This is a genomic window from Paraburkholderia sp. GAS348 (assembly GCF_050434205.1).
In the GTDB taxonomy this organism is placed as follows: domain Bacteria; phylum Pseudomonadota; class Gammaproteobacteria; order Burkholderiales; family Burkholderiaceae; genus Paraburkholderia.
The window spans coordinates 1-57,671 of sequence record NZ_JBNPVT010000016.1; the positions used below are offsets into that span (position 1 = coordinate 1).

General features: G+C 61.7%; 45 protein-coding genes and 3 riboswitches. Of the genes, 19 read left to right on the forward strand and 26 right to left on the reverse strand.

The genetic code is table 11. The features are described 5' to 3' along the window. Positions 1 to 266: 266 nt before the first annotated feature. Positions 267 to 968, forward strand: coding sequence for a hypothetical protein (locus P3T22_RS23270; protein WP_429326251.1), 702 nt, complete (start codon positions 267 to 269; stop codon positions 966 to 968). A 65-nt stretch (positions 969 to 1,033) separates the two neighbouring features. Further along, positions 1,034 to 1,369, forward strand: a complete 336-nt coding sequence (locus tag P3T22_RS23275) for a hypothetical protein (RefSeq protein ID WP_429326252.1) — start codon at positions 1,034 to 1,036, stop codon at positions 1,367 to 1,369. A 24-nt stretch (positions 1,370 to 1,393) separates the two neighbouring features. Here the strand turns inward: P3T22_RS23275 and P3T22_RS23280 are convergent, their stop codons facing one another. After that, entirely contained in the window at positions 1,394 to 1,741 is a 348-nt protein-coding gene (locus tag P3T22_RS23280) for a DUF2958 domain-containing protein (protein ID WP_429326253.1), read from the reverse strand. 446 nt (positions 1,742 to 2,187) lie between these two features. Here P3T22_RS23280 and P3T22_RS23285 point away from each other — a divergent pair, with 446 nt between their 5' ends. Together P3T22_RS23285 and P3T22_RS23290 are read left to right on the forward strand one after the other, a co-directional pair. Then, a complete protein-coding gene (locus P3T22_RS23285) occupies positions 2,188 to 4,329 on the forward strand; it encodes an ATP-dependent nuclease (RefSeq protein WP_429326254.1) in 2,142 nt (713 codons plus the stop codon). 2 nt (positions 4,330 to 4,331) lie between these two features. Then, positions 4,332 to 6,128, forward strand: a complete 1,797-nt coding sequence (locus tag P3T22_RS23290; RefSeq protein WP_429326255.1) for a UvrD-helicase domain-containing protein — start codon at positions 4,332 to 4,334, stop codon at positions 6,126 to 6,128. A gap of 401 nt (positions 6,129 to 6,529) precedes the next feature. On the opposite strand, the gene P3T22_RS23295 is transcribed toward P3T22_RS23290, so the two are convergent. Together P3T22_RS23295 and P3T22_RS23300 are read right to left on the reverse strand one after the other, a co-directional pair. After that, complete coding sequence (locus P3T22_RS23295) at positions 6,530 to 9,529, reverse strand: DEAD/DEAH box helicase (RefSeq protein ID WP_429326256.1); 3,000 nt, start codon at positions 9,527 to 9,529, stop codon at positions 6,530 to 6,532. A gap of 218 nt (positions 9,530 to 9,747) precedes the next feature. Continuing rightward, the gene (locus P3T22_RS23300; protein ID WP_429326257.1) at positions 9,748 to 10,770 is read right to left on the reverse strand and encodes a DNA-binding protein; all 1,023 of its coding nucleotides are present in this window, start codon (positions 10,768 to 10,770) and stop codon (positions 9,748 to 9,750) included. A 161-nt stretch (positions 10,771 to 10,931) separates the two neighbouring features. Here P3T22_RS23300 and P3T22_RS23305 point away from each other — a divergent pair, with 161 nt between their 5' ends. The 3 genes from P3T22_RS23305 to P3T22_RS23315 all read left to right on the forward strand — a co-directional run bounded on the left by P3T22_RS23305 (position 10,932) and on the right by P3T22_RS23315 (position 16,278). Next, on the forward strand, positions 10,932 to 12,110 hold the full coding sequence (locus P3T22_RS23305; RefSeq protein ID WP_429326258.1) for a tyrosine-type recombinase/integrase: 1,179 nt from the start codon (positions 10,932 to 10,934) through the stop codon (positions 12,108 to 12,110). A gap of 447 nt (positions 12,111 to 12,557) precedes the next feature. After that, positions 12,558 to 14,750 carry a penicillin-binding protein 1A gene (locus tag P3T22_RS23310; RefSeq protein WP_429326259.1) on the forward strand — a complete coding sequence of 731 codons (2,193 nt, stop codon included), beginning with the start codon at positions 12,558 to 12,560 and terminating at the stop codon, positions 14,748 to 14,750. A 604-nt stretch (positions 14,751 to 15,354) separates the two neighbouring features. Further along, positions 15,355 to 16,278, forward strand: coding sequence for a LysR family transcriptional regulator (locus tag P3T22_RS23315; protein WP_063500724.1), 924 nt, complete (start codon positions 15,355 to 15,357; stop codon positions 16,276 to 16,278). 42 nt (positions 16,279 to 16,320) lie between these two features. Here the strand turns inward: P3T22_RS23315 and P3T22_RS23320 are convergent, their stop codons facing one another. Together P3T22_RS23320 and P3T22_RS23325 are read right to left on the reverse strand one after the other, a co-directional pair. Continuing rightward, the gene (locus P3T22_RS23320) at positions 16,321 to 16,629 is read right to left on the reverse strand and encodes a DUF4148 domain-containing protein (RefSeq protein WP_429326260.1); all 309 of its coding nucleotides are present in this window, start codon (positions 16,627 to 16,629) and stop codon (positions 16,321 to 16,323) included. A 245-nt stretch (positions 16,630 to 16,874) separates the two neighbouring features. Next, positions 16,875 to 18,050: a porin gene (locus P3T22_RS23325; RefSeq protein ID WP_429326261.1), complete on the reverse strand. Its 1,176-nt coding sequence runs from the start codon at positions 18,048 to 18,050 to the stop codon at positions 16,875 to 16,877. A gap of 585 nt (positions 18,051 to 18,635) precedes the next feature. Here P3T22_RS23325 and P3T22_RS23330 point away from each other — a divergent pair. After that, entirely contained in the window at positions 18,636 to 19,784 is a 1,149-nt protein-coding gene (locus P3T22_RS23330; protein ID WP_429326262.1) for an alkene reductase, read from the forward strand. A 92-nt stretch (positions 19,785 to 19,876) separates the two neighbouring features. On the opposite strand, the gene P3T22_RS23335 is transcribed toward P3T22_RS23330, so the two are convergent. Both P3T22_RS23335 and P3T22_RS23340 read right to left on the reverse strand, forming a co-directional pair. Beyond that, on the reverse strand, positions 19,877 to 20,998 hold the full coding sequence (locus P3T22_RS23335) for a porin (RefSeq protein ID WP_429326263.1): 1,122 nt from the start codon (positions 20,996 to 20,998) through the stop codon (positions 19,877 to 19,879). 398 nt (positions 20,999 to 21,396) lie between these two features. Next, positions 21,397 to 21,684 (reverse strand): DUF4148 domain-containing protein, encoded by a 288-nt coding sequence (locus P3T22_RS23340; RefSeq protein WP_429326264.1) that lies wholly within the window; start codon positions 21,682 to 21,684, stop codon positions 21,397 to 21,399. 304 nt (positions 21,685 to 21,988) lie between these two features. Here P3T22_RS23340 and P3T22_RS23345 point away from each other — a divergent pair, with 304 nt between their 5' ends. From P3T22_RS23345 to P3T22_RS23355, 3 genes are read left to right on the forward strand one after another with little or no spacing between them, the layout of a single operon-like run. Then, complete coding sequence (locus tag P3T22_RS23345; protein ID WP_429326265.1) at positions 21,989 to 25,234, forward strand: efflux RND transporter permease subunit; 3,246 nt, start codon at positions 21,989 to 21,991, stop codon at positions 25,232 to 25,234. Between the two features lie 19 nt (positions 25,235 to 25,253). Beyond that, entirely contained in the window at positions 25,254 to 26,609 is a 1,356-nt protein-coding gene (locus P3T22_RS23350; RefSeq protein WP_429326266.1) for an efflux RND transporter periplasmic adaptor subunit, read from the forward strand. 18 nt (positions 26,610 to 26,627) lie between these two features. Then, positions 26,628 to 28,094 (forward strand): efflux transporter outer membrane subunit, encoded by a 1,467-nt coding sequence (locus tag P3T22_RS23355; RefSeq protein WP_429326267.1) that lies wholly within the window; start codon positions 26,628 to 26,630, stop codon positions 28,092 to 28,094. Here the strand turns inward: P3T22_RS23355 and P3T22_RS23360 are convergent. From P3T22_RS23360 to P3T22_RS23400, 9 genes are all read right to left on the reverse strand, one after another. Next, the gene (locus tag P3T22_RS23360) at positions 28,075 to 29,646 is read right to left on the reverse strand and encodes a heavy metal sensor histidine kinase (RefSeq protein ID WP_429326268.1); all 1,572 of its coding nucleotides are present in this window, start codon (positions 29,644 to 29,646) and stop codon (positions 28,075 to 28,077) included. The genes P3T22_RS23355 and P3T22_RS23360 overlap by 20 nt on opposite strands. Beyond that, a complete protein-coding gene (locus P3T22_RS23365; RefSeq protein WP_063499182.1) occupies positions 29,646 to 30,323 on the reverse strand; it encodes a heavy metal response regulator transcription factor in 678 nt (225 codons plus the stop codon). Before P3T22_RS23365 ends, P3T22_RS23360 begins: the two co-directional genes overlap by 1 nt. A gap of 149 nt (positions 30,324 to 30,472) precedes the next feature. Next, positions 30,473 to 31,387 carry an ABC transporter ATP-binding protein gene (locus tag P3T22_RS23370; RefSeq protein ID WP_429326269.1) on the reverse strand — a complete coding sequence of 305 codons (915 nt, stop codon included), beginning with the start codon at positions 31,385 to 31,387 and terminating at the stop codon, positions 30,473 to 30,475. Between the two features lie 81 nt (positions 31,388 to 31,468). After that, positions 31,469 to 32,440, reverse strand: coding sequence for an ABC transporter permease (locus tag P3T22_RS23375; RefSeq protein ID WP_063499184.1), 972 nt, complete (start codon positions 32,438 to 32,440; stop codon positions 31,469 to 31,471). 105 nt (positions 32,441 to 32,545) lie between these two features. Then, positions 32,546 to 36,223, reverse strand: coding sequence for an urea carboxylase (gene uca, locus P3T22_RS23380; RefSeq protein WP_429326270.1), 3,678 nt, complete (start codon positions 36,221 to 36,223; stop codon positions 32,546 to 32,548). Further along, positions 36,220 to 36,876: an urea amidolyase associated protein UAAP2 gene (locus P3T22_RS23385; RefSeq protein ID WP_429326271.1), complete on the reverse strand. Its 657-nt coding sequence runs from the start codon at positions 36,874 to 36,876 to the stop codon at positions 36,220 to 36,222. Before P3T22_RS23385 ends, uca begins: the two co-directional genes overlap by 4 nt. A gap of 11 nt (positions 36,877 to 36,887) precedes the next feature. Further along, positions 36,888 to 37,643, reverse strand: a complete 756-nt coding sequence (locus P3T22_RS23390; protein WP_063499187.1) for an urea amidolyase associated protein UAAP1 — start codon at positions 37,641 to 37,643, stop codon at positions 36,888 to 36,890. A 57-nt stretch (positions 37,644 to 37,700) separates the two neighbouring features. After that, positions 37,701 to 37,858, reverse strand: a riboswitch (guanidine-I (ykkC/yxkD leader). Between the two features lie 362 nt (positions 37,859 to 38,220). Then, a complete protein-coding gene (locus tag P3T22_RS23395) occupies positions 38,221 to 39,321 on the reverse strand; it encodes an isopenicillin N synthase family dioxygenase (RefSeq protein ID WP_082855337.1) in 1,101 nt (366 codons plus the stop codon). 66 nt (positions 39,322 to 39,387) lie between these two features. Then, positions 39,388 to 40,251 carry a sugar phosphate isomerase/epimerase family protein gene (locus P3T22_RS23400; protein ID WP_063499188.1) on the reverse strand — a complete coding sequence of 288 codons (864 nt, stop codon included), beginning with the start codon at positions 40,249 to 40,251 and terminating at the stop codon, positions 39,388 to 39,390. A gap of 156 nt (positions 40,252 to 40,407) precedes the next feature. Between P3T22_RS23400 and P3T22_RS23405 the strand changes: the two genes are divergently transcribed. From P3T22_RS23405 to P3T22_RS23415, 3 genes are all read left to right on the forward strand, one after another. Then, positions 40,408 to 40,776 (forward strand): hypothetical protein, encoded by a 369-nt coding sequence (locus tag P3T22_RS23405; RefSeq protein WP_063499189.1) that lies wholly within the window; start codon positions 40,408 to 40,410, stop codon positions 40,774 to 40,776. 116 nt (positions 40,777 to 40,892) lie between these two features. After that, positions 40,893 to 41,028: riboswitch (guanidine-I (ykkC/yxkD leader) on the forward strand. A 173-nt stretch (positions 41,029 to 41,201) separates the two neighbouring features. After that, positions 41,202 to 42,254: an ABC transporter substrate-binding protein gene (locus P3T22_RS23410; RefSeq protein WP_063499190.1), complete on the forward strand. Its 1,053-nt coding sequence runs from the start codon at positions 41,202 to 41,204 to the stop codon at positions 42,252 to 42,254. Between the two features lie 247 nt (positions 42,255 to 42,501). Then, positions 42,502 to 43,545: a rod shape-determining protein gene (locus P3T22_RS23415; RefSeq protein ID WP_063499191.1), complete on the forward strand. Its 1,044-nt coding sequence runs from the start codon at positions 42,502 to 42,504 to the stop codon at positions 43,543 to 43,545. A 10-nt stretch (positions 43,546 to 43,555) separates the two neighbouring features. Here the strand turns inward: P3T22_RS23415 and P3T22_RS23420 are convergent, their stop codons facing one another. Together P3T22_RS23420 and atzF are read right to left on the reverse strand one after the other, a co-directional pair. After that, positions 43,556 to 44,269 carry a GntR family transcriptional regulator gene (locus tag P3T22_RS23420; RefSeq protein WP_082855338.1) on the reverse strand — a complete coding sequence of 238 codons (714 nt, stop codon included), beginning with the start codon at positions 44,267 to 44,269 and terminating at the stop codon, positions 43,556 to 43,558. 62 nt (positions 44,270 to 44,331) lie between these two features. Further along, positions 44,332 to 46,215, reverse strand: coding sequence for an allophanate hydrolase (gene atzF / locus P3T22_RS23425; protein ID WP_429326272.1), 1,884 nt, complete (start codon positions 46,213 to 46,215; stop codon positions 44,332 to 44,334). Positions 46,216 to 46,778: 563 nt separating this feature from the next. On the opposite strand from atzF, the gene P3T22_RS23430 reads away from it, so the two are divergent. The 3 genes from P3T22_RS23430 to P3T22_RS23440 all read left to right on the forward strand — a co-directional run bounded on the left by P3T22_RS23430 (position 46,779) and on the right by P3T22_RS23440 (position 49,336). Beyond that, a complete protein-coding gene (locus P3T22_RS23430; protein ID WP_063499192.1) occupies positions 46,779 to 47,549 on the forward strand; it encodes a DUF4118 domain-containing protein in 771 nt (256 codons plus the stop codon). Between the two features lie 3 nt (positions 47,550 to 47,552). Beyond that, entirely contained in the window at positions 47,553 to 48,440 is an 888-nt protein-coding gene (locus P3T22_RS23435) for an alpha/beta hydrolase (protein ID WP_063499193.1), read from the forward strand. 98 nt (positions 48,441 to 48,538) lie between these two features. After that, on the forward strand, positions 48,539 to 49,336 hold the full coding sequence (locus P3T22_RS23440; RefSeq protein ID WP_429326308.1) for a MipA/OmpV family protein: 798 nt from the start codon (positions 48,539 to 48,541) through the stop codon (positions 49,334 to 49,336). 47 nt (positions 49,337 to 49,383) lie between these two features. Here the strand turns inward: P3T22_RS23440 and P3T22_RS23445 are convergent, their stop codons facing one another. After that, positions 49,384 to 50,088, reverse strand: coding sequence for a YceH family protein (locus P3T22_RS23445; RefSeq protein WP_063499194.1), 705 nt, complete (start codon positions 50,086 to 50,088; stop codon positions 49,384 to 49,386). A gap of 281 nt (positions 50,089 to 50,369) precedes the next feature. Next, the gene (locus P3T22_RS23450) at positions 50,370 to 51,002 is read right to left on the reverse strand and encodes a LysE family translocator (protein ID WP_429326273.1); all 633 of its coding nucleotides are present in this window, start codon (positions 51,000 to 51,002) and stop codon (positions 50,370 to 50,372) included. Between the two features lie 231 nt (positions 51,003 to 51,233). After that, a riboswitch (glycine riboswitch) is annotated at positions 51,234 to 51,327 on the forward strand. 174 nt (positions 51,328 to 51,501) lie between these two features. On the opposite strand from P3T22_RS23450, the gene P3T22_RS23455 reads away from it, so the two are divergent. Continuing rightward, positions 51,502 to 52,713, forward strand: coding sequence for a D-amino acid dehydrogenase (locus tag P3T22_RS23455; RefSeq protein ID WP_063499196.1), 1,212 nt, complete (start codon positions 51,502 to 51,504; stop codon positions 52,711 to 52,713). A gap of 105 nt (positions 52,714 to 52,818) precedes the next feature. Then, entirely contained in the window at positions 52,819 to 53,088 is a 270-nt protein-coding gene (locus P3T22_RS23460; protein WP_063499197.1) for a BON domain-containing protein, read from the forward strand. A 147-nt stretch (positions 53,089 to 53,235) separates the two neighbouring features. On the opposite strand, the gene P3T22_RS23465 is transcribed toward P3T22_RS23460, so the two are convergent. The 6 genes from P3T22_RS23465 to P3T22_RS23490 form a co-directional block, all read right to left on the reverse strand. Then, positions 53,236 to 53,472 (reverse strand): hypothetical protein, encoded by a 237-nt coding sequence (locus P3T22_RS23465; protein ID WP_429326274.1) that lies wholly within the window; start codon positions 53,470 to 53,472, stop codon positions 53,236 to 53,238. A 1-nt stretch (position 53,473) separates the two neighbouring features. Next, positions 53,474 to 53,596: a hypothetical protein gene (locus P3T22_RS23470; RefSeq protein WP_256390498.1), complete on the reverse strand. Its 123-nt coding sequence runs from the start codon at positions 53,594 to 53,596 to the stop codon at positions 53,474 to 53,476. A 299-nt stretch (positions 53,597 to 53,895) separates the two neighbouring features. Next, entirely contained in the window at positions 53,896 to 54,600 is a 705-nt protein-coding gene (locus tag P3T22_RS23475) for an HAD family hydrolase (protein ID WP_063500729.1), read from the reverse strand. Positions 54,601 to 54,615: 15 nt separating this feature from the next. Further along, the gene (gnd, locus tag P3T22_RS23480; protein ID WP_063499198.1) at positions 54,616 to 55,653 is read right to left on the reverse strand and encodes a phosphogluconate dehydrogenase (NAD(+)-dependent, decarboxylating); all 1,038 of its coding nucleotides are present in this window, start codon (positions 55,651 to 55,653) and stop codon (positions 54,616 to 54,618) included. A gap of 280 nt (positions 55,654 to 55,933) precedes the next feature. Further along, positions 55,934 to 57,289, reverse strand: a complete 1,356-nt coding sequence (locus tag P3T22_RS23485) for a sugar efflux transporter (protein ID WP_429326275.1) — start codon at positions 57,287 to 57,289, stop codon at positions 55,934 to 55,936. Then, on the reverse strand, positions 57,255 to 57,572 hold the full coding sequence (locus tag P3T22_RS23490) for a DUF2628 domain-containing protein (RefSeq protein WP_063499200.1): 318 nt from the start codon (positions 57,570 to 57,572) through the stop codon (positions 57,255 to 57,257). The genes P3T22_RS23485 and P3T22_RS23490 overlap by 35 nt, the downstream gene beginning before the upstream one ends. Positions 57,573 to 57,671 lie beyond the last annotated feature (99 nt).

Genomic DNA, 57,671 nt, shown 5'->3' on the forward strand with positions numbered 1-57,671 from the left:
GGGCGCTTCGGGGCTGCTCTCACGCCATCGTGGGCACCCGAGCAACTACCAGCTTGCAGACGGCGTGGCCGAGCGCGCGTTGAACCTGATCCGGGCGATGTGTAAGGCTGGCGAACGCCAGTCCCCGCAGGGATGAGCGAATAGCGAACCTGGAGTGGCGCGATCCGCGAAGCGAGACGCACGGGTTTTCCGAATTTATTATTCTCGTTTACTGTGCCAAGTGGAAAATCACCTTCTCCAACAAGCTGGGACTAAATCGAACATCCATGTCACCATCCCTCGAATCAGCCATCCGAGCATCAGCCACTCGGTTGAGTCATTACATTGAGCTGCATGGGGGGCACCCCGAAGTCAGCTTCCATGACCACGTTAGGCAGCGACGCCGAGATAACGCCGTCCGTGCGAGTTCGTTCAAGCTGATTTATCTCGACACGCTCGCGTGGAAATGCGTAGCAGACTACCGGCAGAACAAGGCCACCCTGACGGCGGCGATGAAGGCATTTGGCGTGAGTATCGAACGAGCCGTGCAAACGGAACACTTCGCGTTTCCCATCGGTGTCCCCACGTACTTGGAATTGGACTCGATGGTCGATCCGGCCACCCGAGAAGCGCTTAAAAAACTGGTTGACGAGCTTTCCCAAGGGCTCTGCATCACGTCTTTCCATGATCGTGTCGGCTCCGAGCTGCAGATGCTGCGGACGAACAGGCTGGGTGAAGCAGAGGGGCTGGAAGATTTCTTGTGCAGCCCTATCGAAATGATGGGAATACCGACTATCTCGCTGCCTGGCTTCGTCAAATCACAGGTGGACGAAGCCACGTTCAACAAGGCATTTTTTGATGCCCTGTACGAGCTTCCGTTTTCCATCCAGTTGGACGTTGCCGGCAGCGCACCGGGGAGAAATGGGACAACTCGCGCGGTATTGCAGATCTTAATGATGGAAAGACCCAGCATCAGTCCGAGATTGTAAATCTCAACACGGGTATCTTCTTTGAACTAAAAGGTGGCATCGAGGCATAGTTCATCAATGAAGGCATGGTGCTCAATCCTCAGGAAATCACCCTGGATGCCTTGAACGCGATGAACCACTGGAATCAGGTACCCTCCTCGCGCGCGTTACCGACAATGCGCATCCTCAGCTCGCTGTATGGCTTGATGCGGTTTGACCCGAACCGCCGATATAAGAATGGAGATATCAACGACTTCTTGGTAGCGGCATCCGCCCTCCCCGTTGCCCATGCGCTTTTCACGGACAGAAAATTTGCGAACCTCCTATCCGACAAGAGAATCGGGCTGGACAAGTTTTTGGACTGCACCGTGGTGAGCGGCTTCGAGGAAATGGCCCAATACCTCGAAGAACAGGTGCAATGAAAGAAGGGGCCGAAACCCCTTCACTCACGCGACAATCTGCCCAGCCAGCTGCGCGTCGCGCGCGTAGGCACACAAGCGTTTCTCCGCGCGGAAGTGCAAGTCCCGCTCTATCGGCAGGCCGAACCGTCCGCGGACGGTTGCCAGCTCCCGCAAGCTGACCCAGTCGAGTTCCGGAATCCCCAGTCCCAAGTCGCACAAACCGAAAGCGTGGTCGTGATTGTCCGGGTCGATCTCGGTCAGCAGCCAGGTCGCGCCGGCGCCCGGTCTGAACAGCTTGACCACGGGCGCCGGATCGAAGTCCGGGTTCTGGAGTGATTCGCGGCCATTGGCCAGCAGCAGGAAGTGTTGTTCGTGGGTGATGAGTGCGCTCATGGCGATCTCCGGTTGCACGGGCGGAATTGCCCGAAACCGTCGCCAGCACGGCGCAGCGCAAGCCGTCAGTGCTTGCAGACGGCCGCGGCCGCAAACGCCATCGGGCCGCCGCCCTTGACGGTGAGAACGCCGTGATACGGTGAAGGGAACAGCAAGACTGCCCTCCCCTTTGCAGCCTTCCACTGGCAAGCGGAGCGCGCAGGCCTGCAGGGGCCGGAGGCGTCAGGGATCAAAGCCGAATGGCCGCGGCTCACCAGGAGGCGCGGGGGGGGGGGCGCCCGCGAGCCCGACGCCGGAACGCCGAGACGCGCAAAGCGACACAACAGCGCGCTCCTCTCTCACGCCTGACAGTTCCTGCACCAAGAGCGAGCGACACCTTGTAACATGATCGGAATTTAAGGAGGCAATCCAGCATTGCACTTGCCTCGTCCAAACCGGGGCCCTACATGCACATTTCCAAGCTCAGCCTGATCAATTACAGAAATTTCGCGAACACCAAGCTCCTATTCAACAAGGGCGTCAACACCATCATTGGCGAGAATGGGTCAGGGAAAACCAACCTATTCCGCGCGATCAGGCTACTGCTCGATGACAACATGATGCGGTCTGCCTACCGTTTGGATTCGACTGACTTCCATCGTGGCCTAGAGAAATGGCAAGGACATTGGGTCATCATCAGCCTGGAATTTGAGGAAATCTCGGCCGACGAAGCTGTTCAAGCACTGTTCCGTCATGGGGCCGGAATCGTCGATGACGAGGCTGTCGGACGAGCAACTTACAACCTGATTTTCCGCCCCAAGAAAGAAATTCGCCTCAGTCTGTCCCAACTGGATGATGGCGATCATGCCGGTCTTGCTGCAATTCAAAGCTCAATATCCATCGAAGACTACGAGACGATATTTACAGGTCGGAGTGAGGCGGACTTCAATGACGACAAATTTTATAAGGAAGTCGTTGGCGATTTCGAAAACGCCAGATTCAGTAAGGAGATTGAGTTCCCTGTCATCGGCGCTAAAATCCCGAGCGTGCTGTCCGTTTCCAAGGAAATATCCTTCACGTTTGTTCAAGCACTGCGAGACGTAGTATCTGAATTCCACAACAACCGGACAAACCCTCTTCTATCGCTTCTGAAGGCTAAGAGCGGTGACATCGATCCCGTGGCCTTTCAAGCCATCACCGATGGGGTGAAAGCTCTGAATGACTCGATAGAGTCCTTACAGGATGTCCAGGTTGTTCGCACCGACATACGAGACACCATTAAGGACGCCGCCGGCGAGGCGTACTCGCCCGCCTCTCTATCGATCAAATCCGATCTTCCCGATGAAGCCGACAGACTATTCCAGTCGCTCAAGCTGTTTGTTGGGGAGTCAACAGAGGGCTATGAAGGGCCAATCCACGAGCTGAGCCTGGGTGGGGCCAATCTGATATTTCTTACCTTGAAGCTACTGGAATTCAAGTACCAGAAGGCCAAACAGTCGATAGCAAACTTTCTGTTGATTGAGGAACCGGAAGCCCACATTCACACACACATTCAAAAGACGCTATTTGATCGCATCCAGTACGACGAAACGCAGATCATCTATTCGACCCACTCGTCGCATATCTCAGAGGTCAGCAATGTTCAGAATATGAACATCCTTGGCAGAGAGCCTGATCGATGCGAAGCCTATCAGCCGACAGCAGGCCTTACGAATGAAGAGATCGGTAACGTCCAACGCTACTTGGATGCGGTGCGCAGCAACCTGCTATTCGCGAAAAGCGTAGTCTTGGTCGAAGGCGACGCCGAAGAGATTTTGATCCCGATACTCATCAAAAAGGTACTTGGAGTAAGCCTGGATGAACTTGGCATCAGCCTCATTAATATACGAAGCACCGGCTTCCGGAACGTCGCTGCCCTTTTCCATAGCGATCGAATTCGGAAGCGGTGCAGCATCGTTACCGACCTCGACAAGGCCATCATCGACACGACCCTCGTAGCCGGCGAGTCCGAAGCGGCGCAGCAGCGCAAGAAGAAGTACCAAGCATCTCAGGAGAAGGGAATTGCGAGGAAAGCTGCATTGGAAGCGGCATTCAATGGAAATCCGTGGATTTCATCGTTCTTCGCTTCACATACATTTGAGGTCGATTTCGTTTCCGCGGGCAACGCCAGAAAGGTAGTCGGCATTCTTCCCGAGGTATACAAGGACAAGGCAACCATCGCTACAGCCAAGACGGACCTCGAATCCGCAGATGTAGCGCTCTACGGGCAGCGGGTGTTGACGATTGCCGATAACTACGGCAAAGGCTGGCTCGCCATCCTACTCGGCAAGAAAATCGATTCAGACACAGCCATCCCGGAATATATTCTCCGCGCCGTTGCCTTCGCACACCCTGCAATCAAGAAGGAAGTCTGGTTCAACATTCTGAGCTATCGGCTGAAGCTCCAAGAAGATGATATTTTTTCCGCCGCAACCACGGAACAATGCAATGCGTTCCGGCAAAAGCTAACGGCCTTCTTGAACGGGGAAATCGACTTCGTGGGCATCCGGAACGAGGTGCTTGCTGCATTTCCCGATGATCGCATCAATGACGTGCTCAAGGTGTTTTGATCATGTTCACGTGGGATAACGGCGATCTGAACCCTGAGCAGGAAGCGGCAATCCTGCACCCCGGCAGTGTATTTCTTGTCGCCTGCCCGGGGAGCGGCAAAACTCGGACCCTGACCTACAAGATTGCGTATGAGCTATCTCGGCTGGAGTCGAAAAAACAATTTATCATCGCCATCACCTATACGCATCGTGCGGCTGACGAGATTCACGAACGGATCGAGGATTTGGGGGTAGACACGTCCCAGCTTTGGATTGGCACCATCCACTCCTTTTGCCTGGAATGGATATTGAAACCATATAGCATCTATCACGATGCTCTGAAGCATGGCTTTCGCGTCATCGACCAACATGAGCGCGAGAAGATATTAGAGAGGTTGTGCGAACCGTACAAAAAACCCAAAATTACCTTCTGGGACTGCGATTTCTATTTTACCGAAACTGGTTACATCCTTTCGTGCCAGCAGGACTGGAAGCATGATGGTTTACATAAGATACTGGAAGGGTATTTCAACACCTTAAGTAAGAATAGAGAAATAGATTTCGAGCTAATTCTGTTCTACGCCTATCAGTTAATTTCCAGTCGCCCGGCCATTAGTGCCATTTTGAGCAAATTGTTTGCCTTCGTTCTGGTGGATGAGTATCAAGACACCAAACGAATCCAGTATTCGATCATCACTTCAATTCTGAAAGCCGGCCAAGGCGCAACGAAAACCCTGATTGTTGGCGACCCCAATCAGGCGATTTACCAAACGCTCGGCGGCTACCCTATGGCCCATAAGGATTTCAAGGCTATGGCGGAAATCGACATCGACGAACTCGAACTTTCAAAGAACTATCGTTCTTCCGAGCGCGTCATCGAATATTTTGGCAACTTCAACGTCCACGCAACCAAGATCGAATCTGAGTCTAAGGACAAGGGCTATCAAAGTCTAATCTCCTTTAACTCGACAGTCAGCAAGGAAGATCTGGAAGATGAGTTGATTCGACTGATTCGTTTCAACATCCAGACCAAGGGAATTGCTCCTCACGAGGTCTGCATACTCGCGCCGCAGTGGGTGCATCTAGCAAGCATGACGCGCCGCTTGGTTGCCAGCATACCCGAGTATTCATTCGATGGTCCAGGCATGGTTCCCTTCGCTCGGGACACAGAGAATTTTTGGTACAAGCTTGCGAAGATTGCTTTGACGCAAGCGTCACCGAGCATGTATATGCGCAGACTACGATGGGCCGGGGAAATTCTGAATGACCTTGAGACCGTCGGCGTGAGCGCTTCCGGCCTCACGAGAAAATCGCTACTCAAAGAATGCAATAAAATCCAGATCGATGAGAGTGACGGACTCACCTATCTTCATAAATTCTTTGAAACTCTGTTCTCCAACCTAACCATAGATTTTCGGCTTTTCGCACTACTTCAAGAACACCACAAAGCATTCTTTGAAAGCTCTCAAGTCAGAATTGATCGCCTGAAAAAAGAAGGGACCGAATTTATCGGGACCATCGAGACATTCAGAAAGGTCTTTCAAACCCGTACGGGGATAACCATTTCAACGATCCACGGCGTGAAAGGAGCTGAGTTCGATACTGTGATCGCCTACGCTCTTCTTGAAGATATGGTGCCCCACTTCAACGATCCAAACGGCCAAGAAAGCGCGATGAAGTTGCTCTACGTCATCGGATCTCGCGCCCGGAAAAATTTGCACCTTATTTCGGAACGCGGTCGCACCCAATATTCCGGAAATGAATACGCAGCGACTCGAAAACTGGCAGCGTGTAAGTTCGACTACGATCAAGTTCCATAGAGTTCGACGTTGAGATCGGATGGCAGAGACTGACGGACATCGACCTTCCCCTCGAGTTCGCCACACTACGCCGCAGCAAGTTGTCCCGAAAGGTACTGAACTTCACCACGTCTCCATGTAGCGTGCTGATTGAGTCCGAGGTGGAACAGCTATCGCAAGCATCCAGCGCAGCCGACATCGACGCCGGCCAGTCCCCCCTTTGCCGAGGACGGAAGCCTACGAGGCGCTACCGCAATTTCCGAAAGGCGGTTCCCTTCCCTTCCGGCGCACCATTCGCCGCCAGGAACTGCGGCAGATCGTCCCCCTAGTCGCTCATCACGTTGACTCCATTCGTGACCGCGACGCGATGGTGGCGACGTGTCTATCCAAAAATTTCATTTCCCAAAGCAGGACCAAGGTGTTCATGCTTGAGGCCTCAACAGCGACGCGCCATTTGGACCAATGCATGCTTCGAGCTTCTCTTCACTCAAGTCGTTCACGGCTTCCGGTGTCAAGCATCCGGCGTTGAAGAGCCCGAGGTACTGCCCTCTGGTCAGAGAGAGCGGCAAGTTTGTGAGCGGCAGCGCATCAGCCGGAAGGCCGAATTCGAGCCGCTGCAGGACTTCGTCGAGTCCCGCCAAGAACGTGGGCTGATCCGGGAACAGTGCCGACAGGATTTGATGCGTCGAGCGCAGGTGAAAGCGGGTTGCGTCGGCGATACCGATGATGTTTCCGTATCCGATGGCGCCTCCGAAGGGCGTCGTCGAGAACCGCTTCTCCAACACATCGACGGGGGTGCCCTCGATCCAGTCGTACAAAAGCGCCGCGCGCTTGCATCGGCACCAGAACTCAATCTCGTCCCGGCAATATCGTTGCAGTGCCTGAGTCATCGGATGGCCATAACGCTGCGCCACATCATTGGCACGCACGCTCTCCGACCGGCCCCGCTTCATGACCGGTGTGTAGATCGCATCCATCTCGTCGAGGACCTGCACCATCGCCAGCACCTGGGTGGGCGACGTCTGTGCGGCGTTCAGTTGTTTCATCAACTCGACCAGCCGCAGGCTCGATTCAAACGACAAGGACGAAGCGCCGCAGGCGCGTCCGAGCAAGGTCAGGTGGATCAACTCGCCCTCGCGCTCGGCCAGCCCGGCCTGCAACAGGCGCTCGACCAAAGCGGTGACTTCATGCTCCACCATCGCGATCCATTGCGGATTCGCACGTGATGCAGAGTAGCCACCGAACGTGTTGACCACGAGGCCAGGAATTTCGGTGGCACGCACGCCCCGAACCTGGCTAAGCAAGCGCAGCGTCCAGGTTGGCAGGTCACGCTGCTGAAACGATGACTTCACGTCTTCCGGCGCGCCGAGCACGTACTTCTGGAATAGCTGCGCGCGTTCCATAGGCGTGTCGGCGAGGATGATGGCCTTGCCGGTCTCGTTGTATCCGAGCCGTCCCGCCCGTCCTGCCATGTTCTTGTACTCGGCGACGGTGAATGGCCGGCCGTCCTCACCGACGAACTCATTCTCGGCGAGGATCACCGTAGATGCCGGGGTGTTGATGCCGGCAGCCAGCGTCGTCGTGGCCACCAGCGCATGTATACCGCCGCCAGCGTCGCGATAACCTTTTTCGACGGCTTCCCGCTCCGCGCTCAAGAGGTTGGTGTTGTGGAACGCAGTACCCCCCGCAAGGCATTCCCGCAGATCCTGCGAGGCGCCGGTCAGATCCTGGGTCGGCAGCGCGCTCAGGACGGTAGTCGCGGGACCCACGCCCAATTCCTTGGACAAGTATTTGGCGCAGCCCTGTGCCGGACCACGCATGTTGCGGAAGACCAGCAACTTTTCACCCTGTGCGACCAGTTGCTGGACCAGCGGCACGATTACGTCCTGCGAGCTGGGCTTATCGCGACGCTGCACGATTCGATGCGCCGGCAACAGAGCTTCGGTCTTGGTGGTGCCGTCCGCATCAACGAATTGGAACGTCCCGCGTCGATCAAGGACACCCTCGACCAAGGGCACAGGACGCTCGCGGGACATCAGCAAGGGCAGATCAAGCCAGCGATCAAAGCTGTTGAGGTTGCCAATGACCGCCGACAGGATCACAAGTTGCGGTTCGATGCCGCGCTGACGCGCCCGCAGCAGGAGCGCGAAGATCAGCTCGACCGTAATACCTCGATTCGGGTCAGTGATGAACTGCCCCTCGTCAAGTACGACGAGGCCGAGCTGGTTGAGCAGGCGCGGCGAGCCGAGCGCTAGATTGAGAAAAGTTTCATAGGTGAAGAAACCCAGGTCATAACGCCCTGCCAAAACGGGACCAATGCCATCTGTTGCATCACCGCTGCACCGAACGACGCGCAACCCTGCGGGTCCGTATCGTTCGCTGAACTCCTCGAACTTCTCGTTGACCAGCGCCCGATACGGCAGCAGAAATGCCGCCTTCTTTCCGGCTGTGACCGCCTGAATTGCAGCCAACTCGCCGATCATGGTCTTACCCGAACTGGTCGGCGCGACTACGAGCAACGATCTGCCGGCGAGTACGCCGTGTTCGTTGACCGCTTTGAGTTGCAGCGCGTTGAGGCCTCGCGGGAAGTCCGTCGTCCACCGATCGACGATTTCCGGCGGAAAGCCGTGAGCGGAAAATTCAGCAAACGATCCCGACATTTGCTGCACCGCTCTGGCCGGGAACGCAGCAGCGTAGTTGTCACCGCGCTTGAGCGCCGGAAATACGAGACCACCCTGTACGTTGCCGAGGAATACAGGCGTTTGCGTCACGCTGATGCGCTCGGCCTCAACACGCGCCAGTCGAATGATCTCGCCGGCGATTTCCGGAAAGCTGACCGAGTCGCCGACTGCACTCGTCAACGCCTCGATCACTGCATGCGTGAGCAGTCCGTGTCCGGTGCCCGGCTGCTCCCAGGCAGATTCGTTGGTTGCACAGGCGGCAAGCAGGATGCGCCCTTCTCCGTAAATTCCAGTCAGCGCAAATGCACTCCGCGGGCGTGCGGCAGTCTCCAGCACGCGTGCAGGTGCCTGCCCACTGAAGCAGCAGTCAAGCACGCACAGCACCGCACGAGCCTTCGTCGCCTTGAAGGCGTCGGCCAGGCCCGCCATCGACAGACCTGTGCTGGTGAGATCGGCTGCGTTGGTATCGAACAGGATCAAGTTTCCATCGGGAGAACCGTGTCCCGCGAAGGTGATGACGACGACGTCATCCGGACCAGCGGCCGACAGCGTCCCAAGGATCGCGTGTGATACCTCTGCATGCGTCGCGGCCTCATCGACAAGCAGCCGGCCAGCCAGGCCTTCTACCGTGTCGGTGAACAGCGCCCACAACGCGGTCGCATCGCGGCGGGCCCCGCCCAGCTCGGGAATCGTCGCATCAAGGTGTTTGTTGATGCCGACGAAGATTGCTTTGATCGTCACGCCGCCCCCTATCCGATTCGAGCTAAGAGTTGTTCGATCATGTCGCCCGGCAGGTCGGACTTGATGACTAAGCTTTCGATTGCATCTCTGTATTGCGGCTAACCGGGCCCATTCTGATGCAATTTCGCGCACACTTCACCAATGCGGCCTGCAAACATTCCCAAGTTGTCGTCGCGCCCTCGGAAAAATCGGGGCGGCGGTGAGGCGCAAGACCGGCATCAGGCTGATCGCTTCCGCGTGGGGACTTTGGGCGCTGCACGGCTAGGTTTGCGGGGCTCGACGGAAGGCCGCGGGCGCTTCTGCGCTGCCGACTGGTTGGCCGCGGCGGTCGCGAGTTGTCGCCGCACTGCATCGAGTTCGGAGGCATAGATGGCGTTCGAACTACGAAGCGCTTCCAGATTTCCCTCCAGGACGCCGGCATGATGACGCACGTCCCCCAGCTGGGTCTGCAGCGCCTGGATTTCGTGCCGGTGCCGGGTGTCACCCTGTTCCGCCCTGCGCACGGCTACGTCCAGGTCCTTCTGGAGGCGCGCGCTGGCAATCCGCTCACGCTCGATCTCAAGCAGCGCACGCTTTTCGGCAGCCCGTAATCGCTCTTCTGCCAGGTCGGCACCCGCCCGAAGCTTTTCTAGCTCACCCGAAAAATCCGCCCGCGCCTGCACCAGCGCCCGGTCGCGCGCGCCGATCTCCTTCTGCTGTCGCCCGATTTCTGCATCGAGTGCCCGGAGCGTTGCCTCCGCTGCTACCTGCGCCTGCTCCAGCTCCTGGATGCGCACCTGCGCAGCGAGCAAGGCAGCGGTGCGCTGCTCGAGCGCGGTTTCCGTCCGGGCCAATTCGCCTTGCATCGACGTGACCGCGTTCTGCGCGGCGGCCCTCTCCACTTCGACCTCCGCCCGCAGTGCGTCGAGCGCCTCCTGCGCCGACGCGGTCGAGCGTGTCCACAACGTCGCGACCAGCTCGCCGGCGGCCGCCTGCAGGTCCGCCGGCAGGTCGGGATGCTCGATCCGCACGCGGCTTTTCTCGCGCAGTTCGGTCCAGAACTCGCCCAGTACCTGGGTGGGTGTACTCATGCTGCCGCGCTTCACCAGTTGGTAGAGCCGGTTCGCGGTCGGCGTAATGCCGAAGCGGAAGAACAGCAGCGCGCAGGCCTCGCGGTACAGATCGCGGGTCTTCGGGAATGCGGCCTTCAGCCGGTTGATTTCGGTGACAAGGCGGGCTTCATCGGGCTGAACGTCGGACATGGGCTGGGTTTTTGATGAATTTAGTAAATAATATAACGTAAACCGGAAAATATCTAACATGTGAAGCAGCGTAATTTGACATTACGGCTATAATGTCTATATTGCGCATGTCGTTGCCTCCAGCAAACGCACGACACCCCGATCAACTTCAAAACACCCTAATGACTGCCCTGCTGCTCCCTCCGCAGCCCATCGAAACGCTGACCATCCCGCCTGCACTGGACGGCAGCGCAGGCAATAATCGCGCGAGAAGCGGCATCGCCCAGATCGCCGCCCGCCACGATCTCGACGCAATCCGCGCGTGGCTTGCCCGCTTCGTCGACACGAAAACGACTTTCGACAACTACCGCAAGGAAGCGGAGCGGCTGCTGCTCTGGTCCGTCCTCCAGATGGGCAAGCCGCTCTCCTCGCTGACCCACGAGGACCTGCTGGACTATCAGCACTTTCTGGCCGATCCGCAACCCAGTGAGCGTTGGACTGCCAACGGCGGTCGTAAGCATCCGCGCAACGACACGCGCTGGAGACCGTTCTATGGCCCGCTTTCCGTGTCGAGCCAACGGCAGGCCATGGTGATTCTCAATGTGATGTTTGCGTGGCTCGTGCAGGCGGGCTATCTGGCCGGCAATCCGCTGTCGCTATCACGTCAGCGCGCGCGCCGGGTCAAGCCGCGGATCGTCCGGTATCTGTCGCCCGAGTTGTGGCTCGAAGTCAAAACGTTCATTCAAGGCATGCCCGCGGAAACAGACCGCGAGCGTGAACACCACGCACGCGTGCGCTGGCTGTTCACTTTGCTCTATCTGGGTGGCCTGCGGATTGCAGAAGTGGGTGAAAACACGATGGGCCGGTTTTTCTGCCGTCGTGACGAGAATGGTCAGGATCGCTGGTGGCTTGAAGTGTTAGGCAAAGGCGGCAAGGAACGGCTGGTGCCGGCTACCGCAGAAATGATCGCGGAGTTGGGCGCGTATCGGCGTGAACGTGGGCTGTCGGCACTACCTTCGCCGGACGAAGACACGCCCCTGGTATTGCCAATCGGCCAGTTGCTCAAACCGCTGACGCGCGCGGCGCTGCACCGTATCGTCAAGCAGGTTTTCAGTGGTGCGGCGCAGGCGCTGCGGGCACGTGGTGAAGAATATGCGCAGCGCGCCGACCTGCTCGAACAGGCTTCGGCGCACTGGCTGCGGCACAGCGCAGGGTCGCATATGGCGGACCAGCAGGTCGACTTGCGGCTCGTGCGTGACAATCTCGGGCATGCGTCGCTCACGACCACCAGTCAGTATCTTCACGTGGACGACGATCGTCGTCATCGTGAAACCGATGAAAAGCACCGCATTGACTGGTAGTCCAGACGGCTGAAGTTCGGCCTTTTTGCGGCCATTGGCCCTGCCTGACTCATGACCGCCAGTGAATGACCGCTTCCGCGTGAAGTCAACGTCCTGCATCGACCTGATGCCGGCCTTGCCTCGGAGACTCGCCCTGGTCATGAAGAAGGCGCTCAGCCTGCTGATCCCCGGATCGGCATTCTCAGCAGGTGATGCATATGAGGCGTGCCTCCGTCTTCGCGCCTGATGCAATCGCGTTCGACCATATTTCCGCGGCCCGATCGCGGGAAAAGGGCCACCGCAAAACCGGGCGATAGGCAGCGAACGTTGTCCACACGAAACAAATGTAATCATCTGTTAATGCCGTGCGCCGCAACCCTGTTTTGACGACGGAAGCGCCGTTCCGTTTTGCTACGATCCCGGCTTTTCCGCCAACGCCCCGCCACCGTGAATCGCCGATATTTATCGTTGTTTCGTGAACGTTACGCACGGTGGCTCGCCCGCATCCAACCGCTGGCCGCCGCCGGCAGCACGAAGGCCAGACTCGACGTTAACCGTGCTCTGCGTCGCCTTCGCCACCCAACGCGACGGGGCATCGCGCTGACAGTCGCCGCGTTCCCGGCGTTCTTCCTGCTGTACGTGCTTGCGCTCGTGCCGTTTACGCCGGGTATCGGCGACATCCGCAAAGCCCGCATCGATCGGCCAGCGGTGATCGTGTCGGCCGACGGCAAACTGCTCGATGAATTCAAGCCAGTCAATCGCGAGTGGGTGTCGCTCAAACAGATCTCGCCGTACATGGTGGATGCATTGATAGCGACCGAAGACCGCCGCTTCTACGAGCATCACGGCATCGACTGGAAGCGCACGGCGTCGGCCGCGCTGCATACGTTCTCCGGCGACCGGCAAGGAGGCTCGACGATCACGCAGCAGCTTGCCCGCAACCTGTATCCCGACGAAATCGGCCGCGCGCCGACCCTCACGCGCAAGCTTAAAGAAGCGATCACGGCGTTCAAGATCGAAGCCGTGTACAGCAAGGATCAGATCCTCGAGACGTACCTGAACACGGTGCCGTTCCTGTACAACGCCTACGGCGTGGAAATGGCCGCACGCACCTACTTCGGCAAATCGGCCGATCAACTCGACATCCTCGAAAGCGCGACGCTCATCGGCATGCTAAAGGCCAACAGCACCTACAACCCGGTGCTCAATCCCGAGCGCGCGTTGCAACGGCGAAACACAGTGCTCGGGCAGATGAACAAGTACGGGAAGCTCAAGGGCGACGCTTACAGCTGGTTGACGCGACAACCGCTTAACGTCGATTTCGAGTTGCAGAGCGCGCCACCGGGCGCCGCGCCTCATTTCTCGGCGCAATTGCGCAAATGGCTGATCGCATGGGCCGATCGCAATGGCTATAACATCTATGCCGACGGGCTGGTCGTGCGCACGACCATCGATTCCCGCCTGCAGGCGATGGCGACGCAGGCGATGGACTGGCAGACGAACCAGTTGCAATCGATCGCGAACGACGCGTGGAACGAACGCACGGGCTGCTGGCCGGGCAACGACCTGTTCCAGGCATTCATCCGGCAGACGCCCGATTACCGCGCCGCACGCGATGCTGGTCAATCGGATCCGGCAGCGCTCAGGAAGCTCGGCACGAACCCCACGTTCGTCCGCGCGCTCTGCCGGAGCAAGACGCAGATCCAGGCGGGGTTTGTCGCGATCGATCCGCGCAACGGAGATATCAAGGCATGGGTCGGCAGCCGCGACTTCCGTGACGAGCCGTTCGATCACGTGCAGCAGGCGCGGCGCCAGCCGGGTTCGACGTTCAAGCCGTTCGTCTACGGCGCGGCTTTTGCGGACGGCGCGCACCCGAATGATACGATCGTCGACCGGAACGTCGCCATTCCGCTGACCGGGCATGCGAGCTGGCGTCCTACCGACGCGGAACCGCCGACAGGCCGACCGATGACGCTGCGCGACGCGCTTGTGTATTCGCGCAACCGTGTCACGGCTCAGCTCATGCAAAAGGAAGGCCCCGAGAAGGTCGCACGGCTCGCGCGTGCGATGGGCGTGCGCGAAAGTCCGCTCGAAGCGGTGCCGTCGCTCGCGCTCGGTACGAGCCCCGTCACGCTCAAGGAAATGGTCTCGGCGTACAGCACGATCGCGAACCGCGGCGCCTATCTCGAACCGCGCATGGTCACGCGCATCGAGGATCACGACGGCAAGGTGCTCGCCGAATTCGCGAGCGCATTGCCGGAACAGGCACTGCCCGCTGGCGCCGCGCAAACGCTCGTCGACGTGATGCGCGACGTCGTTAACCGGGGCACCGGCGCAGGCATCCGGACGCGCTTCGGGATTCGCGCCGACGTGGCCGGCAAGACGGGCACGACGCAGGACAACACGGATAGCTGGTTCATCCTGATGCATTCGCAACTGGTTGCAGGCGCATGGGTAGGTTTCGACGATGCACGTGTGACGCTCGGCAACGACTATTGGGGCGAGGGCGCGCACAGCGCCTTACCGATGGTGGGCGCGTTCTATGACATGGCGCTGCGCGCGAGGGTCATTGATCCGGATGCACAGCTCGGCCCCGAGATCCGATCACCCCGCACGGTCCATGCGCGACGGCATCGACACTTCCTCTTCTGGGGCTTCTGATGTCGTCGCTGGCGGACGCGACATTCGCATTCGCCGGTGCCGCCGACGCAGCATCTCAATCCAAGGCGGCCGGTAGTAGCACGCTGACCGATTTCCCGATCTGGATCGCTCGACCGAAGCCTACACCCCTAACCGCGCAAGCTTGGCGCCTTGCGATGTCGAAACGATCCGTTGCGGCACATGGGCAAAGCTCTCTTTGCATTTGGTGAAATGTGCTTGCATACTGCTTTTTGCGCGTGAGACGGAATTCCCCGAACACTGCTGAGTAACAACGTATTGAAAAGGATTGTCGCTAAGTCGCGGATGTGGTCCTTGATGACAGTTCTGCCTGCATTCATTGCGCGGTAAAGGACGCAAGCAGCGCAGTGTGCCGCTTTGGCGCTCTACCGTGAAGGCGGTACGGGCATGGCTGCGGGTCAATCCGGAATTCCAGCCGACATCGTCACTGCTTCCGAATCGGAACGGTCACGCAATAACGAGAGCCACCATGATGCAGCTTTTCATGGCATTGCTTCGGCTTGCGGCGCGCTGCCAGGTTGTGCCCGCAACCCGACCGGTTTGGCTGATTGGTACGAAGATCGCTCTTTTCAAACGTGAAGGTGTTATGGACACGCTACAAAATATGCGGGTGTTCGCCAAGGTCGTCGATGCGGGCAGTTTCACCGCCGCGGCTCAATCACTCGACTCGACGACCGGCGCCATGTCTCGCGCGGTATCAGAACTCGAAGCCCGCCTGCGAATCCGCCTGCTGAACCGTTCGACGCGCCGTCTAGCCCTCACGCCCGCTGGCGAGCGTTATCTGCAGTCCTGCCAGCAAATCCTCGCCGATCTCGACAAGGCAGAGGAGGAGGCAAGCGGCGCTCACGACCGCCCTGTCGGCACGTTGCGAATGTTCAGTTTCGCGAGCATTGGGCAGCAGTATGTACTGCCGGCGATCACAAGATACCGTGCCCAGCACCCGGAGGTGTCGATCGAACTCACCATGTCGCAGAGCGCGCCTGATCTGTTTGGAGGATGCAGCGATGTAGCCGTCATCACGGCTCCTTCGCTTTCTGACTCGGAGATGGTTTCTCACCTGCTCGGCTCGACGTACAACATCCTGTGCGCTTCACCGCACTACGTGCGTTCGCGGGGCACCCCCGAGAAACCGGGCGATCTGGCGCGACATGAATGCCTGACATTGAACACGCCTGCTTTTCCGCCGCACGAGTGGTTGCTCGAAGGCCCCGGTGGCAGCGAATTGATTCTGGTTCGCGGCCCCTTGCAGGTGAATATCGCCGAATCGCTTATGGTCGCCATTCGTGAAGGAATGGGTATCGGCATGCTGCCGTTGTATGCCGCCGTCCACGGTCTGCGCGACGGCACATTGGTTCGCGTGCTGCCCCATCACACGTTGCAGAACATGAATATTTACGCGCTCTACCCTTCGCGCAGGTTCCTCGATGCGAAGACACGGACGTGGGTCGACTTCCTGCGCACCTACTTGCCAGAAGTCATTGCACGCGACAAAGCACTGCTTGCCGGCTGACCGGCGCCTTCGGGCCTTACACGCCCGCCTGCCTGGCTTAGTTTAGTGCGCAGTGTAGATCCGGGGCGAATACGTAGACACCGCAGTGTCAGTCGCACGACCCGACTGCGACGAACCGTCTGCTACACCACCTACGGCACTGTTCTGTGCCGCAACCTTGGCTTCGGCAGCCTGAATGTCGGCCGGATAGTTGGGATCTTCGCCACGGGACGGACTGTAGCCAGCCTTTTCGAGCTGGACCAGTTCAGCGCGTACCTGTGCGCGGGTGACAGGTTGATTTGATTGGGCGAACACGGCAATGGGAGCAGCGAGCGCAGCGGCAACAACAACGGCTTGAATCAGGGATTTCATGGTTACTACCTCCAGACTTTGTCTTGACCTTCTACGAACAGCCCTGTTCGTAATCAGTAACGACAGTCTAGGTAGATGCACGCTTAAGATTAAGCCCGGTGTCTGGAGGGGACCGTTACCAGATTTGGGTTAACCCTGATTGGCAGTGATGACTGGGGAAAGGCTCGAAGGGCCAAACAACATGCGCAAATGATGGCCCGTGCACCTCCGACGCGAGGTCCACGTCGGAGGGTATGAACGCGTCTTTAGAACATCGTGCGAAGTCCGATTGCCACGCCCACTTGATTGGTCCGGCCAGTGGTGTTGGTCGGAACGCCCTCGCCGTTGACCCCGCCCGGGTAGTCGGCGGAGAAGGCGCCTGTGCCGCGCGCGAAGTCCGTGATCGCGTAGACTTCCGTGCGCTTCGTGAACGAGTATTCGGCGAGAACGGTAGCCGATTGGTTCACCCCCCGGCCGAGCGAGCCGTCGAGCAGTTCAGCATTGCGCGTCTGTCCGTAGTAGTAGGCGAACGTGAACAGCAGCGGAGCGATGGCTTGCCAGTTCGCACCGACGTAATAAGTGTTGTCGATACGGTTGGGGCTGCCACCCTTCAGTGTCGGCGCGCCAGATTGCTGCATGTAGCTGTCGGTCAAACCAGTCCGGTCCTGCCCCCGCAGCCAGCCGGCCAGCAGGCGGACGTCATGGGTGACCTGATACGCGCCGCTGATGTGCAGGAAGTTGGTCTTGGCGCCATTGATTGCGCTGCCGACACTGGTGCCGACCGACGAGCCGGTCGCAGATGTCGGCACGGAGACCTGCTGGAAGCCTGCGTTGAGCATGGCAGGGCCGTACGTGTACGTCAGTTCGGCGGCATAGGTGGCGCCGAGACCGAGCGCGCCCGACTGGTTGCTTAAGCCGTAAAGGGCATCGACCGCCAGGCCATCGAAGCTGCCCTTGTACTTGACCGAGTTGTTGACTTCGAGGTAAGGCCCGATGCCGTTGTACATCCAGCTGTTTTGCCAATAGTTGCCAACGGTCAGCGGGTCGAAGATATCGCCCAAGGTGTCGTAGGCCGGCGCATATTGCCTACCGAAAGTCAGCGAGCCCCACGTTTTGTTCGACAGCCCCACGAAAGCTTGTCGACTGAACAGTGTGCCGGGGACGTGTAGTTGCCCATTGAAGGCTTCGAAGCCGTTTTCGAGGCGGAAGATTGCGGACCAGCCGTCCCCCAGATCCTCACTGCCCCTCAAGCCCCAGCGGCTGTGGGTTTCCGGGCCGGACGTCATGGCGACCTGGTCCTTGCCACCCGGGCCAGCATTCGTCTGATACCGGATGGCTTCATCGACGATGCCGTACAGCGTGACCGAGCTTTGTGCGAACGCCGACGACGCCGCAGCAGCGAAAAGTGCGCCAATGGCGCTGGAAATGAGTATTTTTTTCATTAGTAATCCACAGTAATTGGTGAGCGGACCGGGAAGATTATTCCCGGGCTCTAACAATAAAACCGTGAATGGGAGCGTAGCTTGTCATTTTACTGAGGCACAGATATTTGTTATGGAGTGTTGTTTATTTGCTGTGTCGGAAAGGTATGTGTAAATGGTCTGACAATTATATGTGAAGGATGACGACCTGTCAGTTGGGTCTTGATGCGCTGCGCTGCCTTGAGCGCGAGGCATTGCCGATGCAGAGGCGGCAGGGAATGGAGAAGGACTGCTTTTTATTTCTGTGGCCGCCGAGCTGTCATATAAAAAGTGAATTAAGCGACACAATACTTTCAACGACGCGAAGTCCACCGCTCACCGTTCCGGACCATTAGCAGGGGTCTGGGATCCAGGGTTGCCCACGATATTTCCGTTTTATTTGAAGGTGCTTCAAAACCCACGCCAATTATCAAATGGCGGCGAGATTAGCAGAATGTGCACAGATCAGCGGCCCTGTCCCGTGGGTCATGAAGCTGGAGCATTTGAAGGAATCGCGTGCGATCAGGCAACGTTCCTCGACTTCGCTAACTATCTCGGAGATTCACCGTGTCCAACTCTACGTCGCTCTTTACGCCTGTGGCCGTCGCCGGCCATGAACTTCCCCACCGCGTCGCCATGGCGCCGATGACGCGGGCACGGAGCACCCAGCCGGGTGACGTGCCCAACGCAATGAATGCGCGCTACTACGCGCAGCGCGCGTCGGCTGCGCTGATCGTGACTGAGGCCACGCAGATCTCGCCGCAAGGCAAGGGGTATTCGTTCACGCCGGGTGTCTACAGCGCCGAGCAGATCGCTGGATGGCGCCTTACGACCGACGCGGTTCACGCCGCCGGTGGCCGGATATTCCTGCAACTCTGGCACGTGGGCCGCATGTCGCATCCGGACTTTCATGATGGTGCGTTGCCCGTTGCCCCCTCGGCGGTACCGTTCGACGGTCAGATCTGGAAGGTCGACCCGACCACTGGCGTGGGTGCCATGGTGGACTGTCCAACGCCGCGTGCGCTGACCACGGTCGAAGTCAAGGGTATTGTCGAAAGCTTCCGGGAAGCTGCCCGTAATGCGATGAAGGCGGGCTTCGACGGTGTCGAGATTCATGGTGCCAATGGCTACCTTGTCGATCAGTTCCTGCGTACAACGTCCAACGTGCGGACAGATGAATACGGTGGTTCGCGCGAGAACCGGTTGCGCTTCCTGAAGGAAGTCGTCAATGCGGTGGCCGACGAGGTCGGCGCCGGGCGCACCGCGATCCGGCTTGCACCGTTCCTGACCGCGCGCGGCATGGCCTGCCCCGACGTCTTGCCTACCATCCTGGAAGCGAGCGAGTTTCTTGAGGCGCGCGGCATTGCCTACCTTCATCTGGTCGAGGCCGATTGGGACGACGCTCCGCAATTCACCGAGGAATTCCGCCAGGCAATCCGCACCCGCTTCACGCGCCCGATCATCGTCGCGGGCAACTACGACAAGGCGCGCGCTGAGTGGGTCATCTCGAATGGCTATGCGGACCTGGTTGCCTTCGGCCGCCCATTCGTGGCCAATCCCGACTTCCCGCACCAGCTTGCCAATGACCTGCCGCTCGCCAGCTTTGACGGCAATACGCTGTTCGGCGGCGACGAGCGCGGCTACACAGACTATCCCAGCCGGTCGCAGACAGCCGAGTCCGACGACGAGACCCTGAGCGCCGCCAGTCTGGTCTGAGCATCCGCAATGCTGACGCCGCCGGTTCGCGCAGCGAGGCGAAGCTGGCAGAGACCGCGGCATCGCGATCACATTGACGAACTACGACGGCGTCAAAACTTCATTTGCAATCCGACCCGTGCCAAGGTTTGGGAGCGGTTGCTCGCCGCATCGTCCGGCTGGTTCAGACCGTTTATCCACGCCTGTGTGACCGAGCCGTCACCGCTTGCTCGCTGATAGATCGCTTCGACGTACGCCGTGGTCCGTCTGGAGAAGTTGTACTGTATTGCAGTTGTGATCTGCTGGGCCTTGTTGTTCAGCAGCACTGCATTGCCTTTCATGTACTCGTAGTCAAGCCCGAAAGCCCACGGCCCGGCAATGTTCCAGAAGGTGCCCGCCTTGTACACGTCGATCCTCGCGCCGCTCGCCGTGTTTTCCGTGTTCGTGTACAACAGCATCGCAAGAACGCGGGCAAACTGGTAGTGCGCCCCGAAACCGAAATTCCGGATCCCCTCGCTGCCGTTATTCAATTGCGGATACTTCACATCCACATAGGCGGCGCCCAAACCCAACGGCCCATTGGTGTAGTTCAGGCCGAAACTCATTGTCGAGTCCGAAGAAAACGAGCCCGGTACGCCGCCGAATCCATACAGCGCCCCGAACGTCAGGCCGGCGATTTCCGGACTGTGGTACTTGACCGCATTGGGCACTCGCGTGGCGCCCGCCATCCGGTCGAAATCGAACGAACCGGTCGGATTGTCCGGCACACCCAATGCAGAGAACGGACCCTGGCGGAAATCATAGAGACCGCCGAACAGGAGTGCGCCGTCATACCGGCCAAGCGACAGCGTCTCGAACATGAAATCATACTGATTGCCGAAGGTAAGCGAACCCATCCGGTCATTCGCTAGTCCGACGAACGCTGTGCGATTGAAGATTTGTCCGGCGCCCGGAATCGTTGCGCCACTGCCCAGATCGAATTGTGAAGTGAGTTCGAACAGCGCCTTGTTGCCGCCGCCAAGATCTTCACTCCCCTTCAGACTCAACGTGTCCGGCGACAAAATCCCGCTATCGAACAGCGCGGTCGCCCCGCCATGCAGATTGTTCACGTACGTCACGCCGCCGTCGATGACGCCCTGCAACGTCACGGCGCTCTGCGCTTGCACGTCAGGTGACGCCGCCAATGCCAAGGCCCCACCTACGATTGCCGTGACAACAGAGCTCTGCGTTTTCATGCCGTTTCCTTGATGCGTGGTCCGGGCGGCGCCACGGGAATCGCTCCAACAGCGGAACGCGTCGATTGGCAAAGTCTATTCGGGAACGCTACGCCCGTCCTTGGGTTTTCCTGAATCCTTCTTAAGCATATGTTCCTGTGGCGATGTTCCACACCACCTGCGCGCAGACGCCAGATACCTGGAGTACTGGCGCCGTGAACTGAGCGCGCGGCATTGGGTGCCGGTCACCCACCCTGAACAAATGGCTCAGATGGTCCGCGAGCTCGTCAACCACACCGAAGGCTGTGGCGCAGGGAAGCAACTGGGTTCGTAAGGCAAGTTGATGCAGGGCGGCGCGCGCAGCGCCGCCGGAAGTATGACGGCCTTGTCACTCACGCCGCAGGCAAACAGACATAGCGTCAATTAGAAGCCGCCGCAGCATCGGCAGCAGGCGCCCCAGCCGTCTTCATAGCGTCAGCGCCATCCATCCCATGCTGAATAGCATAGATCTCCCGATTCCGCGCCACGGTGGCCGCACTAGGCGGATAGTCATTTTTAGGCGCCGGCACGAGCCCTTGAGCCTGGGCCTGCTGCAACTGAGCCATGACCTCGGCCCGCGTCAACCCTGACGAGCTGGACTGGGCGAAAGCATTCGCGCCGAACGGCAGGCTGAGAGCAGCAACAGCGATCGCGGTAAGCAGTTTCATGATGTCTCTCCGAAGATGTGGAAGAAAGGAGTGGCTTGAACCACGCTTCCTATTCTTGTCATTTCAGCTGTCGGAGCACTGACCTTCGGATTACCGTTTTGTTATCTACGCACCGCGCTTAAACGCAAATTCAAAAACCCAAACCTAAAACCCAAACCGAAGATAACAGAACGGTAATCTACCCGACCACCGCCGGTAAGCGCCAAACCCCCACACTCCTGACTCACAAAGAAGCCCGCGCCACCCGCCGCCAGGCAGTGAAACAAGCCGCGCGCCTCCATCCGCCTCTTTTCAGGAAACCGTCATGTGGATCGTCAAGCTCGCGCTGCGCCGCCCATATACATTCGTGGTTCTCGCGGTGTTGATCTTTATCGTCGGCCCGCTTGCGATACTGCGCACGCCCGTCGATATCTTTCCGAACATCGACATCCCGGTGGTCAGCATCGTCTGGACGTATAACGGCTTTTCCGCCCAGGACATGGCCAACCGAATCACGTCGAACTACGAACGCGCGCTCACCTCCGACGTCGACGATATCGAGCATATCGAGTCACAATCGCTGAACGGCGTCTCGGTAGTGAAGATCTTTTTCCACCCGGGCGCGGACATCAATCGCGCGATCGCCGAGGCGGCCTCCAATTCCGCGTCGATCCTGCGCGTGCTGCCGCCTGGCACGCTGCCGCCGAACATCATCACGTACAACGCGTCGACGGTGCCGATCCTGCAACTCGGGCTCTCCAGCGACACGCTGTCCGAGCAGCAGCTCTACGACCTCGGTAACAGCCAGATCCGCACCCAGCTGGCGACGGTGCAAGGCGCGTCGGTGCCGCTGCCGTTCGGCGGCAAGGTGCGGCAGATCATGGTCGATATCGATCCGCGCGCGCTGCAGGCCAAGGGCCTTGCCCCGCTCGACGTGGTCAACGCCGTCAACGCGCAGAACCTGATTCTGCCGGGCGGCACCGCCAAAATCGGCACGAAGGAATACAACGTGCAGATGAACGGCAGCACCGACACGGTGGCCGCGCTGAACAACCTGCCGATCAGGACGGTAGCCGGCGGCGTGGTGTATGTGCGCGACGTCGCCCATGTGCGCGACGGCTATGCGCCGCAGACCAACATCGTGCGCAGCGACGGCAAACGCGCCGCGCTCCTCACCATCGAGAAATCCGGTAGCACGTCCACCTTGACCATCATCCAGCAGGTCAAGGCGATGCTGCCGCATATCGCGGCCGGTTTGCCGAGTGCGTTGCATATCGCCGCGCTGTCCGATCAATCCGTGTTCGTGAAGTCGGCGGTGGTGGGCGTGGCGCGCGAGGCGGTAATCGCAGCGGCCCTGACCGCGTTGATGATTCTGCTGTTTCTCGGCAGCTGGCGCGCCACGCTGATCATTGCGGTGTCGATTCCGCTCGCGGTGCTCACCTCGCTGATCGCGCTTTCCGCACTCGGCCAGACCATCAACATCATGACGCTCGGCGGGCTCGCGCTCGCGGTGGGGATTCTCGTCGACGATGCCACCGTCGCGATCGAAAACATCACGCATCATCTGGAAAACGGCGAGCCGCTGCACGACGCGATTCTGAACGGCTCGGGCGAAATTGCCGTGCCGACGTTTGTCTCGACACTGTCGATCTGCATCGTGTTCGTGCCGATGTTTCTGCTCTCCGGCGTTGCCCGCTATCTGTTCGTGCCGCTTGCCGAAGCAGTGGTGTTCGCGATGATCGCGTCGTATTTCTTCTCGCGCACGCTGGTGCCGACCCTCGCGATGTATCTGATGCGCGTGCGCAGCAACGCGCCAGTCACGGGCAATGGCCCGATTGCGCGCCTGATCCGCTTCCAGGCCGCTTTCGAACATCGCTTCGAGGGGTTGCGCGAAGGCTATCGCGGCGTGCTCGGCTCGGCGATCGCGAGACCGCGCCGCTTCATCGCAATCTTCCTGTTGTTGTGTATCGGTTCGCTCGCACTGGTGCCATTCGCCGGCCGCGATTTCTTCCCCGCTGTCGATACCGGCGAGATCCGCCTGCATCTGCGTGCGCCGACCGGCACGCGTATCGAAGACACCGCGCGCCTCACCGATGAAGTCGAAGCCCGGCTGCGCAGCGTGATCCCGAAGCAGGACCTCGCGGCCATGCTCGACAACATCGGCGTGCCTGTGAGCGGCATCAACCTGACCTACGATTCGTCCGACCCGATCGGCCCCGAAGACGCTGACGTGATGATCACGCTCGCAGCCGGACACAAGCCCACCGCCGCCTATGTGGCGACGCTGCGCAACACGCTCTCGAAAGATTTCCCCAGCGTCACGTTTGCCTTCCTGCCCGCCGACATCGTCAGCCAGATTCTCAACTTCGGCCTGCCCGCGCCGATCGATATTCAGATCGTCGGCAACAAGCTCGACGCCAATCGCGTCGTGGCGAACCGCTTGCTCGCACAACTGCGCGGCGTGCGCGGCCTCGTCGATGCGCGCATCCAGCAACCGGGCGACGAACCCGCGATCAACGTGAATGTCGACCGTACGCGGGCGATTCAGGCCGGCCTGTTGCAAAAGGATGTATCGCAGAACCTGCTGATCGCGCTCTCGGGCAGTTCCCAGACCACGCCGAATTTTTGGCTCGATCCGCACAACGGCGTCAGCTATCCGCTGATGGCGATGATGCCGCAGTACGACATCAACTCGTTGCAGGCTCTGGCCAATATTCCGGTTGCGCAGAGCGGTGGCGCAGGTACGGGCGGGATGACGGCGTCCGCTGTGGCAAACGGCAACGGCCCCGCTCCGCAAAACCTGCTTGGCGCAATGAGCACGCTGACACGCGCCACGCAGCAAGCCGTCGTCTCGCACTACAACGTGCAGCCCGTGCTCGATATTTTCGCGTCGGCGCAAGGGCGCGACCTCGGCGGTGTGGCGGCCGACGTGAACCGTCTCGTCGATCAGATCCGGCCGCAATTGCCGCCGGGCGCGTCGATCGTGGTGCGCGGCCAGGTGCAGGCAATGCACGACTCGTTCGGCGGCCTCGCAAGCGGCCTCGTGTTCGCGATCGCCCTCGTCTATCTGCTGATGGTCGTCAATTTTCAGTCGTGGCTCGATCCGTTCATCACCATCAGCGGTTTGCCGGGCTCGCTCGCGGGGATTGCGTGGATGTTGTTCAGCACCGGCACGAGCCTGAGCGTGCCGGCGCTGACCGGCACCATTCTGTGCATCGGCATTGCCACGGCCAACAGTATTCTCGTGATCAACACCGCGCGTGAATTCCACCACGGCGGCAAGCCGCCGCTGCAGGCCGCGCTCGAGGCGGGCTTCAGCCGCTTCCGTCCGGTGCTGATGACCGCGCTCGCGATGCTGATCGGCATGCTGCCCATGGCGCTCGGCCTCGGCGATGGCGGCGAACAGAACGCGCCGCTCGGCCGCGCGGTGATCGGCGGCCTCGCACTCGGCACGGTGTCCACCTTGCTGTTCGTTCCGGTCGTCTACGGGATGGTGCATGCGTGGCTCGACAAACGCCGCGCGGCGCGTACTGACAGCCAGGAATCCCGCGTTCCCGCCCGCACACTTTGACTCCGACGAGAACCTGTTCATGAATAATCCATCACTTCCGCCCGACCTCGGCGATAGGTCTGAATCGGCCGTCGAGGCTGATCGAGCCGCTGAGGCTGCCAAGACCGACGAAGCGGCCCGCGCTGCTGAGACTGCACATGCCGCTCCGTCGGCTTGGCCCGCGAGCGAGAAAGAAGACCAGCACGCCAATTACGCTGGAACAATCCGCTCCGCCGACATGGCCCCAAGCTCGAAGCCGCGCCGCCGCGTGTGGCCATTCGCATTGGCTGGCCTCGCTGCGGCGTTGCTGATCGTCGGCATCGTGCCGCGTCTGCACGCAAGCGCCGCGTTGACGCAACAGACGCAAGCGCAAAGCGTGCTCAGCGTTTCCGTCGTTACGCCGCGCCCCGCGCCGGCCGTCCACGAGCTGCTGCTGCCTGGCGCGGTAACACCGTTCGCCGAAGCATCGATTTATGCGCGCACGAGCGGCTATCTGGCGCACTGGAACACCGACATCGGCGCCCAGGTGAAAAGCGGCCAGACACTCGCCACAATCGACGCACCCGATCTCGACGCGCAACTGCGCCAGGCCCGTGCCGACGAAGCCACCGCGCAGGCCAACTTCGACTTCGCGAAGACCACCGCGCAACGCTGGCAGGAGATGCTGAAAACCCAATCGGTCGCGCAGCAGGACGCGGATACGAAAGTCAGCGATATGGAAGCGCGCCGCGCGATGCTGGCGTCGGCGCAGGCCAACGTCGCGCACCTGGCCGAACTGGTGTCGTACGAGAAGATCACTGCACCGTTCGACGGCACGATCACCGCGCGCAACGTCGATGTCGGCGCGCTGGTGACGGCGGGAGGCACGCCAGGCACGGCGGGTATGTCGGGCGAGCTGTTTCATATCCAGCAGACCAGCGTGCTGCGCGTATTCGTCGACGTGCCGCAGAACGACGCGCCCTACGTGACACCCGACACCGGCGTGTATCTGACCGCGCAGCAATATCCCGAGCGGCAGATCGCCGCCAAGGTGGCGCGTACGACCGGCTCGATCGATCCGTCGAGCCGCACGCTGCGCGTCGAGGTCGACGTCGATAACAAGGATGGCGCGCTGATGCCGGGCGCCTATGTGCAGGTGCATCTGCAGTTGCAGTCGACCACGCAGGCGCTCGATTTGCCGGTCAGCGCCCTGCTCTTCCGTCCGGATGGCGTGACGGTCGCCGTGGTCGACGGCAACGGCCGTGCTGCGCTCAAGACGGTGCACATCGGCCGCGATTTCGGCACGCATGTGGAGATCACCACGGGCCTCGCGGCGACCGACCGCGTGATCGATAACCCCGGCGATTCGCTGAGTACCGGCCAGCTCGTGCAGATCGCGCCGGCCATGCATAGCTGAGCACCAGTCATCAAAAGGATGAGCCGAATGTCTCCCATGTTTCGTTCACGTCCGTTGCTGCGCCGTTCGATTGCGGTCACGCTGATCGGTGCACTGCTGAGCGCCTGCTCGACGTTGCCGCCGTACCAACGTCCCATCGTCGAGATGCCCGCGCAGTACGCAGGCGTGGCGCCCGGCTGGGCCCAGGCCGCACCTGCCGACACGGCATCGCGTGGCCCCTGGTGGACGATCTTCAACGATCTGGTGCTGAATCAACTCGAAGCGCGTGTCGACGTCTCCAACCAGACCGTGCGCAAGGCAGTTGCGCAGGTCCAGCAAGCGCGCTCGATGGTGGATTATCAGCGCGCCGGCTTTTTCCCGACCATCACCGCCGGTGTTGCACAGGACCGCTCGCGGACGTCGCAGAACGTCGCAGGCAAATCGCTCGCGGGCAAGACCGTGCCGGATTATTCGGCTGGCGTTTCCGCGAGCTGGGAGCCGGATCTGTTCGGCCGGGTGCGCGACAGCGTGACCGGCGCGCGAGCCGACGCCGCTGCAAGTGAAGCGGATCTGGAAGCCGTGCGCCTGTCGATGAGCGCCGATCTCGCCGTCGATTATTTCGCCCTGCGTTCGCTCGACACGCAGAAAAAGCTGCTCGACGACAGCGTGAGCGCCTACGCCGCCGCCTTGAAGCTGCTGCAGCAGCAATTGAAAGACGGCGCGATCGATGCCTCCGCGGTCGCCCAAGCCACCACCCAACTCGAAGCGACGCGCACGCAGGACACCGACATCGACGTGACGCGCGCGCAGACGCAGCATGCGATTGCCACGCTGATCGGCGAGCCGGCCTCAACCTTCACGCTGCCGCCGAACGGCTCGGCTGCGACGCCGCCGGCGATTCCCGTTGGCGTGCCGTCGCAACTGCTCGAACGACGCCCCGACATCGCCGCCGCCGAACGGCGCGTGGCGGCGGCGAATGCACAGATCGGCGTGGCGCACGCGGCCTTCTTCCCCGATCTGGTGCTGTCGGCGAGCGCTGGGCTGGAAAGCACCTTCTTCGCGCCGTGGCTAAGCGCGCCGAGTTTATTCTGGTCGCTCGGCCCGCAACTGGTCGGCACGCTGTTCGACGGCGGCAAGCGCACGGCCAGCCTGCATGGCGCGACGGCGCAGTATGACGGCGCGGTGGCGGATTACCGGCAATCGGTGCTGGTGGCGTTCCAGCAGGTCGAGGACAATCTGTCCGCCTTGCATTCGCTCGCCGACGAAGCCGCCAGCCAGCAGCGCGCGACCACGGCCGCGGATCTGTCGTTGCGGCTGACGACAAACCGCTTCAATGCAGGCGCGGTGAGCTATCTCGACGTGGTGACCGCGCAGACCATTGCGCTGACGAACCAGCGCACCGCAGATCAGATTGCCGCGCGGCAGTTGGAGTCGAGCGTGTTGTTGTTGAAGGCGTTGGGTGGGACGTGGCGTGGGCAGCCAGCCCCTAAACCCGCCGGAACGTAAGAACGAAACGCGTGCTCTGCGCGTCGCTCTCCGCATGCGCCGTGCCGCCATGCAACTCCATGATCGTGCGGACAATGGCAAGCCCGAGCCCGGTCGAACCGGTGGACCCTTGCGACAAGCCGGACGAAGGCAAGGCACTGCGCGACGGATCGACCCTATAGAAGCGGTCGAAGATCCGTTCGAGATGCTCGGCAGCGATCGGCTGCCCCTCGTTCGACACGGTGACGCACACCGCATCGGCCGATGCGCGAACATCGAGCGCGATCTCGCCGCCCTGCGGCGTATAGCGGATCGCGTTGGCGAGCAGATTGCTGACGGCGCGGCGAAACAGTTCGAGATCCGCTGTCAGCATCGCCGCACCGGTGACCTGCACCCTGACATTCGCATCGTCCGCGATACCTTCGAAGTATTCGGCAATCCGCGTCAGTTCCTGCCCCGCGTCGAACTCGCGCATGTGCTTGACGAACTGTGGATGTTCGGCGCGCGCAAGAAACAGCACGTTTTCGATCATTCGCGACAGGCGGTCGCATTCTTCCAGATTCGATGCGAGCAAGGATTCATACTCGTCGGCGGAGCGTGGCCGGGCGAGCGCGACTTCGGCGGCGCCGCGCATGTTGCTAAGCGGCGTGCGCATATCGTGCGCGAGATCGGCGGTGAAACGCGACAGGCGCTGAAAGCCGTGATCGACGCGTTCCAGCATGGCATTCAGCGCGTTCACCAAAGCTTCGAGTTCGCTCGGCACACGCGCCACCGTGATCCGCGTATTCAGGCGATTGACCGTGACGCGGCCCGCACTCGCCGCGATATCGCGCAACGGCCGCAGGGCGGCGCGAATCAGCAGATAACTCAGCAGCATCGCCAGAATCACGCCGGCCGCGCCTGCGATCTCGAGCTTGTCGCTATAGCGGTCGAGCAGCCGCCAGCGGTCGCTCATGTTGCGCGCGATCAGCACGGTCGCCGTGTCGCCGTCGCGCAGCCGCGCGTCCGCGAGAATGCCGCGGATCGGTGCGCCATTGCGGCCGGTCCAGGCGCCGATATCCGCGTCGGTAATGCGCGCAGAAGCGGCAATCCGCGTGAGCGGCGGCAACGCGGCGATCGTCTCGACGCCGCCAGCTTCAGCGGTTTCGCCGGGATCATGGAGATCGCCTGCGTCGCCTGCTTCGTTCGTTTCGCTTGCCCCATCAAGTGCAATGGAAGCATTCGGCGCGTTTGAGACCGTAGAAGCAGTGCCGCCCGGCGCCGGGATCGTCTCTCCGGCGTTGTGCTCGATCGCCATGTGCCCATCGGGACCGAACATCTCCATCGACATCGTTTCATTGCCCAGCACGATGCTGGTCAGCCGGTCACTGTGCTCGCGAATCGCTTTCGACGTATCGAGCTCCTGGGCGAGCCGCCGTGCATGGCGCGCGGCGAGCACGATGTCGAGATCGTCCTGCGCCTTGATCTGCTTCGCCAGCGCAAGGTACAGAAAACTCCCGACGAGCACGAAAACCGCGAGCGTGGTGACACCGAAGGCTAGCGCAAGCGTTGCGGCGAGCGAGCGGCCGCGCATCAAGCGGCGTCCTTCACTTCAAGCACGTAGCCGACGCCGCGCACTGTGTGAATCAGCTTGACGGGGAAGTTATCGTCGATCTTGGTGCGCAGCCGGCGGATCGCGACTTCGACGACATTCGTATCGCTGTCGAAATTCATGTCCCACACATAGGACGCAATCTGCGTACGGCTCAGTACTTCGCCCTGGCGGCGCGCAAGCAATTGCAGCAGCGAAAACTCGCGCGGCGTGAGATCGATACGCGTGCCGCCGCGTTTCACGCGCCGGCGATTGACGTCCATTTCCAGATCGCCCACCTTGATCAGTTCGCTTTCGCGCGGCGGCCCACGGCGCGCCAGCGTGCGCACCCTGGCCAGCAATTCGACGAAGGCGAACGGCTTGACGAGGTAATCGTCCGCGCCGAGTTCGAGGCCGCGCACGCGGTCGTCGACGTCGTCGCGCGCGGTGAGGAACAACACCGGCGTGGTGCGCGTGTTGCGCAAGGTCTTGACGATGGTCCAGCCGTCCATGCCGGGCAGCATCACGTCGAGCACGATCACGTCGTATTCTTCTTCCTGCGCGAGGATCAACCCTTGTGGGCCGTCGTTCGCGACATCGACCGCGTAGCCGGACTCTTCCAGGCCTTTCTTCAGATAAGCCGCTGTTTTGAGCTCGTCCTCGATCACCAGGATGCGCATGGGAGTGCTCCGCTGTGCTTGACCGTCAAATGATACCGGCAAGCAGCGCGCGAGATGATTACGATCCGGTAATGTGGGCGGCGGACGGTGGCCGGCCGTGCGCGCCCGCGGAAAGGCCAGGCATAAGCGTTGGCGCCCGGCGGCCGTTCCTACTCGACGTTATCCGTCACGTCCGTCATCCGGATCATATGCGGCTTGATGGCCTCGTCATCCTCGTCGGCTGCGGCCGTGGGCGGATGAATCAGCGCTTCGAGCCGCGCCTTGGTGGCAAGAAATTCCGGCGACGTGACCTGCGAATAATCGCGCGGACGCGACACCGGCACTTCGATCAATTCCTGCACCTCGCCGGGATTTGCCTTCAGCACCAGGATGCGGTCGGCCAGAAAAATCGCTTCGTCCAGATCGTGCGTGATAAACAATACGGTCACGTCGATATTGCGCCAGATATCGAGCAAATGCGTCTGCATCTTCGCCCGGGTCTGCGCATCGAGCGCGCCGAACGGCTCGTCCATCAGCAGAATGCGCGGCCGGTTCGCGAGCGCGCGAGCAATCGCCACGCGCTGCTTCATGCCGCCGGACAATTGATGCGGATACGCATTGGCGAACTTCGTCAGGCCGACCAGATCGAGCCATTGCAGCGCTTCGCGCTCGGCGTGCATGCTGCTGTGGCCGTTCATCTTCAGGCCGAACATGACGTTTTTCTTGACCGTCAGCCACGGAAACAGCGTGTAGCCCTGAAACACCATGCCGCGATCGGCGCCCGGCCCCTCCACCGGCTTGCCGTCGAGCAGCACGCTGCCGCTCGTCTGCCGTTCGAGGCCCGCGAGAATGCGGATCAAGGTCGACTTGCCGCAGCCCGACGGTCCGATCACGCAGACAAACTCGCGCCGGTGCGTTTTGAAGCTGATGCCGTTCAGCGCGGTGCACTCGCCCTGTGCGCTCTCGAAACGTTTGTCGAGATCGCGAACTTCGAGGATCACCTCGCGCGACTTCAGACGGTCGAAACGCTCGCGCACCGCTTCGGACTGAATTAGGTACGACGGAATCGGTTGCGGATTTAACATGATTGAATCCCTTGAATGCGGTGCAGTGTGGTGCCGCGCCGTGCGGTGTAGGCCGGCAGGCCGGGGGCGCGAACGGTTCCGCTACGCTTTGAGCGTGCGGTCCCACGGAAACAGCTTGCGGCCGGCATAGGCCAGCACGAGGTCGGTGCCGAGTCCGATGATCCCGATCATCATGATCGCCGCATAGACGTTGTCGAAATGCTCATAGCGCGCCTGCTGCGTGATGTACCAGGTAATGCCGGAACTGGTGCCGACCAGTTCCGCCACGATCAGATAGGTCCACGCCCAGCCAAGCAGGATGCGCTGGTCGCGGTACAGGTCGGGCAGGATGCCGGGAATCACCACATGCGTGAGCAGCTTGAGTTTCTTCGTGCCGAGCGTCATGGCCGCTTCGAACAGGCCGTACTCCAGCTTGCGCGTGGTGTTCGCCACGATCAGCACCTGCTGGAACAGCGTGCCGATCACGATGATCGCGATCTTCGGACCGTCATAGATGCCGAGGATCGCCACCATCAGCGCGCCGAACGCGGGCGCCGGCAAGTAGCGGAAGAACTCGAAAAATGGCTCCTGCAGCCGCGCGATCGCGCTGTAGGTCCCGCACACGATGCCGATCGGCACGCCGATCACCGACGACAGCAAAAAGCCCCAGAAGATGACCTGGATGCTGTGCCCCAGGCTTTGATGCAGCCATACGCCGTCGCGCGACGCGGGGGGCGTGGTGAACGCGGTGTAGAACGCGCGCAGCACTTCGTGGGGCGCGGGCAGGTACACCGGGTTGACCGGCTCGCCTGTCGGCAAGGCGGTGTGGCCCGCTTGCGCATGGCTCAGCTCGTCGGCGAACACGCCCTTGTCGACACGCATGCCGGGCTGGAAATAGTCGACGCTGCCCGGGCTCTCGATCAGCACCTGCGGATGCCAGACGAACGGCACGTAGCTGACGATGCACCACACGAGAAGCGGCAACAGAAACGAGCCGAAGCCCAACAGCCACTTGCCGCGTGCGGAGAGTTCGCGGCGCACCGCGAACCAGTCGCTCCTGTTAATGACGGTCATGGGATTCTCCGAGGCAGTGTTCGGCGCCGGAACCCGGCCCGTCTGACGCGCAGCGCGGCTGCTGCGCCGCAATCGGCATCGATTGGAACCGTTCGTCGGCTTGTTTCATTTGCACGTAACCTCCTCTGTGGCGTCGGCCGCAACGCCTGCATCTGGCACTCGCAACACCATCAACCGCTGGCCCGCGACCACCGCCGCGCCGGCGGCACAATCGATCGTTTCGATCACGCCGTCTTCCGTGACGGCAACCGACACTTCCATCTTCATCGATTCGACGATCGCCACCACCTGCCCTTCGCTCACGCGCTCGCCTTCGCTGACGAGCAGCTTCCAGACGCTGCCCGAGACGTCGGCGACGATGCTCTGCTGACCCGCCGCCAGCGCGTCGTCCGCCCCGTTGCCAATCGCCGAACCCGTGTCGCTGCCCGGCTCGCCGACATACTCCGCATGCCCCGCGGCATTCCAGCGTTCGCGCTCTTCGTCGAACGCCGCCTGTTGCGAGCGCTTGAAGGCGGAGATCGATTCGGCTTCGTCTTTCAGAAAGCGGTTGTACGCGCCGAGGTCGAACACCGATTCCTCGATCTTCAGACTCGCGCGGCCCGCGATGAAGTCGGCGCGCAGTTCGGCCAGCTCGGCCTCGCTGACTTCGTAGAAGCGGATCTCGTCGAAAAACCGCAACAGCCAAGGCTTGCCGGCTTCGAACTCGCGCGTGGTGCGATAGCGGTTCCACATCTGCACGGTGCGGCCGACAAACTGATAGCCGCCCGGCCCTTCCATGCCATACACGCAGAGGTAGGCGCCGCCGATTCCCACCGCGTTCTCCGGCGTCCAGGTGCGCGCGGGGTTGTATTTGGTCGTGACGAGCCGGTGACGCGGGTCGAGCGGCGTCGCCACCGGCGCGCCGAGATAGACGTCACCGAGACCCATCACCAGGTAACGCGCGTCGAACACGATGCGCTTCACGTCGTCGATGCTGGAGAGGCCGTTGATGCGACGGATGAACTCGATATTGCTCGGGCACCACGGCGCATCGGGCCGCACCGATTGCATGTAGCGTTCGATCGCGATCCGCGTCGACGGGTCGTCCCATGACAGCGGCAGGTGCACGATGCGGTTCGGCACGCGCATGTCGTCGACGGCGGGCAGTTCGCGCTCGGCCTGCTGCAGATGCGCGAGCAAGGTGTCGTGCGACAGCGTGCGCGGGTCGAAATGCACCTGCAGCGAGCGGATGCCCGGCGTGAGATCGACGATGCCGGGCAGGCGGTGTGCATCGAGCCAGTTCATCAGTGCATGCACGCGAAAGCGCAGGTTCAGGTCCAGCATGAGCGGGCCGTATTCGACCAGCACGTTCTGGTCGCCCGAGCGGCGGTAGACCACGCCTGTGCCTTCGCCTGCGGATGGATCGCTGTAGAGAATGCAATCATGCGCGCTGAGGTTCGCGCTTACCGCCGATCCAACTGATTCAACTGATTCAACTGATTCAGCAGACACAGCAGACACAGCAGACACAGCAGATGCCGTCTGCGGCTGTTGCGCGTGCGCCGGCTCGAACCGCACCGTATCCCCCGGCCGCAGTTGCCCCAGCTTCCACAACTCGTCGCTCACTACCGTCACCGGACAGACGAAACCGCCGAGGCTTGGACCGTCGGGGCCGAGAATCACCGGCATGTCGCCAGTGAAATCGACCGCGCCGACCGCATACGCATTGTCGTGAATATTCGACGGATGCAGCCCTGCTTCGCCGCCATCCGTGCGCGCCCATTGCGGCTTCGGGCCGATCAGCCGGACGCCGGTGCGGCTGGAGTTGTAGTGGACTGTCCAGCGCGTGCCGTACAGCATCGCGATGTCATCCGGCGTGAAGAAGTCCGGCGCACCGTGCGGACCGTCGAGCACGCCGAGGGTCCAGTCGTGCGTCAGCACCGGCACACGCGCGGGATCGAGTTGCGCGCCTGCTTCGCCGCGGCCCGCGTCGGCGGCGAGATGCAGCACGTCGCCCTTGCGCAAGGCGCGCCCCGCGTGGCCGCCGAACTGCCCCAGCGTAAAGGTCGCCTTGCTGCCGAGATAGTCCGGCACCTGCAAGCCGCCCTTGAGCGCGAGACAGGCACGCATACCGGCGCCGGTCACGCCGCCGAGCTTGAGCACGGAACCGGCCGGTGCGCGCATTACCTGCCACAGCGCGACCGCTTCTCCGTCGAGTGTGGCGGCGAGCGGCGCGCCACCCAGCACGAACAGCGTCGCGGTGTTAAAGCGCAGCGTCGCGCCGACCATCGCGCATTCGAGTCCCGCCGCGTCAGCCGGATTGCCGAGCAGTTCGTTGGCGAGCCGGAACGACAGATCGTCCATTGGGCCGGACGGCGGCACGCCGATGTCCCAGTAGCCGACCCGTCCCGGCGTTTGCTGCACGGTGGTCTGCACGCCGCCGTCGAGCACGTCGACGGTGTGCGGCGCGAACATGAAGCGCGAGAGGAAGGCGGTGGTCTGCTCGCCGCGCGCGAAGGTCGCCGAGCCGGCGATCGCGCGCAGATAGTCGAGGTTCGTCTCGATGCCGTAGAGCTGCGTGTGCTCCAGCGCGGCGCGCATGGCGTCGAGCGCGGCATCGCGGGTTGCGCCTTTGACGATGATCTTTGCGAGCAGCGGATCGTAGAACGCGCTGACCTCGGTGCCTGCATCGACCCATGTGTCGACCCGCGCGTCGGCTGCGAAAGCGACATGCGTCAGCACACCCGCGCTCGGCTGAAACTGCTTGTGCGGATCTTCAGCGTACAACCTGACCTGGATGCTCGCGCCGCTGGGCGTCGGCACAAGCGTGTCGAGCGGCGCAAGCTCGCCCGCTGCCTGACGGATCATCCACTCGACCAGGTCGACCCCTGTCACCTCCTCCGTGACGCAATGCTCGACCTGCAAGCGCGTGTTCACTTCGAGGAAATAGAAGCGCCGCGTGTCGGCGTCGAAGACGAACTCCACCGTGCCGGCGGACTCGTACTTGACGGCCTGCGCGAGGCGCACGGCGCTCGCATGCAGTGCCGTGCGTTCCGCTTGCGTCAGACCCGGCGCAGGGGTCTCCTCGATCACCTTCTGATTGCGCCGCTGCACCGAGCAGTCGCGTTCGCCGAGCGCGATCACACTGCCGCGGCCGTCGCCGAAAATCTGCACTTCAATGTGGCGCGCGTTCTCGACAAACTTCTCGATATAGACCCCCGCGTTCGCGAAGTTGGCCTCGCCGAGCCGCGCGACCGATGCGAACACGCTCTCCAGTTGCGCCGCATCGCGGCACAGCGACATGCCGATGCCGCCGCCGCCCGCGGTGCTTTTCAGCATCACTGGGTAGCCGATCGACTCGGCCTCGCTCAATGCGGTTGAAACATCGGGCAGCAAGCCAGTGCCCGGCAGCAAGGCCACGTCGTTCGCTTTCGCGAGCTCGCGTGCCGTGTGCTTCAGGCCGAATTCAAGCATCTGCGCGGGGCGCGGCCCGATGAAACGGATGCCGGCGTCTTCGCATGCCTGCGCGAAGGCGGCGTTTTCCGAGAGAAAACCGTAGCCGGGATGCACGGCATGCGCGCCGGTCGCGCGCGCCGCCTCGAGAATCGCCGCGCTATTCAGATAGCTGGCGGCTGCCAGCGCCGGGCCGATGCAGACCGCTTCATCGGCGAGCATCACATGCATGGCGTGGCGATCGGCTTCCGAATAGACGGCCACCGATGCAATGCCGAGGCGCTTGAGCGTGCGAATCACACGGCAGGCGATTTCGCCGCGATTGGCAATCAGGACTTTGTCGAATTTCATTGGGCGTCCCAGATGGTCAGGCGCACGGGCGTCGGGTTGTAGCCGTTGCAGGGATTGTTCAGCTGCGGACAGTTCGAGATCAGTACTGTCACGTCCATCTCGGCGCGCATCTCGACGTATTTGCCCGGCGCCGAGATGCCATCTTCGAAGGTGAGTTTGCCGAGCGGCGTCACCGGTACGTTCATGAAGAAGTTGATATTGCTGACGATGTCGCGTTTGGTGAGCTGCGCACCCACGCCGCACGTGCAATGCGTCAGCGCGTGCAGGAAGCTGTCGCGGCAGCTGTGCATATGGCGTTTGTCGAGCGCATAGCGGACCGTATTGCTCTCGGCCGCGCAGGCGCCGCCGAGGGTGTCATGCCGCCCGCACGTGTCCGCGATCATGGTGAGCATCGGCTTGCCGAGGTTCGACATCAGCACGCTGCCGGCGGAGAGATAAAGGTTGCGTTGCGCGCGGATCGTATCCTGCGCGCTGTAGCGTTCGAGCGGATCGGCGCTGTTGTAGAACAGCGTGTCGACGGCCTGATTGCCTTCCAGATCGAGAATGCGGAACAGCTGGCCACGCTTGACCTCATGCAGCCACGGTTCGCCGGACGGCAGCGTGAGGTCGTAGACCGCGTGACGGATATCGAGCTTGCTTTCAATGATGGGCATCGCGGGTCTCCTTAAACGAACAGACGATCGGTGTTGACGAAGCCGCGCTCATTCTCGGGACAGGCGCAACGGCAGGGATCGTCGGCCGGTACGGAGGCATCGGCGGCATACGCGCGGTACGCGATCAGCTTGACGGGCCTCGGTTCGTATTCGGAGGAAGGGTCCAACGGGTGCGGCGCGCTCGAAAACGCGGCGAGCGTGTCCATTTCGAAACGCAGATCGAACGCCGCGCCGGCTTTCGAATGGCCTGTCACGAACTCGAGCGAGCCATCCTCGCCAACGGCGAGCTTGCTGAAAAAGTTGATATTGGCGACGAGATCGCGCGTGCCCAGACCGTGCTTGGCCAGTTCGAGCAGCAGGCTGTCGCGGCCGTTGCGGATCATCGCATTGCGGTGTTGCTGATAACGGGCCACGCCGTACTTATCCGCGAACAGTTCGGCATCGCCGAGGCCGCCCAGCGGATCGTGCCAGCCGAGCGTGTCGGCCGTGATCGAGGCGAGCACGCGGCCCATGTCCGAGTAGAGCACGTGGCCGCGCGTCAGATGCGCGGTGTGCTGCGCCTTCAGCGTATCGGCCATGTTGTAGCGTTCGAGCGATTCGTCGTGCCGGTAGAACACGGCGGCCAGATTGGCGCCGCCCTCGGGGTCGACGACGCGCAGCGCCATGCCACGGCGCAACACGCCGGACCAGTGGGTGCCGGCAGGAATCACGGTTTCCCATAACGCATGCGGGATCGGTGCGAGATCGACTGGGGTTTGCGTCGACATGGAGGCTCCTGGTATCGGTTGGGGAAAAGCATGAGAGGGCGATTGACCGACATCGCGACCTCCCGGGCTTTTATCCCTCCGTGGAGCCTCGCCGGCGCCTTGAAAGAAGGTGAACGGCAAGACCGGATTGCTCTCGGACCAGACATCGTGCGCGGGCTTTAAAGCCATCTAAAAGCCCTTAAAGCGCTACGACCGGAACCCTAGCGATCCTGAAGATGATGCAAATTACTTCGCACCTCTCGCTGCGTAGCTAAGCGAATTGCGTGCCAGCGTTACGCTGCTGAAGCCGAAAGCACAGGGTGGCAAAGGATTGAATGCTATCGGCGGCACCCTGCGGCGGCCGGCGGTGGGTCGGGTTGATGGCGCGCGCACCATGACTGAAGCCGAATCGGCACCAGTTGAATGCGCGAAGCACCATGATTGGGCCGCGCGCTCACGTGTCTCACGCGGCGTAGGGGCTCTGCACGATGGCACGGTGTGTGCGAGTCAGGGCGTCACACTCATCACCGCCCTCATCCGACCATGCTCACGCTTGCCACGCTTCGCCGCGCGCTCTATACGCTGATGTCGGCACGTTTCATCGAATTGCAGAAACAACGGCGCCGCTCGTAGACGAGGCGGCGCCAAGGTCGCGAAGCTCTCGCGCATAGCGGGCCTGTTGCCCAAAGCTCGCCAAACCCTTCGACCCTTCCGGCAGCGCCAGTTCACCGCGTTCCAAACGCTGCTTCAGATAGGTAAAACTTTGCGCCGTCTGTGCGAACAGATGGTCGCCCGCCGCTACCGGCGGGTATTTCGCCACCGCCTCGGGTGTCGCGAACTGCGGCAGTGGCGCGACCACGGTGTGGTAGTCGCAGGCGAAGAAAAGTGGAAACGCGTAGCGCTCTTCCCTCACCTTGCGCACGCGATGTGACGTCGCCACGTATGTGCCGCCCGTCCACACCTCCAGCATGTCGCCGATGTTCACGACGAACGCGTTGTCGACCGGCGGCGCGTCGATCCACTCACCCTCGCCGTTCATCACTTCGAGGCCGGGGGCCGTCGGCAGCAGGATCGTGAAGCACTCGTAGTCGGTATGCGCGCCGATGCCCGGCCGGTCTTCCGCGGACGGGTCGAAGGGATAGTGAAGCAGGCGCAGCTGGCTCGGCGGTTTCTGCAAGTACCTGTCGAAATACGTTTCCGGCAAGCCGAGTGCGAGCGAGAAGCCGCGGAACAACGCGCGGCCGAGCGCGAACGCCGCGTCGTAATAGCCGCCGACCGCTTCACGAAAACCCGGCTGCTCAGGCCACCTATTCGGCCCAAGCATTGGCGTGCCGGCCGCTACGTCGGGGTCGTCGGGCGGCAGTTCGCGGCCCGTGTCGAACCCTTCCTTCCTGTCGCGCTTGCCGCCCGCGAAAACCTCTTCGCCTTCAGGCACATAGCCGCGATGCGCGGTCGAGTTGCCGATGTAATAGCGCATCTTCCAGTCGTCGGGGGTGGCGAAGAACTGCTTTGCCTGTTCTATTAGCGCAGCTTGCTGTGCGCGCGAGACCTGATGGCCGGTGACGTAGAAAAAGCCCACGTCACGCGCTGCGAGGTCGAGTTCGCGCGCGGTTGCAAGACGCAGGTGCGGGTCATCGCTAAAGAGGCCGCTGACGTCGACGACGGGCAGGCGGTCGAAACGGGTGTGAGTGTGGTTCATGAGGGTTCCCAATGCGTGCTGCGGTTCGATGGGCCAGCGAGCCGGCAAATGCGTCTGCAGTTCGGTTTACAGACCGTCATGCGCCCCGCGTCCGGCAAGAAACGTCGCGAAATGGCGCCGCTCTTCGCGCCCCATCCACGTGTTGATCTCCCACAGATCGGCCACCGGCGCATTCGTGAACGGCAAGGTGTGCAGATAGCCGTCGGGGCCGAACTCCGGCGTCATCGTCGTGGTGGTGTAACCCCGATCGATCTGTGCGCGCCACAGCACCTCCCAGATCCGCTGGTGCGAGGCGAGGCAGTCTGCGTACTCGGGCGCAGCGGGATGCGGAACCTGCGGACCTTGTGGATAGCCGACACGCCCGTGCAGATGATGCGCATGAGGCGCAAGCTCGAAGATCGTGTCCCATTCGCCGTCGAGCAGACGCTCGCACACCGACACCCAATGGCTGAAGTCGCAGGTCAGCTTGAGTTCCGGCACCGCACGCGCGACATCGCGGGTAATCCATGGGTTGTAGAACGAGCGGCCACGATGCGTCTCGAAGCTGCAGATCACCTCGTGCTTCGCGGCGAGGTCCACCGCGCGCGCGAAGAAATCCACTTGTGTGGCCGCCGGCCACGCGTCGCAGCCCGCCATCACGTTGAAGAAGCGTGGCTTGAGCGGCTTGCCCCACACGATCTTTTCCTCGAAGTCGCGCAGGTGATCCGCCGGCGTGGCGGACCGCTCCGGCACATAACTGCCCGCCGTCGTGATCTCCGCGATGAACGCAAGACGTTCGTCGGCAATGGCCTGCGCAAACGCGTCACGCTCGGCGCCGCCCGTCGGAACCGGCGCCTCGATGCCGTCGAAGCCCGCGGCGCGCACCAGCGGCGCGGCATCATGCGGGCCGCCGTCGAATCCCCAGAACGTCTTGAACAGTTCGAAATTCATCGCCTCTCCAATTACATGCAAAATTGCATGCAATAATACACACGAAATTTCTTCGCCAATAAAATATCCTGGCTTCACCGTGCATGATTCAGGTGCGCCCGATTTCCGGCGCGATTAGCACTTAAACTGTGCAGCCCTCCTCCTCGTGGTGAATCGATGAAGAAGAAACTTGCACGTCACAAGGGGCAAGCGGTCGCGCGAGCCATTCTCGACATGGACTGGCAGTGGTCCTCGCATTTCGGCGACCTCGGACTGAACGACCTCAACTACAGCGATCTGTTTTGCCGGATGTGGGTCGAGCCGGAAAACGACTTCGCCAAAACAGCGCTCTACGAGTTCATGCCTGGCGTGAGCCGCCGCACCGCGGTTCGCTATGTGCAGGACCTGATCGACGTCGGCTGGCTGCTGGAGACGAGTTCCGAAGCGGATCGCCGCATCAAGCGAGTCAGTCTCGCGGCATCGATCGAGGCGCGCCTCGAGCAGTTTCTCGCCTACGTGCATCAGCGGTTTGCCGCGCTGGATTGAATCCTCGGCGCCCTATTTGCGTTGAAGGAGCCGCGTAACAGCGTCTCGCGATATCGCGCGCTCCAGCTGGCATATTTCTCGCTAGATTGGTTGCCGAGAGGTGCGGCAGCGTCGCATCTTAGGGATGCTAGGGTTCCGGTTCGCAAGAATGTCTGGTCCGAGAGCAGCCCGGTGCGGCAGTTCGTTCGACTCGGGCTCGATCCGGGAGCGCGCGGCGGCTGCACTACACGGCGGGACAAAAGCCCGGGAGATTGGCGATAGCGATGCCTATCGCGCCTCTCCGTGGCCGGCATTTGTCTCCCGCAGTTTTCGCGCAGTGTCCGCACCGTTCGGATTCTCGCGGGAACCGGTCATGTTGTTTTATCGCGCAGTCGCCGCGCGATCCAACTCAACAATCGCAATTGACCGGTCTCCTGGAGAAAAAGATGAAACGCTTCGCATCCGCCCGTAGGTCCCTCACTTCACTTAACCGTCTTCCCTCGCCGCGCCGCGTGCGTGGCGCGATCGCCGGCGCTGCCGCCGCGCTTGCCATTGGTTTCACCGGTTTCGCCGCCGCACCCGCGCAAGCGGCCGCGCCCCTCGCGATCGGCTATAGCGACTGGCCCGGCTTCGTCGCCTTCCAGATTGCCATCGACAAAGGCTGGTTCAAGGAGGCCGGCGTGGATGTCAATTTTCAGTGGTTCGACTACTCGGCATCGCTCGATGCGTTCTCCGCCGGCAAGCTCGACGCGGTCGGCGCAACCAACGGCGATGCGCTGGTCACCGGCGCAAGCGGCGCCAAAAACGTGATGGTCCTCCTGACCGATTACTCGAGCGGCAACGACATGATCGTGGCCAAACCGCCCATTCGCACGGTGGATGGACTCAAGGGCAAAAAAGTCGGTGTCGAAATGGGCCTGGTCGATCACCTGTTGCTGGACACGGCGCTGGAGAAACATGCGCTCAAGGAATCGGACATCACGCTCGTCAACGCGAAGACGAACGAGTTGCCGCAGGTGCTGGCATCCTCCAACGACGTTGCCGCGGTCGGCGCATGGCAGCCGAACGCGGGCGAAGCACTCAAGCGCGTGCCGGGCTCACGTCCGATCTTCACCTCGGCCGACGCGCCGGGGCTGATCTATGACGCAATCACGGTCAATCCGGTCAGTCTGCAGTCGCGCAAGGCCGACTGGGCCAAGGTGATCAAGGTCTGGTATCGCTGCGTGGCCTATATCAACGATCCGAAGACGCAACCGGATGCCGTGAAGATCATGTCCGCGCGCGTCGGCCTGACGCCGGCCCAGTATCTGCCGTTGCTCAAAGGCACACATCTGCTCGACGCAGCGGCGGCGAGGAAGGCCTTCGTCAAGGGTGACGGGCTGGACTCTGTGTACGGTTCGAGCGTGAACGCGGACAAGTTCAACGTGCGCAACGCGGTCTACAAGCAATCGCAGAACGTGAGCGCCTATCTCGACCCGGCGCTGACCAATGCGCCGTAAGGACCTCGCGATGGCCTGACCCGGCCTTCTGCGGCCGTAGCCGGGCGCTCCGGCCAGACATGGCAATATGGGCGGCAGCAGGCGCTGCCGCTCAACTCATGCGATTCGTTGCGGCGCCAAAGTAGCCCCCGCCCGAAGCTGTTATTCTTCCCTCTCTCCCGACCACCTCCCGGTCGCCTGCCGCCTCCGGGCGGCATTCCCAATGCGGCGCGTTCTCGCGCCCGGCATCAGCGAGACAGGAATTTGCATGTTTGGTTTTCTGCGCGGCTATTTTTCCAACGACCTGGCAATCGACCTCGGCACGTCGAACACCCTGATCTACATGCGTAGCAAGGGCATCGTGCTGGATGAACCCTCGGTAGTCTCGATTCGCCAGGAAGGCGGCCCGAACGGCAAGAAGATCATTCTGGCCGTCGGCAAGGAAGCGAAACAGATGCTCGGCAAGGTGCCGGGCAATATCGAGGCGATCCGCCCGATGAAGGACGGCGTGATCGCCGACTTCAACATTACCCAGCAGATGATCAAGCGCTTCATCCAGATGGCGCACGAGTCGCGCATGTTCGCGCCGTCGCCGCGTATCATCATCTGCGTGCCGTGCGGCTCGACCCAGGTCGAGCGCCGCGCGATCAAGGAAGCCGCGCATAGCGCGGGCGCCTCTCAGGTCTATCTGATCGAAGAGCCGATGGCCGCGGCCACCGGCGCCGGCTTGCCCGTCTCCGAGGCGACCGGCTCGATGGTGGTCGATATTGGCGGCGGCACGACCGAAGTGGGTGTGATCTCGCTCGGCGGCATCGTCTACAAGGGTTCGGTGCGCGTGGGCGGCGACAAGTTCGACGATGCGATCGTCAACTACATCCGCCGCAACTACGGGATGCTGATCGGCGAACAGACCGCCGAGGCGATCAAGAAGGAAATCGGTTCCGCGTTTCCGGGCTCCGAAGTCAAGGAGATGGAGGTCAAGGGCCGCAATATGTCGGAAGGCATTCCGCGCAGCTTCACCGTGTCCAGCAACGAGATTCTCGAAGCGCTCACCGATCCGCTGAATCAGATCGTCTCGGCGGTGAAGATCGCGCTGGAACAGACACCGCCGGAACTGGGCGCCGACATCGCCGAGCGCGGCATCATGCTCGCGGGCGGCGGCGCGTTGCTGCGCGACCTGGACCGCCTGCTTGCGGAAGAAACCGGCTTGCCGGTGTTCGTCGCCGAAGCGCCGTTGACCTGTGTGGTGCGCGGCTCGGGCATGGCGCTGGAGCGGATGGATAAGTTCGGCGGGGCTTTTTCTTACGAGTGAGGGTGGCCCCTCACGACACGAACGGCAACTTGCTATCGCGTGCCGCTGCCAGCATCGACAGGGTGATCTTGCGCACTTCCAGCTTGCTCTGCGTGATATGCGCGCGCAGCAGGATGATCGCTTCCGTCACCCGCTTGCGTTCGATCAGGTTCAGCATGGTCGAATGTTCGTCGTAGGTGGCGCTCGTGCGGTGCGGTTTCAGAAAGTCCAGCCGCCGCACGATGCGAATGCGCTCGGTCACTTCGTTATGCACGCGCAGCATCTCCGCGTTGCCGGTCGCGGCGACCAGTTGACGATGGAAATTCTCGTCCATGCCGAACATCTTCACCGGATCGCTCTCGCGCATTTCGGACTCGACACACCATACCGCCTGCAGCGCTTCGACGGCCGCATGCGCGGCGTCGCCGCCCGCCCCCACACGCTCGACGGCCGCCACTTCCAGCACGATGCGCAGATCGTAGAGCTGATCGATCTGGTCGAAATTGATCGGCGCCACTTTCCAGCCGCGCCGGAAGCCGACTTCCAGATAGCCCTCGCGTTGCAGGCGAAACAGGCCGTCGCGCATCGGCGTGCGCGACACGCCGTAGTGTTGCGCGATGCCGTTCTCCGAAAAGCGGTCGCCGGGAAACAGGCGGAAGCTGAAGATATCGTTCTTCAGTTGCTGGTACACCTGCTCGGCGAGCGGATTGGCCGCGGCCGGCACGGCAGGCATACCTTGCATCATGGTGTCCAGATCCTGGTCGAGGGTGAATGAACGTTGGCCTTCAGTTTGCCTTCCGTTTGCCTTCAGTCGGCATTCAGACTGTCGAGATAAGCGCGCCACCCGCCAAAAGAAGTGATGTCGGTTGCGCCGCTGCCGTCGCTTACCGCCGACGGTTCGCAGATGAAGCCTTTCACATTGACGCCGTTAGCCAGTTGCACGGTGCCGATGCCAAGCGGCGCGGGTACGTCGGCGACGAACTTGCCGAAGGTGCGCAGCGGCACTTCCCAGACTTCCACGGCGATGGGCGCGCCGTGCTGGCTGGCTACGCGCACCAGCCCTGGTTTTGGCGGCTGCGTGCCGGCAAGCGCGTAAAGCATATAAGCGGGGGTGGTTTGGGTCGCCACGACGAAACGCGCGCCGGCTTCCTGAAGTTGCCAGTTCAGCGGCTGGCCACGCAGATGCGCGCCGACCACGGCGAGCGTGACAGTCGGCTCCTGAAACGGCAGCGGTTCGATCGTGTTCACCGTGGCCGCGGTCCCAGTTCTGTTTGCCGGTTCGGCCACGGCCGCCATCTCGCTCTCGCTCCCGCTGCGGGCCTCGAGGGCACTCGCGAACAGCGCCTGAATCCGTGCGCCCAACTCGGCGAGACGCCGATCCGCGCCGCTCGGCGCGATCAGCGTGACGCCGGCCGGCAAGCCGTCGTGGCGACGCTGGCATGGCACGGCCAGCGCGCACAGATCGAGCAGGTTGACGAAGTTCGTGTAGTAGCCAAGCTGGCTGTTCAACTCGACAGGATTGGCTTGCACGTCGGCGATCAGCGGATGCGTCGGCGTGGTCGGAACGATCAGGATGTCGATCGCCTCGAAAAGCTGTTCGGCGTGGCGCTTCAGGTCGGCGAGTGCGTACTGGCCGTTGAATGCGTCGGCGGCGCTATAGCGGTCCGCTTTGCCGATCACCGTGGCGACGACCGGATCGACCGCTTCGTGATGCGACTCGAAGAATGCGCCGAGCGCGGCGCGCCGTTCGGCCACCCAGGGGCCGTCGTAGAGCAGCGCGGAAACCTGCTTGAGCGGCTGGAAATCGATCGGCGTGGGATCGAGGTGCAGGTGCGTAGCGAGGGTATCGAGTGCAGCGAAGAATGCCTGAGTCGCCGCAGTGTCGCCGAAGAACTCGAGCCGATCCGGTACGCCGATCCGCGGGGCGTCGTGCAAGAGACCGAGACTCGGTACTTTGCGCGAGTAGCCGTCGAGCGGATCGAAGCACGCAATTTCATTGAACACGCGCCACGCATCGTCGACGTCGTGCGCGAACACCGAGATCGTGTCGAGGGTACGGCACGCCGGCACGACACCGCGCTTGCTAACGAGTCCGAGCGACGGCTTCAGGCCGACAAGCCCGTTGAACCCAGCCGGGACACGCCCCGAACCGGCCGTGTCGGTGCCGAGCGAAAAGGCCACGCAACCCGCGGCCACCGCGACCGCCGAGCCGGAACTCGAGCCGCCCGACACGCGCTGCGGAAACTCGGTGTGCCGCACCGCGCCGTAAGGCGAACGCGTGCCGACGAGGCCTGTCGCGAACTGGTCGAGATTGGTCTTGCCGATCAGGATCGCACCGGCGTCGATGAGGCGCTGCACAGCGAATGCCGAAGTGTCCGGCGTATAGCTGAAAGGCTCGCATGCGGCGGTGGTCGGCAAACCGGCGACGTCGATATTGTCTTTGACCGCGAACGGCACGCCGAACAGCGGCATCCGCTCGAACACGGCGTCGCCCTGCTCTTCGTATAGCGCTTCGAGCGCGTGGGCGCGGGCCTGCACGTCTGCTGTGGGCACATGCAAGATCCAGACTTCCGGCCGGTCGATTTCGGCGATGCGAGCAAGTGCCGACGTCACGACCTCCATCGGCGTAAGACGTTTGGCGGCATAAGCCGCGAGGAGACTACGGACCTTCAGGGGCGAGGAAATAGGCACGGGTTCTTCCTTGAGTTCAATCTTGAATACAAGTTTTGACTCAAATGAGCAGGAGTTGTGCCAAGTGCACCCCAAGCGTGCCAGAACACGCCGCCCGCCTTATCAGGTTTGGCTTGGCGACGATTTTCCGGTGGCCAGACCGAGCCGCGGTGCCGCCCTTCGATCAAGGCGCGGTGGTGCAGCGCTCCCCAATTCGGGGCTCCCGCGCCCCGCATTCGCGCTTGGCGCGCCCGGGGGTTGAGTCAGCCGAGGGTAAACCGGCCCAGCGAACCCTGTCCGACGAACCGCGGCGAAGTCGCGATGCATAAGGCCCATGGAGGCCTTTTTCCGCCATTTAAGCATCGCTTAAGCACAGGGTCTGCATAATCTCGCCCGTCAAAATACCCCTATTGGCCGGCATGTTTTTCTATCGGGCATTCAAAACACGATATCCTCGGCGGGCCTTTCGGCATTTTGCCTTCCCGGGCCTTCGCTTTGGCCCGACTATGGTATTGTCCGACCTGCGTTTTATAGTGCATCGCCACACTCAATCGGGAAGCGCAATCGCTCCCTAGAAAAAGATTATGGAAGTTCAAAACGCCCGTCGTTGGGCACCACGGGGACCACGCGCCTGGTTCACCGCCGCCGCCGCATTGGCGATCGCCAGCGGTGTGCGCATGTTGCTCCATCCCTTACTCGGACCAATCATGCCGGGCACCGCGTTCTGTATCGCGGCGGCACTGGTCGAGTATTTTTGCGGCCTGGCGCCGGCGCTCGGGGTTATGTTGCTCGGCTTGGGTATCGCCGACTATCTGTTCGTCCCGCCCTACGCAACCATCGCCGTATTCGATCGCGCCGACCTGGTCCTGCTGGTCTCGTATCCGTTGGTGACGCTGCTCGTCATCATATTGATCGAACGCCTGCGCCGCGCGCAGTTTCGTGCGGAACTGATCGCATCGGTTGCGCAATCGCGCTATGAAATGCTGCTGCGTCACGACAACGAACGCCTGCTCGCACGCCGCGCCGTCGACGAAACGCACCGGCTGCTGCGCCATCTGTCGCATCATCACAGGACCTTCATTTTCATTCAGGCGCTCGAGCGCAACGCGCTGCAACCGGCGGACGACCTCAAGCGGCAAGGTGTGCTGCCCCGTCTGCCCAACGAAATCGCGCCGGGCCCGCGCTTTGCCGACGTCGATCACGAAGACATCCAGCGGCTCAGCAAGGCGCTGTGGCCCGGCAGCCATCGCGTGCGCCTCAAGATCGGCGATGGCGCGTTGAAGCTGACCGAGTGCGTGTGCGAACGGTTCACCACCCATGCCGGCGAGTTCCTCGTGCTGCGGATCGGGGCCTGATCCATGAGCCAGCCGACGAGTCTCTTCTTACCCGGCGACGATCATGCCGTGCTGATGCTGCACGGCCTGTCAAGCTCGCCGCTCGAATTACGTTTTCTCGCGCGCTATCTGAACGCCGAGGGCTTCACCACCTGCGCGCCGGTTCTGCCCGGCTACAGCGCAGGCTCCCAAGAAGCGGCAATGGAGGTCTGGCTCGAGGCCGCCGTGCGCGAGTACGACGCGTTGGCCGCGCGCTTTGCACGCGTCTCGATCTGCGGGTTGTCGATCGGTGCGGCGTTGGCGCTGGCGCTGGCGCATCGCCGTCCAGCGGCGCAATCGCTCGTGCTGTTGTCGCTGACGCTCTCTTACGACGGCTGGGCGATCCCCTGGTATCGTTTCCTGCTCAACTGGGCGTACTTCACGCCGATGCGCAAACGCTGGCGCTACCGCGAGGAAGCACCGTTCGGCTTGCGCAACGAAGCGCTCCGAGCGAAGATCGCCCGCGCCATGCAGCGCAGCGACTTCAGCGAGGTCGGTCCGTCGACGATTTCATTGCCGGCATTGCGCCAGGCAAGCCGCCTCGCCGCGAGCGTGCGCACGCAGGTGCGCGACATCAAGACCGATTGCCTGATTGTCCACGCGATCGACGATGAGACCTCGAGTCCCCGCAATGCCCGGTTTGTCGCCGCGAATATCGGCGCTGCCTTTTTACGCACAATCTGGCTGGATGATTCGTATCACATGATTACGTCAGATAACGAGCGCGAAATCGTCGCGCGCGAAACCGCGCTATTTCTGCGCGAGAGCGAAGTTGCCCATAGCGGCGACGATAGCGGCAAGCAACAGGTCGTCTCGAAGGCGCTGGCGCGGCGCCTTAGGCAACTTGCGGCGCTTGGCAAGGCGCGCGCATGACGGCGCCTACCACGCATTCGACGCATTCGACGCAGAGAAACGGCCAGGCCGCGCGCGCGCCGCTGCATACCGCCGTCCGGTTCGGCAAATCCGCACGCATGTCACTGCTGCTCGCCGCTGCACTCGGCCTTTGCACAGCGCGCGCAGCCTACGCGGAGGATGCAAGTCCGAACGCGACCACTGACGCGAGCACGGGCGCGGCCACCGACAGCAAATGGAAAATCGGCGTGGGACCTGGCGTGGTGATCACGCCCAAGTACCCGGGATCGCGACAGTTGAGCGTATTCCCATTCCCTGCGCTGGACATCTCCTATGACGACCGGATTTTCTCGCAGGGCCCTGACGTGCTCGGCGTCAACGTACTGCACGGTCCTGCCTATCACGTGGGCGCGGCGCTGAGTTTCGACTTCCAGACTCGCAAGGAGTCCGACGATCCGCGCCTGCATGGACTTGGCAACGTGAATGGCGGTCCGAAACTGAAGCTTTTCGCTGACTACACGTGGTGGGCGTTTACCGGTTCGGTGGCGTTGTACCAGGATATCGCCGGGAATCACCAGGGGACGACGGTCAGCACGGATTTCGTGGCTTCCGCGCCGGTTGGCGGCTGGTTGTTCTCGGTGGGCCCAGGCTTTACCTGGGCGAACGCGACCTATACGCGGACGTTCTTCGGCGTGTCCGGGCAGCAGAGCGCCGCGTCAGGACTGCCCACGTATAGCACCAGTGCCGGGGTGCGGGACGTCCATATGAACGCCATGGTGACTTACGACTTTTCCAAACACTGGAATGGGTCGGTTTCCGCTACCTTCGGGCGACTGGAGCACGACGCGGCGAATAGCCCGATTACCGAAAAAAGATTCGAGCTCAACACACTCGCTTCGGTGAACTACAAGTTCTAGTTTCTGGCTTTTCGCACGCTCGCGGCGCGCGGAAAGCCAATCAAGCTTCAATCCCCTGTGCCAAGCTCTTCAACTTCAATTCCCAACTCGGCAGCCATGCGCCGCACCACCACCTGAAGCCGGCTCACCTCATCGGCAAGCCGCTTCTGTTCGGCTTTTACCGCCTCGAACGCCGACAAGGGCACGAGCTCATCTTCCCCGCCCGGCTGTGCCAGATCACTCGCGCTGACTTCGCCGCATAGCAGATGCGCCCAGCGATTTTCGCGCTCGCCCGGCGTGCGGGCCAGCTTCGCTACCCGCGGCGGGTCGTTGGCAGCCAACTCGTCGAGAAACGCCTCGACCGACGAGATGTCGGCAAATCCATGCAGGCGCGCGCTGTTCAAGCGCAACTCGGCCGCCGTCTGCGGACCGCGCAGCAGCAATGTGGTCAGCAAGGCCGCCGACTGACTTGGCAAGCCCAATACCCGATTCATGTTGTGCTCGAAGCGCGGCACGCGGCTGCTGCTGCCCTCCATCACCAGGCTCAGGCGCTTCAAGCCGTCGATGGCGGTCAGCACCTCGGCTTCGGTCGCATTCATCACGGGTGTGCGGCCGGTCTTCTGATTGCAGCCCAAGGTCAGCGCGTTCAGCGAAAGCGGATAACTGTCCGGCACGGTGTGTTGCTTTTCGACTAACACGCCAAGCACGCGCCCTTCAAGCAAGGTCAAAGCGCGGATTGAGGGACGGGAAACAGCGTCGGGAGTGGAGTTCATGGAGGATGTCGCCGCATGCGCCGCCTGGTCTCGTGGAGGGTGTGCATTACCGTGGCACAGCCGGGCGGCAGGTTTTAGTTTGTGGGCACTATGATAAACGCCCCGGCCGCTCGCGGTGTACGAATCTCCGCAATGGCCGAGTGTGTCCCGAACGCGTCCGCATTCCTCGAAGCGCATGTCTGTTTCGTTGATGAATATCCACACTCATGTAAAAGACGCTATGAGCATGATGTGGCCAGGGCGCCCGCTGCTCAGGCTCAGGCGAGTCTTCGATATGTGGTTTAACGGCGCGCGTCCAGCGCGATCCGCACGGCCAGACCGGCGAGCACGGTGCCCATCAGCCAGCGTTGCACCAGCAGCCACACTGGCCGCCCAGCGAGAAACCCGGCAATCGAACCCGCCGTGCTCGCAATCAGCGCATTGATCGTGACGGCGATAACAATCTGCACGCAGCCCAGCGCGATCGACTGCGTGAGCACGCTGCCGTGCTCCGGTGAAATGAATTGCGGCAGCAGCGACAGATACATCACGGCGATCTTTGGATTCGCGAGGTTTGTCACGAGGCCCATCGTGAACAGCTTGCGGCGGCTGTCGTGCGGCAGGTCGCGCACCTGGAACGGCGAGCGGCCGCCCGGCTTGACCGCTTGCCACGCCAGATACAGCAGGTAAAGTGCGCCGCCGAATCGCAACGCGTCGTACGCGTAAGGCACCGTCAACAGCAGCGCCGTGATACCGAACGCCGCGCAAAACACGTAGAACACATAGCCGAGCGCGACGCCGCCGAGCGACACGAGTCCGGCGCGCCGCCCCTGGCAGAGCGATCTCGAGATCAGATAGATCATGTTCGGGCCGGGCGTGAGCACCATGCCGAACGAGACCAGGGCGAAGGCGAGCAGGGTTGTGACAGCGGGCACGGCGGTCTCCTCTGTGAATTGAAGTCGGGCAACGCCACCCAATATAGCCGATGTCGCCGCTTCAAGCCCTCTATCCGGACCTGAAAAACCCACGCCGGCAGTTGAACGGCGGTCATCGCGTTTGTGGCCGGAACTGCCGTTCCATATGGCGCGGTACCGGGCCGATGGGGCGCTGCATTGCAGGAAACACTTGCGGCGAAGACTTTTGCCCGGTATCGTCGAGCCGTTCTGCATCGCAGCGCGGGAGAGATCGTCAGAGGTTTGTGACGACGCCGACGGAGCAACCGCCCCGGAAACTCTCAGGCAAAAGGACCGCGCAGCTGGAACATCTGGAGAGCGGCGCCGTGCGCGCCCACCGAAGGGGATTCCCCGCATACCGCTTACGTCGCGCGCGTATGCTCACGGGAAGAAACTCTCAGGTACATGAACAGATGGGGCATCGACGCCGGTTTCGATACGAAATCGACACCGGTGATGCTCAACTACTCTGGATCATGTCATGTCAAGAATCGCCATTATCGGCGCCGGCATTACCGGCGTCACGACTGCTCACGCCCTGGCGCAGCGCGGCCACCACGTCACCGTGTTCGAACGTCATCGCTATGCGGCGATGGAGACCTCGTTCGCCAACGGTGGCCAACTGTCCGCCAGCAATGCGGAAGTCTGGAACAGTGCGGCCACCGTGCTGAAGGGCTTGCGCTGGATGCTCACGCGCGACGCCCCGCTGCTGCTCAATCCGATGCCCACGTGGCACAAGTATTCGTGGATGGGCGAATTTTTACGGCAGATTCCGCGCTATCGCGCGAACACCGTCGAAACGGTGCGGCTCGCGATTGCAGCGCGTGAGCATCTGTTTTCGATCGCCGAGCGCGAGGGGATCGACTTCGATCTGGAGCGGCGCGGCATTTTGCACATCTATAAGACGCGCAAGGAATTCGATGCCGCGAGCAAGGTGAATGAATTGCTGCGCGAAGGCGGCCTGGACCGGAATCCGGTGACGTCGAGCGAGTTGCATGCGATCGAGCCTACGCTGCAGGGTGATTTTTTTGGCGGTTTTTTTACGCCTTCGGATTCGACTGGCGATATTCACAAGTTCACACGTGGGCTTGCAGAGGCGTGCGCGCGGCATGGCGTGGAGTTTCATTACGATGCGGAAATTACGGCTATCGAACAGCCGGCTGAGGGGCGGTTTTCGCTGAGCGTGAATCTGGCCGGTGAGCCGCAGCAGTTTGCTTTTGAGCAGATCGTGGTGTGTGCCGGTGTAAAGAGCCGCGATTTTGCGGCAATGCTGGGCGATCACGTGAATGTCTACCCGGTGAAGGGCTATTCGATCACCGTTTGCCTCGACGATGAAGTGAGCCAGCAGCGCGCGCCGTGGGTGAGTCTGCTCGACGATAGCGCGAAGATCGTGACTAGCCGGCTCGGCGTGGATCGGTTTCGGGTCGCCGGCACGGCGGAGATCAATGGGTTCAATCGGGATATTCGGTCGGATCGGATCGCGCCTTTGGTCGACTGGACTCGACGGTATTTTCCTGAGGTGTCGACTTCGAAGGTGATTCCATGGGCTGGGTTACGGCCTATGCTGCCGAGTATGTTGCCGAAGGTGGGGCGCGGGAAACGGCGCGGCGTCTTTTATAACACCGGGCATGGGCATTTGGGGTGGACGTTGTCGGCGGCTACGGCGCAGGTCGTGGCTGGGTCTATTCAATAGGTCTTGTTTTTGCCTGCGCGGCGCTTGTTGGTCTGTGCTTTTGTGGCGTTGGCCTTGACATCTGCTAGTGTTGTCCAATCGCTGTCCCCTCTCGAGGGAATCTCCATGGCTAGCTCCCGCTCCGCCGCGCGCAGCAACGCAAGCACGCACCTCACCGATGGACAGATCGCCGCAGAAGCGATCAGGCGCCTAGCCTGGGATGCAGCCCTTCCCCCAAACGTCCTGCATGTCAAAGTCTTACACGGCCGCATCAGCCTGCTAGGCGAACTTCACCGCGAGCAACAAAGAACCGCAGCACTCGAAGACGTCTCCCGCCTGTTCGGCGTAACAGGCATTTCAGACCACACGACGATAAAACCAAGCGTGTTGATATAGCCTTTCGCGTGATAGCCAGGCGCGCGCAGATTGTCGTGGCGTGGAGTGTGGAGCGGCCGATTCGATTGCCGGCCCGAACGGTGGCTAGCGCCCGCTCGATTGTTCGATTGTGCGACTGCTCGTTCGCGGGTTTTCAGTTGAAGGGTCTCAAACCGGCTCTTTCTGGTCCCGTTGTGGCGGCTGGTAGCGCCATTTGCTGGCATTGGGATCGTTGCGCGCGTCGTCGCGTTCGCGTTGTTCGGCGCGCGCTTCATCGGCGCGGCCGAGTTCGGCGCGCCGGTCGCGCACGGCGCCTGGGGAATCGGATTGGCGCAACGGCGACGGCGAGCGCCGCTGAGAAGGTAATAGTGACATGGAGCCTCCCTTTTCGAGGATGTGGGACAAATCAACGTTTCTTGCCGGTCCAGCGGCGGTCCGGGCGGTGCAGGAGACGCAACTGACGCAGGTACATCGAGGCGCCGAACATCAGCACCATGCCGGCCACGATGCCCCAGATTGCGGATGTCATGATTTTTCCTTGGCCCGCCGGCCGCACAGCGCTTGATTGCCTGCGACGTGAAAGCGGGCGTCCGATTGAGCGCGCGGCTGATTTTGAGCAAACCTGTTTACGACGCGCGCCAAGCAAGGATCATGCGCTCAATTGGGCGCCGTGTCTGTACGTTGTTGGACTATTGATCTGTTGAGCCGTCGGCCCGCTGAAGTGCCCGAGGCTGCCGGTCTTGCGCCAGACTTTAAGCGAGCATTAAGTCGATGCGGTTACCCTCGATATGCTAAATGCGCGACGGCGGACCGCATCTGATTGGGGGCCTAAGCGCCCCCTGCCGTCCCGCCGCTCAGAAGCAGATTGACGTCGATATCAGCCAGTTCCCCAATCCTCTCAATCGTCACATCCGCAGGCGGATTGCTGGATATCTCTTTGGGATCGAAGGCGTAATGCCCCTGGCGAGGAAAAACCGTAGTCAGCCTCTCCCCCCAGGCCTTCTTCATGGCCGTCAAAATCCGCAACTTGTCATCCACCATCACGTACTGCCGGGCCGGATAACACTCCATCACCTGATCGAGCATCTGCTCCTTATGGATGTAGATCAAAACCCGTCCCTCGACCTCGTCCCATAAGCCCGAGCGGGCGATCTTGCGCGGCTGGAACACCACATCGCCATCGGACAAAATCACCGCGGGCCCATGCTTCGACACGTTTTTGATCGCATCCAATGCCCCCGGATACAGCCGGTTCGCAAATGGATACTCGATCAGAAACGACGACATCAGCAACAGGCGCGTGTCCCGAGGCTGCTCCAGCCGATAGCGCTGCAACGCTCCAAGGTAATCGGCGTAACCAAGCTCCGCGCGCAAGTCTTCAAATATTTCCCAGTACCGCGCGCTGTTCTTCTCGCCGAACTCCCGGATCATGTGCGCACGTAAATCCGCCAGCACATGATCGTTGTCCAGCAACGTGTTATCGCAATCGAACAGAAACACGACGTCGTGAGGCGTAGCATTAGCGGCTTCCATTCCGGCTCCCATGAATTAGCTCGTGTGCCCAGCGGCCGGCGTGGCCGCTTTCTCGACGTGACCGCCAAAGTCGTGCCGCATCGCCGATAACACCCGGTTCGCAAAATCCGCGTCGCCCCGCGAGCTGAAACGCGCGAACAGCGCCGCGCTCAGCACCGGCGTGGGCACGCCTTCGTCGATCGCCGCCGCCACGGTCCAGCGCCCTTCGCCCGAGTCCGATACGCGTCCTGCGTAGCTTTGCAGATCGGCGTCGCTGACGAGCGATCCCGCTATCAGGTCCAGCAGCCACGAACCGATCACGCTGCCGCGCCGCCATACCTCGGTGACCTCGGCGAGATTCAATTCGTACTGGTAAAGCTCGGGACGGCGCAGCGGCGATGTTTCGGCATCGGCTTCGCGCGCGTGTTTGCCGGCGTCGGCGTGGCGCAGGATGTTCAGGCCTTCGGCATACGCGGCCATCATTCCGTATTCGATGCCGTTGTGGACCATCTTCACAAAGTGTCCCGCCCCCTGCGGACCGCAATGCAGGAAGCCCTGATCGGCCGTGCTGGCGCCGGCTGGGCGGCCTGGCGTGGCAGGCGCCGCGCCCGCACCCGGCGCGAGCGTCGAGAAAATCGGTTCGAGCCGCTTCACGACCTCAGTCTCGCCGCCGATCATCAGGCAGTAGCCGCGCTCACGGCCTGCGACGCCGCCGCTCGTGCCGACGTCCACATAGTGAAGCTGACGGCTGGCCAGGTCGGCGCTGCGGCGAATGTCGTCGTGGTAATAGGAGTTGCCGCCGTCGATCACGATGTCGCCGGGCTCCAGCAAGGGCACGAGGTTCCCGAGCGTCTTGTCGACTACCGCGGCGGGCACCATCAGCCACACCGCGCGCGGTTTTTGCAGTTGCGCGACCAGGTCTTCGAGCGACGCTGCACCTGCTATGCCCTCCTGCTTCAGCTTGTCCACCGCGGCCGCTTGCACGTCGTAAGCGATGCATTGCTGACCGCCCTTCGTCAGGCGACGCACCATGTCCGCGCCCATGCGTCCCAATCCAATCATGCCTAGTTGCATATCTCGCTCCGGAAAGTGTCTCGTTGCGCACTTCGATCTGGTTCGGCGTACTGGCGCCATGCTGCGCGTTTCATCTGCGGCAAGTGGCTCTTCTGACTGTAGGTGCGTTTACGTGATTCGACGAACACACGGTAGCAGCCTAGGATCGTCCGCGCAGTGAATCGGCCATCCTCGCCGGCATTGAACGACGATACGCTTCTTTGCAGCGGTTTTGCACAGCCTGAAGTTCCGGACGTGCGTTGGTGCGAACCGCGTGCGAGCCGCGTGCGAACCGCGAGCCCTATCGCTGCCGCACCTGAAGCTTCCCGTATTGCGTGCGCGCAAAACGCCGCACCGCACGCCACATCTGCGGATAGCGGTAACCCGGCACGGCGAACAGCACCAGCGCGCAAAGCGCCTGCAAACCGCAGAACAGGAACGTGCCGCGATAGCTGAACGCCTGCACCAGCAAACCCGACAAAATGCCGGAGAGAATCGAGCCGACCCGCGCGGCATTGAAGAACAGCGCGGTCGCGCGGCCCGGCGAGTGCGGCATCAGATCCTGCACGTAGGTCATGCCGAGGCATGAGGTCACCGCGACGACGAATGCGTTAAGGATCTGCATCGGGATCAGCACGTGGACGTTCCCCGCCAGCGACATCGCGACGAAATACACGGCGTGAACCGCCGCGCAGGCGGCCAGCCAGTTGGGCTTGTGCAGCGTCGACGACTTCGCGCCGAGCGCGAGCATCATCGGAATTTCCGTCAAGGCACCAAGGCCGAGCATCACCGACACGTCGAGATGCGTGCCGTTCAGGCCGTGCACAATGTAGAGCGGCAGCACGATCATGGTGGCGTTCGCGGCGAGACCCAGCAAGGTGAGCGCGGCCACGGCCCGGCGAATGTCGTTCGGCGAGGCGACGCCCGGCAGGTCCTCGTGCGCCTCTTCGCCGGGCGCGGTCAGTGGCGGCACGGTGATTGAGGCCAATGGTTCCGATGCCGTGTCTTCCACCGTGTGATCGCCCAGATGGCCTTGCGGCTCCCGCATGCGCCAGACGATCGCCGCGCAGGCCGCGAAACTTGCCGCGGCGAACAGGAAAAGCCCATAAAAGCCGGCGCCGGCAAGCACCAGTGCGCCGACCGACGGACCGAACACCCACGCCGCCGACAGGATGGTCCGCAAGGTGGCGCTCGCGAACGCGCGCTCCGCGAGGTCCTGCACTGGCAGCGCCGCGCGGCTGAACGAGAACACCATCGAAATGGCCGAGCCGCCCGCGCCGATAAAGACAATGCCGACCGCCAGCAACAGCCGGTAGTCACGCACCACGCATAAACATAGATAGCCCAATGCGGCGGCCACCAGCGCCGCCAGCAGCAACGGCCGGTGCCGTCCGCTGGCATCGCTCCAGCGGCCGGCGACGGCGCTGGAGAGCACCCCGCTGGCGGCAATCAGCGTCATGAAGATGCCGAGCTTGAGCGGCGTCATGCCGGCGCGCTCGACGCCGAACAGCGACAGATAGGGAGCGGTGAACGACATCGCCACACCGAGCATGAGGGTGGCGGCGGCCAGCGGCTTGAAGCCAGGGATGCGCAGCAGGTCGAAAAAACGGGCGGTTTTCAAGCTACTTGCCCTCGCCCGCCGGCGGCACGACGACATATCCGCGCTGTTCGAGCGTCCAACGGTGCCACTGGTTGCCATAGACACCACAGGCAATGCCGAACAGCACGGACAGCACCAGTCCGATCGTGCCGACCGTTTCACCCCATAGGCCCGTGAAAAACAGCAGCGTATTGACCGCCAGCATGATGAACGTGGCAAACCACATTCTCTTCGACATGGCCCAGACGAAGCCCAACAGCAACGCGCCCCAACTGAAGCCTGTAGCAACCGCGACGGTTTCGTCCGTGCCGGGACGCTGAAGGTAGATCCTTTCTGCCATATTCTTTCCTGAACCCGATGATGCCGCTGGAGCGAATCATGACGTTTAACAGGTCACGCTGGCAAGACGATGGGCTTGTGCGAAATTTGCGCGACGACG

Coding starts and splice junctions, on each gene's coding strand:
- P3T22_RS23270 (WP_429326251.1), top strand. CDS start 267: ATGTCACCATCCCTCGAATCAGCCATCCGAGCATCAGCCACTCGGTTG.
- P3T22_RS23275 (WP_429326252.1), top strand. CDS start 1,034: ATGGTGCTCAATCCTCAGGAAATCACCCTGGATGCCTTGAACGCGATG.
- P3T22_RS23280 (WP_429326253.1), bottom strand. CDS start 1,741: ATGAGCGCACTCATCACCCACGAACAACACTTCCTGCTGCTGGCCAAT.
- P3T22_RS23285 (WP_429326254.1), top strand. CDS start 2,188: ATGCACATTTCCAAGCTCAGCCTGATCAATTACAGAAATTTCGCGAAC.
- P3T22_RS23290 (WP_429326255.1), top strand. CDS start 4,332: ATGTTCACGTGGGATAACGGCGATCTGAACCCTGAGCAGGAAGCGGCA.
- P3T22_RS23300 (WP_429326257.1), bottom strand. CDS start 10,770: ATGTCCGACGTTCAGCCCGATGAAGCCCGCCTTGTCACCGAAATCAAC.
- P3T22_RS23305 (WP_429326258.1), top strand. CDS start 10,932: ATGACTGCCCTGCTGCTCCCTCCGCAGCCCATCGAAACGCTGACCATC.
- P3T22_RS23315 (WP_063500724.1), top strand. CDS start 15,355: ATGGACACGCTACAAAATATGCGGGTGTTCGCCAAGGTCGTCGATGCG.
- P3T22_RS23320 (WP_429326260.1), bottom strand. CDS start 16,629: ATGAAATCCCTGATTCAAGCCGTTGTTGTTGCCGCTGCGCTCGCTGCT.
- P3T22_RS23325 (WP_429326261.1), bottom strand. CDS start 18,050: ATGAAAAAAATACTCATTTCCAGCGCCATTGGCGCACTTTTCGCTGCT.
- P3T22_RS23335 (WP_429326263.1), bottom strand. CDS start 20,998: ATGAAAACGCAGAGCTCTGTTGTCACGGCAATCGTAGGTGGGGCCTTG.
- P3T22_RS23340 (WP_429326264.1), bottom strand. CDS start 21,684: ATGAAACTGCTTACCGCGATCGCTGTTGCTGCTCTCAGCCTGCCGTTC.
- P3T22_RS23345 (WP_429326265.1), top strand. CDS start 21,989: ATGTGGATCGTCAAGCTCGCGCTGCGCCGCCCATATACATTCGTGGTT.
- P3T22_RS23350 (WP_429326266.1), top strand. CDS start 25,254: ATGAATAATCCATCACTTCCGCCCGACCTCGGCGATAGGTCTGAATCG.
- P3T22_RS23355 (WP_429326267.1), top strand. CDS start 26,628: ATGAGCCGAATGTCTCCCATGTTTCGTTCACGTCCGTTGCTGCGCCGT.
- P3T22_RS23360 (WP_429326268.1), bottom strand. CDS start 29,646: ATGCGCGGCCGCTCGCTCGCCGCAACGCTTGCGCTAGCCTTCGGTGTC.
- P3T22_RS23365 (WP_063499182.1), bottom strand. CDS start 30,323: ATGCGCATCCTGGTGATCGAGGACGAGCTCAAAACAGCGGCTTATCTG.
- P3T22_RS23370 (WP_429326269.1), bottom strand. CDS start 31,387: ATGTTAAATCCGCAACCGATTCCGTCGTACCTAATTCAGTCCGAAGCG.
- P3T22_RS23375 (WP_063499184.1), bottom strand. CDS start 32,440: ATGACCGTCATTAACAGGAGCGACTGGTTCGCGGTGCGCCGCGAACTC.
- uca (WP_429326270.1), bottom strand. CDS start 36,223: ATGAAATTCGACAAAGTCCTGATTGCCAATCGCGGCGAAATCGCCTGC.
- P3T22_RS23385 (WP_429326271.1), bottom strand. CDS start 36,876: ATGCCCATCATTGAAAGCAAGCTCGATATCCGTCACGCGGTCTACGAC.
- P3T22_RS23390 (WP_063499187.1), bottom strand. CDS start 37,643: ATGTCGACGCAAACCCCAGTCGATCTCGCACCGATCCCGCATGCGTTA.
- P3T22_RS23395 (WP_082855337.1), bottom strand. CDS start 39,321: ATGAACCACACTCACACCCGTTTCGACCGCCTGCCCGTCGTCGACGTC.
- P3T22_RS23400 (WP_063499188.1), bottom strand. CDS start 40,251: ATGAATTTCGAACTGTTCAAGACGTTCTGGGGATTCGACGGCGGCCCG.
- P3T22_RS23405 (WP_063499189.1), top strand. CDS start 40,408: ATGAAGAAGAAACTTGCACGTCACAAGGGGCAAGCGGTCGCGCGAGCC.
- P3T22_RS23410 (WP_063499190.1), top strand. CDS start 41,202: ATGAAACGCTTCGCATCCGCCCGTAGGTCCCTCACTTCACTTAACCGT.
- P3T22_RS23415 (WP_063499191.1), top strand. CDS start 42,502: ATGTTTGGTTTTCTGCGCGGCTATTTTTCCAACGACCTGGCAATCGAC.
- P3T22_RS23420 (WP_082855338.1), bottom strand. CDS start 44,269: ATGATGCAAGGTATGCCTGCCGTGCCGGCCGCGGCCAATCCGCTCGCC.
- P3T22_RS23430 (WP_063499192.1), top strand. CDS start 46,779: ATGGAAGTTCAAAACGCCCGTCGTTGGGCACCACGGGGACCACGCGCC.
- P3T22_RS23435 (WP_063499193.1), top strand. CDS start 47,553: ATGAGCCAGCCGACGAGTCTCTTCTTACCCGGCGACGATCATGCCGTG.
- P3T22_RS23440 (WP_429326308.1), top strand. CDS start 48,539: ATGTCACTGCTGCTCGCCGCTGCACTCGGCCTTTGCACAGCGCGCGCA.
- P3T22_RS23445 (WP_063499194.1), bottom strand. CDS start 50,088: ATGAACTCCACTCCCGACGCTGTTTCCCGTCCCTCAATCCGCGCTTTG.
- P3T22_RS23455 (WP_063499196.1), top strand. CDS start 51,502: ATGTCAAGAATCGCCATTATCGGCGCCGGCATTACCGGCGTCACGACT.
- P3T22_RS23460 (WP_063499197.1), top strand. CDS start 52,819: ATGGCTAGCTCCCGCTCCGCCGCGCGCAGCAACGCAAGCACGCACCTC.
- P3T22_RS23470 (WP_256390498.1), bottom strand. CDS start 53,596: ATGACATCCGCAATCTGGGGCATCGTGGCCGGCATGGTGCTGATGTTC.
- P3T22_RS23475 (WP_063500729.1), bottom strand. CDS start 54,600: ATGGAAGCCGCTAATGCTACGCCTCACGACGTCGTGTTTCTGTTCGAT.
- gnd (WP_063499198.1), bottom strand. CDS start 55,653: ATGCAACTAGGCATGATTGGATTGGGACGCATGGGCGCGGACATGGTG.
- P3T22_RS23485 (WP_429326275.1), bottom strand. CDS start 57,289: ATGTCGTCGTGCCGCCGGCGGGCGAGGGCAAGTAGCTTGAAAACCGCC.
- P3T22_RS23490 (WP_063499200.1), bottom strand. CDS start 57,572: ATGGCAGAAAGGATCTACCTTCAGCGTCCCGGCACGGACGAAACCGTC.